This is a genomic window from Nocardia sp. NPDC058705, from assembly GCF_042749305.1.
Lineage (GTDB): Bacteria > Actinomycetota > Actinomycetes > Mycobacteriales > Mycobacteriaceae > Nocardia.
This window is the reverse complement of the sequence record NZ_JBHYRN010000041.1, coordinates 1-44,631: the sequence shown is the minus strand read 5'-3', so window position 1 is coordinate 44,631 and position 44,631 is coordinate 1. Positions and strand designations below refer to the sequence as shown.

40 protein-coding genes and 1 pseudogene are annotated in these 44,631 nt (G+C 65.5%); 22 read left to right on the top strand and 19 right to left on the bottom strand.

Going from position 1 to position 44,631, the window contains the following annotated elements; all coding sequences use genetic code 11:
• The first annotated feature begins 138 nt into the window (after positions 1–138).
• The 3 genes from ACFW6D_RS30075 (at position 139) to ACFW6D_RS30065 (ending at position 5,929) form a co-directional block, all read left to right on the top strand.
• On the top strand, positions 139–573 hold the full coding sequence (locus ACFW6D_RS30075; RefSeq protein WP_379333703.1) for a trypsin-like serine peptidase: 435 nt from the start codon (positions 139–141) through the stop codon (positions 571–573).
• Between the two features lie 49 nt (positions 574–622).
• A complete protein-coding gene (locus tag ACFW6D_RS30070; protein WP_379333701.1) occupies positions 623–2,068 on the top strand; it encodes a M6 family metalloprotease domain-containing protein in 1,446 nt (481 codons plus the stop codon).
• A gap of 138 nt (positions 2,069–2,206) precedes the next feature.
• Positions 2,207–5,929 carry a helix-turn-helix domain-containing protein gene (locus tag ACFW6D_RS30065; RefSeq protein ID WP_379333700.1) on the top strand — a complete coding sequence of 1,241 codons (3,723 nt, stop codon included), beginning with the start codon at positions 2,207–2,209 and terminating at the stop codon, positions 5,927–5,929.
• A 497-nt stretch (positions 5,930–6,426) separates the two neighbouring features.
• Here the strand turns inward: ACFW6D_RS30065 and ACFW6D_RS30060 are convergent, their stop codons facing one another.
• The 3 genes from ACFW6D_RS30060 to ACFW6D_RS30050 all read right to left on the bottom strand — a co-directional run bounded on the left by ACFW6D_RS30060 (position 6,427) and on the right by ACFW6D_RS30050 (position 9,856).
• Positions 6,427–7,494, bottom strand: a complete 1,068-nt coding sequence (locus ACFW6D_RS30060; RefSeq protein WP_379333699.1) for a hypothetical protein — start codon at positions 7,492–7,494, stop codon at positions 6,427–6,429.
• A 501-nt stretch (positions 7,495–7,995) separates the two neighbouring features.
• A complete protein-coding gene (gene cas1 / locus ACFW6D_RS30055) occupies positions 7,996–9,252 on the bottom strand; it encodes a CRISPR-associated endonuclease Cas1 (protein WP_379333697.1) in 1,257 nt (418 codons plus the stop codon).
• Positions 9,194–9,856, bottom strand: coding sequence for a reverse transcriptase domain-containing protein (locus tag ACFW6D_RS30050; RefSeq protein WP_379333695.1), 663 nt, complete (start codon positions 9,854–9,856; stop codon positions 9,194–9,196). Before ACFW6D_RS30050 ends, cas1 begins: the two co-directional genes overlap by 59 nt.
• 714 nt (positions 9,857–10,570) lie before the next feature.
• Between ACFW6D_RS30050 and ACFW6D_RS30045 the strand changes: the two genes are divergently transcribed.
• The 5 genes from ACFW6D_RS30045 (at position 10,571) to ACFW6D_RS30025 (ending at position 14,240) form a co-directional block, all read left to right on the top strand.
• Positions 10,571–11,395 (top strand): OmpA family protein, encoded by an 825-nt coding sequence (locus tag ACFW6D_RS30045; protein ID WP_379333693.1) that lies wholly within the window; start codon positions 10,571–10,573, stop codon positions 11,393–11,395.
• Positions 11,396–11,407: 12 nt separating this feature from the next.
• The gene (locus ACFW6D_RS30040) at positions 11,408–11,755 is read left to right on the top strand and encodes a hypothetical protein (protein WP_379333691.1); all 348 of its coding nucleotides are present in this window, start codon (positions 11,408–11,410) and stop codon (positions 11,753–11,755) included.
• A 20-nt stretch (positions 11,756–11,775) separates the two neighbouring features.
• The gene (locus ACFW6D_RS30035) at positions 11,776–12,108 is read left to right on the top strand and encodes a hypothetical protein (RefSeq protein WP_379333689.1); all 333 of its coding nucleotides are present in this window, start codon (positions 11,776–11,778) and stop codon (positions 12,106–12,108) included.
• 43 nt (positions 12,109–12,151) lie between these two features.
• On the top strand, positions 12,152–12,970 hold the full coding sequence (locus tag ACFW6D_RS30030; RefSeq protein WP_379333687.1) for a hypothetical protein: 819 nt from the start codon (positions 12,152–12,154) through the stop codon (positions 12,968–12,970).
• Between the two features lie 574 nt (positions 12,971–13,544).
• Entirely contained in the window at positions 13,545–14,240 is a 696-nt protein-coding gene (locus ACFW6D_RS30025; protein ID WP_379333685.1) for a hypothetical protein, read from the top strand.
• Here ACFW6D_RS30025 and ACFW6D_RS30020 read toward each other — a convergent pair.
• From ACFW6D_RS30020 to ACFW6D_RS30010, 3 genes are read right to left on the bottom strand one after another with little or no spacing between them, the layout of a single operon-like run.
• On the bottom strand, positions 14,166–15,557 hold the full coding sequence (locus ACFW6D_RS30020) for a hypothetical protein (RefSeq protein WP_379333683.1): 1,392 nt from the start codon (positions 15,555–15,557) through the stop codon (positions 14,166–14,168). The two genes, ACFW6D_RS30025 and ACFW6D_RS30020, sit on opposite strands and share 75 nt — an antisense overlap.
• On the bottom strand, positions 15,554–16,897 hold the full coding sequence (locus ACFW6D_RS30015; RefSeq protein WP_379333681.1) for a hypothetical protein: 1,344 nt from the start codon (positions 16,895–16,897) through the stop codon (positions 15,554–15,556). The genes ACFW6D_RS30020 and ACFW6D_RS30015 overlap by 4 nt, the downstream gene beginning before the upstream one ends.
• A 2-nt stretch (positions 16,898–16,899) precedes the next feature.
• On the bottom strand, positions 16,900–18,153 hold the full coding sequence (locus ACFW6D_RS30010; RefSeq protein WP_379333679.1) for a hypothetical protein: 1,254 nt from the start codon (positions 18,151–18,153) through the stop codon (positions 16,900–16,902).
• A 220-nt stretch (positions 18,154–18,373) separates the two neighbouring features.
• Here ACFW6D_RS30010 and ACFW6D_RS30005 point away from each other — a divergent pair, with 220 nt between their 5' ends.
• Both ACFW6D_RS30005 and ACFW6D_RS30000 read left to right on the top strand, forming a co-directional pair.
• Positions 18,374–18,661: a LuxR C-terminal-related transcriptional regulator gene (locus ACFW6D_RS30005; protein ID WP_379333677.1), complete on the top strand. Its 288-nt coding sequence runs from the start codon at positions 18,374–18,376 to the stop codon at positions 18,659–18,661.
• Positions 18,662–18,736: 75 nt separating this feature from the next.
• Entirely contained in the window at positions 18,737–19,141 is a 405-nt protein-coding gene (locus tag ACFW6D_RS30000; RefSeq protein ID WP_379333675.1) for a hypothetical protein, read from the top strand.
• Between the two features lie 5 nt (positions 19,142–19,146).
• Here ACFW6D_RS30000 and ACFW6D_RS29995 read toward each other — a convergent pair whose 3' ends face one another.
• Positions 19,147–19,428 carry a response regulator transcription factor gene (locus tag ACFW6D_RS29995; RefSeq protein ID WP_379333673.1) on the bottom strand — a complete coding sequence of 94 codons (282 nt, stop codon included), beginning with the start codon at positions 19,426–19,428 and terminating at the stop codon, positions 19,147–19,149.
• A 239-nt stretch (positions 19,429–19,667) separates the two neighbouring features.
• Between ACFW6D_RS29995 and ACFW6D_RS29990 the strand changes: the two genes are divergently transcribed.
• Positions 19,668–20,894, top strand: a complete 1,227-nt coding sequence (locus ACFW6D_RS29990) for a TetR/AcrR family transcriptional regulator (protein WP_379333671.1) — start codon at positions 19,668–19,670, stop codon at positions 20,892–20,894.
• Positions 20,895–20,898: 4 nt separating this feature from the next.
• On the opposite strand, the gene ACFW6D_RS29985 is transcribed toward ACFW6D_RS29990, so the two are convergent.
• Positions 20,899–22,320, bottom strand: a complete 1,422-nt coding sequence (locus ACFW6D_RS29985; protein ID WP_379333669.1) for a phenylacetate--CoA ligase family protein — start codon at positions 22,318–22,320, stop codon at positions 20,899–20,901.
• Between the two features lie 199 nt (positions 22,321–22,519).
• Between ACFW6D_RS29985 and ACFW6D_RS29980 the strand changes: the two genes are divergently transcribed.
• The 8 genes from ACFW6D_RS29980 (at position 22,520) to ACFW6D_RS29945 (ending at position 30,642) form a co-directional block, all read left to right on the top strand.
• Complete coding sequence (locus ACFW6D_RS29980; RefSeq protein WP_379333667.1) at positions 22,520–23,098, top strand: hypothetical protein; 579 nt, start codon at positions 22,520–22,522, stop codon at positions 23,096–23,098.
• Positions 23,095–24,231 carry a hypothetical protein gene (locus tag ACFW6D_RS29975; protein ID WP_379333665.1) on the top strand — a complete coding sequence of 379 codons (1,137 nt, stop codon included), beginning with the start codon at positions 23,095–23,097 and terminating at the stop codon, positions 24,229–24,231. Before ACFW6D_RS29980 ends, ACFW6D_RS29975 begins: the two co-directional genes overlap by 4 nt.
• Positions 24,231–26,063 (top strand): AAA family ATPase, encoded by a 1,833-nt coding sequence (locus ACFW6D_RS29970; RefSeq protein WP_379333663.1) that lies wholly within the window; start codon positions 24,231–24,233, stop codon positions 26,061–26,063. Before ACFW6D_RS29975 ends, ACFW6D_RS29970 begins: the two co-directional genes overlap by 1 nt.
• The gene (locus ACFW6D_RS29965; protein ID WP_379333661.1) at positions 26,060–26,725 is read left to right on the top strand and encodes a 4Fe-4S cluster-binding domain-containing protein; all 666 of its coding nucleotides are present in this window, start codon (positions 26,060–26,062) and stop codon (positions 26,723–26,725) included. The genes ACFW6D_RS29970 and ACFW6D_RS29965 overlap by 4 nt, the downstream gene beginning before the upstream one ends.
• 230 nt (positions 26,726–26,955) lie before the next feature.
• Positions 26,956–27,228, top strand: coding sequence for an FHA domain-containing protein (locus ACFW6D_RS29960; RefSeq protein WP_379333659.1), 273 nt, complete (start codon positions 26,956–26,958; stop codon positions 27,226–27,228).
• On the top strand, positions 27,225–28,013 hold the full coding sequence (locus tag ACFW6D_RS29955; protein ID WP_379333657.1) for a PP2C family protein-serine/threonine phosphatase: 789 nt from the start codon (positions 27,225–27,227) through the stop codon (positions 28,011–28,013). Before ACFW6D_RS29960 ends, ACFW6D_RS29955 begins: the two co-directional genes overlap by 4 nt.
• Positions 28,001–29,722: a protein kinase gene (locus ACFW6D_RS29950; protein ID WP_379333655.1), complete on the top strand. Its 1,722-nt coding sequence runs from the start codon at positions 28,001–28,003 to the stop codon at positions 29,720–29,722. The genes ACFW6D_RS29955 and ACFW6D_RS29950 overlap by 13 nt, the downstream gene beginning before the upstream one ends.
• A complete protein-coding gene (locus tag ACFW6D_RS29945) occupies positions 29,719–30,642 on the top strand; it encodes a hypothetical protein (RefSeq protein ID WP_379333653.1) in 924 nt (307 codons plus the stop codon). The genes ACFW6D_RS29950 and ACFW6D_RS29945 overlap by 4 nt, the downstream gene beginning before the upstream one ends.
• A 70-nt stretch (positions 30,643–30,712) precedes the next feature.
• Here ACFW6D_RS29945 and ACFW6D_RS29940 read toward each other — a convergent pair whose 3' ends face one another.
• The gene (locus tag ACFW6D_RS29940) at positions 30,713–31,219 is read right to left on the bottom strand and encodes a hypothetical protein (protein ID WP_379333651.1); all 507 of its coding nucleotides are present in this window, start codon (positions 31,217–31,219) and stop codon (positions 30,713–30,715) included.
• A 65-nt stretch (positions 31,220–31,284) separates the two neighbouring features.
• On the opposite strand from ACFW6D_RS29940, the gene ACFW6D_RS29935 reads away from it, so the two are divergent.
• From ACFW6D_RS29935 to ACFW6D_RS29925, 3 genes are all read left to right on the top strand, one after another.
• Positions 31,285–33,624: a hypothetical protein gene (locus tag ACFW6D_RS29935; RefSeq protein ID WP_379333649.1), complete on the top strand. Its 2,340-nt coding sequence runs from the start codon at positions 31,285–31,287 to the stop codon at positions 33,622–33,624.
• A gap of 166 nt (positions 33,625–33,790) precedes the next feature.
• Positions 33,791–34,114: a hypothetical protein gene (locus ACFW6D_RS29930; RefSeq protein WP_379333647.1), complete on the top strand. Its 324-nt coding sequence runs from the start codon at positions 33,791–33,793 to the stop codon at positions 34,112–34,114.
• Between the two features lie 48 nt (positions 34,115–34,162).
• Complete coding sequence (locus ACFW6D_RS29925) at positions 34,163–34,615, top strand: hypothetical protein (protein ID WP_379333645.1); 453 nt, start codon at positions 34,163–34,165, stop codon at positions 34,613–34,615.
• A 290-nt stretch (positions 34,616–34,905) separates the two neighbouring features.
• On the opposite strand, the gene ACFW6D_RS29920 is transcribed toward ACFW6D_RS29925, so the two are convergent.
• The 10 genes and pseudogenes from ACFW6D_RS29920 to ACFW6D_RS29875 all read right to left on the bottom strand — a co-directional run bounded on the left by ACFW6D_RS29920 (position 34,906) and on the right by ACFW6D_RS29875 (position 43,651).
• The gene (locus tag ACFW6D_RS29920; RefSeq protein WP_379333643.1) at positions 34,906–35,229 is read right to left on the bottom strand and encodes a hypothetical protein; all 324 of its coding nucleotides are present in this window, start codon (positions 35,227–35,229) and stop codon (positions 34,906–34,908) included.
• A 1,834-nt stretch (positions 35,230–37,063) separates the two neighbouring features.
• Positions 37,064–38,575, bottom strand: coding sequence for an EAL domain-containing protein (locus ACFW6D_RS29915; RefSeq protein WP_379333641.1), 1,512 nt, complete (start codon positions 38,573–38,575; stop codon positions 37,064–37,066).
• 14 nt (positions 38,576–38,589) lie between these two features.
• Positions 38,590–38,976 carry a hypothetical protein gene (locus ACFW6D_RS29910; protein ID WP_379333639.1) on the bottom strand — a complete coding sequence of 129 codons (387 nt, stop codon included), beginning with the start codon at positions 38,974–38,976 and terminating at the stop codon, positions 38,590–38,592.
• 9 nt (positions 38,977–38,985) lie between these two features.
• A complete protein-coding gene (locus tag ACFW6D_RS29905) occupies positions 38,986–39,423 on the bottom strand; it encodes a hypothetical protein (RefSeq protein WP_379333638.1) in 438 nt (145 codons plus the stop codon).
• 100 nt (positions 39,424–39,523) lie between these two features.
• Positions 39,524–39,856: a tetratricopeptide repeat protein gene (locus tag ACFW6D_RS29900; RefSeq protein WP_379333705.1), complete on the bottom strand. Its 333-nt coding sequence runs from the start codon at positions 39,854–39,856 to the stop codon at positions 39,524–39,526.
• Positions 39,857–40,215: 359 nt separating this feature from the next.
• Positions 40,216–40,839: pseudogene (locus tag ACFW6D_RS29895) on the bottom strand (caspase domain-containing protein); the annotation flags it as partial.
• Positions 40,836–41,204, bottom strand: a complete 369-nt coding sequence (locus ACFW6D_RS29890; RefSeq protein WP_379333636.1) for a hypothetical protein — start codon at positions 41,202–41,204, stop codon at positions 40,836–40,838. The gene ACFW6D_RS29890 and the pseudogene ACFW6D_RS29895, both read right to left, overlap by 4 nt.
• 68 nt (positions 41,205–41,272) lie before the next feature.
• The gene (locus tag ACFW6D_RS29885; protein ID WP_379333634.1) at positions 41,273–41,995 is read right to left on the bottom strand and encodes a GIY-YIG nuclease family protein; all 723 of its coding nucleotides are present in this window, start codon (positions 41,993–41,995) and stop codon (positions 41,273–41,275) included.
• Positions 41,922–42,359 carry a hypothetical protein gene (locus ACFW6D_RS29880; protein ID WP_379333632.1) on the bottom strand — a complete coding sequence of 146 codons (438 nt, stop codon included), beginning with the start codon at positions 42,357–42,359 and terminating at the stop codon, positions 41,922–41,924. Before ACFW6D_RS29880 ends, ACFW6D_RS29885 begins: the two co-directional genes overlap by 74 nt.
• A 335-nt stretch (positions 42,360–42,694) precedes the next feature.
• Positions 42,695–43,651 carry a M48 family metalloprotease gene (locus tag ACFW6D_RS29875; protein WP_379333630.1) on the bottom strand — a complete coding sequence of 319 codons (957 nt, stop codon included), beginning with the start codon at positions 43,649–43,651 and terminating at the stop codon, positions 42,695–42,697.
• Between the last annotated feature and the right edge of the window lie 980 nt (positions 43,652–44,631).

Below are 44,631 nucleotides of genomic sequence, written 5' to 3'. Positions count from 1 at the left end.
GGGGTAGCGACGCTGGCCAACCTCGCCCACGCTTACTGATTCCTGGCGGGTGGATCGCTCGCCGTCGCTAATTCAGACTTACGGGACATCCCTTACTACGACGGCGCCTCGATCCACGGTGCGTGGGCGGCGTCGTGGGTGACCAACGCCCACGGCTACGCCAGCCATTCGCAGGGCGACGACATGGCGGTCATGCGCCTGCAAGTGCCGCTGGGCAGCAGCCTCGGCTTCTTCGGCTTCCGGACCTACCACCCCGCCTGGCAAGACCAGAATGTCTGGACCCTGCCGGGCTATCCCTGGGACAAGGACTCGGGTAACCGACCCTGGCTGCATCTGAATTTCGCGATCATCGACGACGACAACGACGGTGCCGGTGTGGAACTCGAGTACCGGGCCGACACCGAAGGCGGGCAGAGCGGCGCACCGGTGTTCGCCTGGTTCAACGGATCTCCCGATGTGGTCGGCACGCACTCCGGCGGCGAGGACAACTTCGGCGAGCCTCGCCAGAACGTCGCCGCCGGTGGCAACGCGTTGACAAACTTGCTGCACTGGGCGCGCAACACCTGGCCGTGAACCGCCGGCCGCGCGAGCAAACACTTCCATCGACACTGAGGCAACCATCATGAAACTCACCCTGTCCCCGACCTCGCGGCACAGCTGTGCCGACGCACTGTGCCCGGTTCCGCTGTCGCCGCAGGCATTCAGCAAGCTGTATCTGCGCTATCTCGAACTCACCAGCACCCACCGACTCCCGGCCTCGACGACATTCGAGCAGTACTACGAGTACTGGCGTTCGGGGCGTCGCGGCGAGAACATCGTCGGTCTCGACGACGGCTCCACTCGGCTCGTGCCGGGCAAAGCCAAGGAATTGATCGTGCGCCCCGACGTGGCGTTGCGCGGTGTCGTGCAAACGATCGTCTTGCTGGTCGACTTTCCCGACAAACCCCACGACCCCGCGCACAGCACCGGCTACTACGAGGCAATGCTGTTCAGCGACAACGCCTTTCCCACCGGAAGCATGCGTGACTACTACCGGAAGGTCAGCGGCTTCGACGCCGCGACCGAGAAGGGCATCGACATCCAGGGCACTGTGCACGGCTGGTTCCGCATGCCGCGGCCGCTGTCGTTCTATACCGACGGAACCTCGGGCACCGGCAACGGATTTCCGCGCAACGCCGCCGGAATGGCCCGCGACGCCGTCAACGCCGCTTTGGCCGAAGGGGTGGATTTCGGGCCCTACGATGTGCTCGGCGAGGACATCGTAACCGCGTTGTTCATCGTCCATGCCGGGCGCGGAGCGGAGGAGACCGGATCGGCCGACGACATCTGGAGCCTGAAATGGGCGATCCCGGGCAACGGAGTCAAGGTCGAGCCCGGCTTGTCGGTCACGACATTCCTGACCGTGCCCGAGGACTGCAACATGGGTGTGTGCGCCCATGAATGGGGCCACCTCGCCGCCCGCTGGGCCGACTACTACGACACCGGCCAGAGCCCGAACTTCCGGTCGGCCGGGCTCGGTGACTACTGTCTGATGGCTGGGGGCAGTTGGGGCAACCACGGCATCACCCCGGTGTTTCCCAATGGGATGCTGCGAACGTTCCACGGCTGGATCGCGCCCCAGGTAGTGACGAAGACGACCGAGCGCATCGCGTTGAAGCCCGCTGCCGAAGGCGGCACGATGGTGTACATCCGAAATCCGGAACGGATGCCACGCGAAAGCCAGTACGTCGCGGTGGAATATCGTCGTCAGTCCGGGCAGGACGCCTTCCTGCCCGACCAGGGCGTGGCGATCTATGTGGTCGACGAGGCCATCGCCGACGTCAACGACGAGCACGCGCTGGCCATCGAATTGATGCAGGCCGACGGCAAACGGGACCTGGCCGCGATCTTTCGCGGCGGAAACCGTGGCGACACCGACGACCTGTACCCCTTCGGAGCCAACAACACGATCGGCAAGCTCACCACGCCCCCGTTGAACATGCCGTCCGGAAAATGGTCCGGCATCACGATCACCGTCCACGGCACACCCGGCGACGATCAGATGCTCATCGATGTCACCTTGGCCTGATCTCCGTATCGGCCGCGGGCAAGCCTGCCGCGGCCGATACGGCGAGTCGGCTCGGCGCGCCGCTGTGACCCGCGACCTGGTCTGATCCAGTACGGGCGACCAGCGAAAAGTGCTGTGCGCGTTGGCTACACTGCGCTGGTGGGCGACCAACACTGCCACACCCCGGAATCCATCCGAACACGGGAAGACCTCGCCTCCGCGCTCGCCGACTTGCGCGAGTCCGCGGGCTTGACCGTGCGCCAGCTGGCCCAGAAATCGGGAGTTCCCCAGGGCACGATCGGCAGTTGGTCCGCCGGGCATCACGTCCCGACCAAAGCCAACGAGCCCATGTTCCGCAAGCTGTTGGGCGCCTGCGGCGTCACGGACTTGACCGAACAGGACGCGTGGGCGCACGCCGTCGAGCGTGTGCGCGCGGCCGGCGGGCGCCGCGCCGCACTCAGCGACCCTCCGTATCTGGGGTTGCTGCCATTTCGCGAGGCCGACGCCGCCCGCTTCTTCGGCCGCACCGAACTGACCGAACTGCTGCGATCACAGGTGTCCGCGGCGACGCACAACCGTGGCCCGGATCGGGTTGTGATGGTGATCGGGGCATCGGGCTCGGGCAAATCGTCGCTGTTGCATGCCGGATTGATCCCCGCGCTGCACCGCGACGGCATCGAGACCTGTCTCATTCTTCCGGGTCGGCATCCTCTGAAATCGCTTCGAGCGGTAGCTGATTCGGCGGCAGTCGTCGTTGTCGACCAATTCGAAGAAGTGTGGACCCTGTGCGCCGAGGAGGTCGAACGTCGGCAGTTTCTCGATGCGATCACCGATCCGGACCCGGTCGTCGTGCTCGGACTCCGAGCTGACTACTTCGCCGCGGCCGCGGCCGAACCCCGTCTGCTGGCCGCGTTGAACGCGCGGTCGACGGTCGTCGGTCCGCTGTCCGCGGCGGCGCTGCGTCAGGTGATCATCGAGCCGGCCCGAGCCAACGGTTGCGATGTGGCACCCGAGTTGGTGAACCTGCTGCTCGCGGAGCTGCAACCGCGCGGCACCGACTTCGCCCACGACGTCGGGGCACTGCCGCTGCTGTCGCACGCCCTGCTCGAAACCTGGCGCAGGGCAGCCAGAAACACCCTCACCGTCGCCGACTATCAGGCGTCCGGCGGCATCGGCGGCGCGATCGAACAACGCGCCGAACAGCTCTACGGGCAGCTGAGCGAACAGCACCAGCGCATAGCGCGCAAACTGTTCTTGCGGCTGGTCAACCTCGACGATCAGACCCACACCCGCCGTCGCGTGCGCCGCACGGAACTTCTGTTCGACGAGACCGCCGTCGACGCGGTGATCGACGAGTTCGCCCACAGTCGACTGCTCACCGTCGACGAACAGACCGTGTCCATCTCCCACGAGACGTTGATCGGCGCGTGGGAACGGCTGGGCGACTGGATGAACGCCGACCGCGAGGAGCTGATCCTGCATCGACGGCTCACCCTCGCCGCCCAGAACTGGGACGACAGCGGCCGCGATCCGACCGCGCTGCTCGGTGCGACTCGACTGCCACCGATCCGTGAGTGGGCCGAATCCGGCCACCATCACGAGCTCAACCTGCTCGAACGCGAATTCCTCACCGCCAGTACCGAACACCATCAGCGAGTCCGCGACGGCGAGCACCGTCGCAGACGCCGGCTCCAGCAGATGGTGGCGGCACTGGCGGTATTGCTCGTCATCGCGGTGACCGCGGCGACGATCGCCGTGGCGCAACGCGCGAGCGCGCGCCTGGCCCGCGACCAGGCGGTGTCACGACAGGTCGCGGGCGCCGCGATCCGGCTGCGCGACACCGACCCCGCCTTGGCGGCCCAACTGACCTTGGCCGCCTATCGGATCAACCCGACCTTCGACGCGCGATCCGCCCTCCTCGACGCCTCAGCGATACATACCCCGGTGCGCCTGGCCGGCCCACCGGGCAATACCCTCGTCACCTCGGGCCCAGGCCAGGCCTTGTTGCTCTGGTCGGCCGACGGCACCACCTCGCTGCTGCGGAGCGACGCCGACCGACCCCGTCTGGTCACCACGGCCCTGCCCGCGATGCCATCGCTGATCGCGATGACACTGAGCCCCGACGCCATGGTGCTGGCGCGCGGAAGCGATTCCGGCATCGAGCTGTGGAGTGTCCGCGACTGGGATGTACCGACACTGCTGGGCGCGATCGCGGCCGAGTCGGTCACCAGCCTGGCTTTCGGTCCCGACGGTCGCACCGTCATCGCGGGAACCGAAGGACCGCAAATCCGCCGCTGGCAGATCGACGACCCCGCCCGTCCGACCGAACTCACACCGTTGCACCTGCCCGGTGGGCGGGCGATCGTCACGGTCGACGCCACCGGCCAACGCCTCGCCGCCGGCGGCAAGTTCCGCGCGCTGCGGGTGTGGAACCTCGTCGCCGGTCCCGACGCGACACCGCTGCTGGACCTACCGCCCGACGCTCCCCTCGACACCATCCAAGCGCTGCAGTTCAGTCCCGACGGCTCGACGCTCGCGGCCGGGACACGCTCGTCCCAGGTCTTACGCTGGCGACTCGACGGCACGGCCCCGCCGACACAGCTGTCCCCGTTCACCGGGTTCACCAGCTACGTCAACGACCTCGCCTTCAGCCCCGACGGATCCCGACTTGCCGCCGCCAGCTCCGACAACTCGACCCGGATCTGGACCCTGGCCGACGACACCCCCGAACTCACCCTGCCCCACCCCGCAGTCGTGGGATCGGTGCGCTTCGCAGACAACGACACCGTCGTGTCCGCCGGCGTCGACGGCACCACCCGACTGTGGCCACTCCCGGGCCCGACCCTGCGCACCGCCCGCGCCAAGATCGAATTCCTGTCCTTCGACAGCGCGGGCACCACCTTGCTCGTCGGCCCAGGACGCGGCGAAACCCGAAGCTACCTCTGGGATCTGACCGACGCACGCACCCCGCGACCACACCAACCACTCGACCTGCCCCATCACGACACCCCCACCGGCGCCGTCGCGATATCACCGCACGCGACACTGGCTGCCATCGGTGCCACCAGCGGACAGGTCTACCTGTGGGACATCAGCACGCGAACCCGCCCGCGCTACCTCACCGCCATCCAGGCCGTCCCGTCGCTGGTGGCGTCACTGCTGTTCACCGCGGACGGCACCGAACTCATCGCGGGAAGCCAGGACCACCCCGTCATCACGATCTGGGACATGGCCGATCCCGCAGCGCCACAACGCCTTTCCACACTCGACTCGAGCCCCGCCCGACCACGCGACATCGCTATCGACCGGACCGCGTCACTGCTGGCAGCAGGCACCAACGCCGAACACGTCCAACTGTGGGACATCCACATCCCGACCGAGCCACGAAAACTGGTGTCCCTGAACGACTTCGACGGCACCGTCAACAGGATCGCGATCAGCCCCGACGGAACCCTGCTCGCGGCAAGCGGCCACGACCCCACCGTTCACCTTTTCGACGTGACAGACCGCCACCAACCACGCCTTCTCGCCCACCTGACCGGCCCGATAGAACCCGCCTACAGCCTCGCCTTCGCCCCGAACGGCCACACCCTCGCCCGAAGCGGCAACGGCGGAATCTGGCTGTGGAACATCGCCACCCCAGACCAACCACACCCGCTGGCGGCGCTGACCGCCGACCAGGGCCGCGTCAACGACGCCAAGTTCGGCCTCGACGGCCGGTTACTGGTCGGCGCGGGCGAAAAGAAGACCGTTCACCTGTGGACAACCGACCCCGACATGGCCGCCGCCGACATCTGCGCCACCGGCAGCACCCCACTGACCCCGATCGAATGGGCACGCCACATCCCCGACTACCCACCCCGATCCCTGTGCCCGACTTGACCAGGCGACCCACGCCAGGTTCGGTGCCTGCGCACCGAAGTCGCGATTGAGTCGATCACCAGCTCGGACGCCGTCCTTGCCGGTGCCCAGGTTCCGGTTGCTGGACGGTCCCAGAAGCTGCCGAACGTCCAATATCGAGATGAAGGCGGATTTGGTGAGTACCTCGAATCTGGCCCCGGAGCAGAATGCGTCGACCCCCACATCAGCCACCCGGCGAAAAGATCCGATCGATTGCTCAGCTCGTAGTGAGGAATCGAAGTTAGCAGCCTGACCGGCGTCGTCGTGACTGAGCACGATCAGTGGGATTGCGGTGGGGCGGAAGACTTCTCCAGCACCATTGAGTCGTTTGAGCGGTTGGCGGACGGATTCAACCCAACGGTAGCGACTATAAGCGTCGGAGCAGCCACAAACGTCCCCACGCGATAAACGTCCCGAGACCTCATGTCCCCCTGGACATCTGCTCGATGGTAGCCGCTACCAAGACAAGCGATATTGCCTCACGACTCCCACTGCGAGATCTCCGAGTCAACCCGTCGACATTGCGCCGCGTCGAGCACCCGTCCATTCCACGACCGCGTGCGCCGCACCGACTTCAGCATCGTCAGGTACTGGGTGGCCGAGTAAGCCGGGATCTGGCTGGTGTCAACCGGTTCCACACCCGTCGCCTCGACATGCCACTCGAGGCTACCGACCAGCAACTCATGGGACCAGCTGAGCAACACATCGTAGAGCTCCTCAGCCCGACATACCTGACGTCCGTCCAACTTCCCGCGCCGCCAGGATCGCATGTCCCGGATGGTGTCCAGCGCCGCGATGATCTCCGAGTCCGAGAAACCGCAGAGCACGCCCTCCCGATCAGCGTCGACCCGCCGCGCGCACACCTGCGAGACACGGCGCAAGTATTCGACCGCACCGCGGTCATCGCAACGACCAAGCATGATCCGGGCCGCGATCGGCTCACCGAAAGCGACACCGCGCACCACGAAGTCCGCGACGGCCACCTCGACCGCGGTGAACAGCGGCGTGTTGTCGATGGCGCGCAGGTCACCGAGCTTGCGCGCCGGGCGCGAGCTAAACGGGGTCTCCGCGAGATAGGACCGACCAAAGTCCTTGACCGCCAGGTCAAGTCGGAAGATCACATCCTTGGCCGCGGTCATCCGGTGCGCCACGTCAGCGGCAAGGTAAGCCACCATCGCCGCCCGCAACGCAGGCGGCACCGCGCGCACTCGACGCGCGTTGCGTTGACCGCGCCCGGCTTGGCCCACCTGACTCTGGTCATCGGCGAAATGCTCCGGGCACAACGCGGCCCGGTCGAGCAGGGCCAAGCAGCGGTCGAACTGGAACGCGTAGCGCGGGTCCTCGGCCAGGACCGCGACCCGGTAACCGACCTCGAGCGGGGTCTGCACCTGGTACGCGGTCGCGTCGAGACCTCCCCGACGCAACCTGGCTGTGACCACCCGCGCCATACCGACGAACCGCTCGCGAGTCACTTCGGTGACGCAGAACGGATAGTCAGCCCGGTGGGCACAGGCAAACACGTGGCTGGCCTCGCTGATGTGCGACATGTGGTGTCCCCTCGCTTCACCCGGCGCCCGATTGCCGCCGGTTGTTGCTGACACCAGCCACATGCTGTGGAGCACAGCACGACCATCGCGGATGTCATCACCTGACATACCGATCTCCCGGCGCACGCCCGGAGGCGGGGGACGACACCGGAAACCGCGGACCCGGAGCGGTCGATGAAGGCAATCTACGACTATCAACACAGCGATAACCGCGACCTCGTTCGATAAGGCCTGACCCCGAGACCGACCATTGCGCCCAAGCGCAGCCCGCGCGACCGAACTAAAAATGGGGCGCCAAGTCCGCTCAGCAGAGTTTCAGTTCCCTCGCGGGAAGCGCGTTAGCGCGACAGCTCCCTGATTTTGCCCCCTCTGACCTGCGTCGACACGCCGAGAAAACGCGCACCCCTACCTGAACGATCTTGTTTCAGAACCAACAACATCCAAAACCTTCTGACCTGCGGAAATGTGGCCGCGCACCCCCAGCGCGACACGCCGACCCGATCAGAGGATGTAGTAGCCACGGCGTTCCTCCAGTACGCGCTCGCCGATGATTGTGTGGGAGGTGGCGTGCAGGGGCATCTCGTAAATTCTTACCTGGTCTTCGCGGCGATCGATGATGGCTCGGATGCGGGAGAGCAGCAGAACTCGGTTCGCTGTGGTCGGCAACTCGATTTCGAAGACGCTGAGTTGTACGCGTGGGCCGTACTCGGTGAGCAGTACGGAGAGTGTCGTGCGGCGGACGGCTCGGGTGGCGATGATTCGGAGGACGGTGGTATCGGCGATTAGGGCGCGGAACTCCTCCATCAGGTCGAGAGCCAGGCTGGGGCGGGCGCGATGGCTGGTGTGGAGGAAGCCGCGGGTGGGGTCTAGGCCGGCGAGTTCCACCGCGTGGCGGGCTTCGGCGGCGAGGATCGTGTAACAGTAGGACAGCATCGCGTTGACCGGATCCCGTGGCGGCCTGCGGTTTCGGCGAGCGAAGCCCCAGTCCGCCGGAATCAGGGTGCGCAGTGCGTCGAAGTAGACGCGGGACGCGGCGCCCTCAATTCCGTGGAGCCCAGCGATCGTAGTGGCGTTCGCGCAGTGATCACGCAGGCGATCGAGGCGGGCTGGAGTGGGCTGCGGCACCAACCTACGACGAGAATTGGTGCGGGTGAGCAAGGTTCGACCGTTGGCGATCTTTGCCCGCACCATCGCGGCGGCCAAGGCACGCGAACGCTCGGTATCGTCTTGGGCCGCGTATTGAGCCCGAAGTACCTCGTACCGGCCACTATCGGGCGACAGGAAGACGGTGTGCTCGTGGTGGGCGTCGACCACGACCAAGCCAACTCCTGACCGGGCCGCCAAACTCAGCGCCGCCGAGGTGATCAGCACTCGGTCGGCGCACACGATCATGCGAGTGCGCCCGGCTGGGTGGCGGAAGTTGCGGTCGCTACCGGTCACGACGAACCTGGTGCCCGAGGCCCGCAGCGCCGAGCCGCGTCGGATGATGTGAACGGTGGCGCGGGTCGGATCGGTCAGCCGCGCGCCAAGACTCGCCGCACCAGCCCGCACGACAGTGCCGAGGAAGTCGACTCCCTCGGTGGCGCGCACGATCCGCGTCTTGTGCGGCGTCAGGGTCAGCCCTCGCTGCTTGGCAAGCCGCCGCAGCACCACGAGTTGACGTTCAGCCTCAGCCCGCGAACTCGCGGCGACCGCGATGTCATCGACATACCTGATCACGGAGACACCCTCGTCCCAACCAGCGCGATCCAGCCCCATCTAGGAAATGGTTCACCAACACCGGCGACAATGGCGACCCCTGCGCCACACCCACACCCGCGCGTTCGCCCACCGACCGCCGCGCCGCCTTCGCCACCAGATCAAGAACGGCCGGATCATCAACAGCCGCCGCCATTTCCGACAAACATTGCTCTACTCGGATCGATCCGAAGCAATCCTCGAAATCAGTCCGAATCACCCATCGCTGCCCGTCCGCGATCCGCTCCCGCAACGCACCGATCGCGTCCTCGATCCCCAATCCGGGCCGAAATCCGTAGCTGTCTGGCTGTAGCTGGGGATCGATGTGAACGGTCAGCACTGCCGCTATGGCCCGCTCGGCGATCCGATCGACCAAGGGCGGAATGTGCAAAACCCGCTGCCCACCGGCGCTTTTGGCGATCGTTGCGCGCCGCAACGGCCCTGGCTCCCAAGTGCCGGCTCGCAGTGCTGAGCCGATCGCGGCGAGGTTGGCGAGCAGCCCGTCACGAAACGCCATCACCTCCGCATGCGGCACCGGCTCGTCCCCCAATCGCGCCTCCGACACCACCCACGCCTGCAACAGATTCGCGTCCGCGACAATCGCGTCAAGCAGCCGATTCACCATCGTCGATCCCTTCGCCGTCGTTCTCACAACGACTTCCGGGACCAAACTGACACTTCAAGCCGTGACTCCGACCTCCCTCGTGGGAAGCGCCTTCGCGCAACTCGATTCTTGGAGGAATTCCCATGCGACTTTTGCGGTTTCCGTTCCCTCGCGGGATGCGCCTGCGCGCAACCGCTCCTTGATTTTACCCCTTTTGACCTGCATCGACACGCCGAGGATCCGCGCACCCCCACCTGAACGATCATGTTCCACAACCAATCTCACTCGAATCGCTCTGACCTGGGCAAACAGTGGCGCGCACCCCCACTGCGGGTTCGCGTCGGCGTGTCGGTCCCCGAGAGCAGGTGTAGCCGCACCAGCTGAGGAGATCGTATGCGCCGCCGTTCCGTCCTTGCCCAACTCGTTGTCCTCGTCGCGGTGGTGACCGCGTGTGGGACAGAACAGCCCGCACCCCAGCGTGACCTCGGTTGCGCGACAAGCCAGGGATCGCTCGCGGTTGTCGCTGCGGTGCGACAGAATTCGCCTCGACCCCGGGTGGATGGACCGGTGCGGGAGGTGACCGCCGACGCAGTCGGGGCTGGGCGTCCGATGGTGTTTGTTGACATTGATGGGTCGCCGTCGGTGCGGGCCAAGTTTGTGCCTGAGGCGCTGCCTGCCAATGAGCGGGCTCGGCGGGAGCGCGTTGACGCTGACCTTATCGAGGTAAGCGCCCGAATGAATTCGCTGCGCGCCGATGCCGGCGAAGCCGATGTGTTGGGGGCGTTGACCGTCGCGGCGCGGGCGGCGCGGACTGGTGCTGGGACGCCGACGATTCTGATGGCTGACTCGGGATTGCAAACCGTTGCGCCGCTGGACTTTTCGCAACGGGGCGTATTGGGGGCGGAACCGGGCGAGATCAGTGAGTTCTTGCGGCGGGCGCATGCCCTGCCTGACCTTTCCGGGGTCGCGGTCCTGCTCGCCGGCATCGGCTCGACCACCAGCCCGCAACAGCCGTTGACCGACGCGCAGGCCGCCAACCTGCGCGCGATCTATCGGGCGGTGCTCGGCGCCGCCGGCGCGTTGTGTGTGGCGTTTCTCGACACCGTCCCCGATCGCACGCCGACCGGCTCACCCTTCCCGGTCGCGCTGGTCCCGGTTCCGGCCACCCCCACCTTCGCCGCGACACCGACCGTCTTCGACAGCGAGACCCTGCGGTTTCTCCCCGACAGCGAACAGTTCGCCGACTCCGCCGCCGCCCGCGCGGTCTTGGCCCCGGTGGTCGCGGCCTTGCGGGCCGATCCCCGCCTCCGGTTGCAGATCACTGGAACTACCTCGACCGGCATTCCGGGGCAGGGCCGCGATCGGATCGAATTGTCCACCGCGCGTGCGGAATCCGTCCGTGCGGTACTCATCAGCGAAGGCATCGCCGCTGATCGGCTGACCGCCCACGGTGTCGGCACCAGCTTCGCGGAGTTCGAACCCGACCTCACCGCCGACGGGGTGTTACTGCCCGGCCCCGCCGCCCGCAACCGTTCCGTTCGACTCCAGCCGATCAGCTGAAAGGTGTGAGGAATGCGACTGGTCAACACCACCCCGCACGCCATTGTCTTGTTCACTGCCGCTGGCCCGCTGCGCCTACCGGCCGCCGATGCCGTCGCCCGCGTCGCCGATGACGTGCTCACCGCGGACCTGCCCAACCCGTTGCCGGTCCCGGTCCGCGATCTGGCGCCAGGCACCGTGGTGGATGGCCTGCCGACGCCCGTCGACGGGGTCTACTTCATTGTCTCGCGCGCGGTAGCGCTGTTGTGCCCCGACCGCACCGACCTCGTTGTGCCGGGAGCGGTGCGGGTGCGTCCACCGCACGGCATCCTTGGGTGTGCCGACTTGGTTCGCTATCACCCACGGCGACAACAACATTGACTCCCGTCGAGAACACAGCGATGACGCTGATCAACCTCACTCCGCATGAAGTCGTGCTTGTCACCGCGAACACCACTCATCGACTGCCGCCAGCGGCGCACCCAGCCCGGATCATCGACACCGCTGGCCCGGCCGCCGCGGCCGCCGACCTTCCCATCCCGGTGCGTCAACGGCTGCTCACCGACAACATCGACGGGCTGCCCGGCGCCGCTGACGGTGTCTACTACGTGGTATCGCGCGCGATCGCGATGGTGGCCGTCAACCGAGCCGACCTGCTTGTCCCCGGCCCGCTACACACGTTGTCTGACGGGAGGCTCGGCTGCACCGAACTCCTCCAATTCACCACCCGCTGAGCCATTTCCGGCGGTGCAGACGTACTCGACCTAGGCTTTTCCTATGCGCACCTGGTACCTCGACCTGACCTACCACAGCGGCCCACTCGACGGCGATCGCATGCGCGCCCCGCGCGGAACCCAGGTGCGGGAGATGGGCATCGAACTGCTCGGTGAGCACGTCACCGCCGACAACCAACACGACGACAACGTCAAACCGCGCGCGCTGTTCCTACAAACCCCGGGACCACGCGACCCCGGCGTGCTCGAGCTCACCTGGCTCTCGGACCTATGGCCGCCGCTGCGCACCCCACCCAAGACCGGACAACTCAACTGGAGCAACGGGATCAGCGTGGTCGAGTTCGCGCTGCGGTCCGCGCCAGCCACCGTCACCGCCGCCGCGCTGTGGCACTACTTCACCACCACCACGAGCGAGAACTGGACCGCGTGCGGTTTCCGCACCCGCTCTGGTGTGTTGTTCAAACGCGACCACACCGAATATGTCAGCGCCACAAACATTCTCAACGCGTTGACCAACCGCTGGGAACTACTCAACACCTGGTCACCGCCGACCGAACCAGCCCCAACTGAACCGAGCCTGGTGCCCACGGAGATCCTGGAACAGCTGATCACCACCACCACCATCGCGGCAGTACGTCACTGCACCCGCGCGATCCCCCATCAGATCGCGACCAAACTGCACCGCCCCACCCCCGCTATCCGCGAAGTCCCCCTCACCTTCGACCTCGACCTGCACTGCGCGTCCACCGATCCCGTTGTGCTGGTGTGGTTTCGAATGCTGTGCGCGTTCGCTGAAATCGCCTCGATCGGCCGCTACACCCCCACCGGACTCGGCGCGGTCATCACAACCCCAGTCCGCTGAAGGCAACACCCCGAATCCGGTCCCGGCCGTACAGAGTGATCGCCCCGCACATGACAGGAGAACTCGATGCCCATCGACCAGCCCCCGTCTCCCCGCAGATCAGCGAACAACGTTACGTCGAGGAGCAGCAAAAGCTTCAACGGAAACGGGATGAGGAACGGAAGAAGGCCCTCGCCGCGGAGATGCGGCGCAAGGCGCAAGAAACCAAGCATTCGACTCGCCGTACTACGAAGATGGGCTTGGATTCGAACCACACCCCTCGGGCGATAAGTGCCCTGAGAGTTGACATCCTCACTCAGTGCCCACTTGTCCCCTGATCAGACGACTGTGCGATGGGATTCACCCCCCTACGCTCGCCATGTCAGGTTATCGAGGAAGGGACGTCCAATGTCGAACTGCAAGAAGTGTTCTCGTCCGGTTCATGACTGCCAGGGTTGCAATGGCGGGCGAGCCTCGGGGATCGGCGGCAAGCTCGGATGTAGCAAGTGCAATAACACCGGGCTGGTGTGCAGCGAACATGCCGGGCACTGGAAGTAGCTGGCGGAACAGTCGGTAGGCGAGAGCGGCACGGGAGATGACCGGTCGAGGTGTTGGCGCCGACCGAGCGACGTCGTTTCTGCCGTTTGCCGACGGAATGGTGGCCGCGGCGGCGCTTGGCGAACTCGCCGCCGCGACACCTGAGGTCGACGCGGGTTCGGTGGCGATCTTGGCGATTTTCGCGGGCATCGCGGCGGCTGTCCTGGCCAGGGCGAGCTACCTGTCGGGGGTCGCCGACTTCTTCTACTCCGGCATCGGACTCCTCGCCTGCGTCCCGGTCACCATCGACTTCGTCCGCGGCGGGCCCTGCGATACCGCATCGGCCGGTCTGCGCTACTCGATGTTCGCGTTGTTGCTCGCGCTCGCCGCGGTCGGCGTCTTCGCGGGTGTGGTTCGCTTGGGCTTCTCGGTCAAGTTCGGTTTGCGGTGGTTCGGCGCGCTGGAGATCCTCACCGTCGCGACATCGGCGGGTATCGAACCGCTCGCGCACAGTCCCGTGCCGATCGCGGTGATCATCGCGTTCGCGCTGCCGCTGGGGTTCGCGGCCGCCGTACGCCCGGGGACCACCCTGGACGGTGTCAACTCCCTGATCGCTGCTGGTGCGATTGTCCTCGCGGTACTTCTGCCTACCTGCGGCGCCGAGTCCAACGCGAACGGCCTAGTCCTCGTTCTGGTTTTCACCGCCACCTTCTTTGTCGCGAGCGCGATCGGGCGCAGAATCCGGACCAGGTGAGTCAGCGCGCGCTGACGCGACCGTGTGGCTCAACGATGCCCAGACCAGCGGGCTGGCGGCGATGTCCCCGGTCGCGCACCAACGGTCGAGTTGTTCGCGCTGCCACGCGCCCAGTTCCCCGATGGGGTCAGCACTTTCGTGCGCGGCGTCCACGCGCAGGCCGAGGTCGGACGCTGGTCTGGCATCGGTGCCCGGGTAACAGGTGGTGAACGCGCGATTGGCTGGCAAGATCCACCGGGTGGTGGTGATCAAGGACGCACCCGCGTCGGCCATGGCGATCACCAAACCAAACGTTTCCGCGCAGCGATAGTCGGCGCCGCCCTCGCAGGCGATGAGCGCGACTCGCGGCGGCATCGGCCACAGCCGGGCACCAGGCACGGGAGCAGTCTCGCCGTAGAAGCGGTGCGCGTCCGCGTCCCCGGCGAGCGTGCCAAGCAGCAGGTCGATCGCCGCGAGTGGCCGGTGATCGCTGGGCGCCCGAGTGACCGTCCCACCCAGGTTGGGCCGGGTCAACGGTTCGGCCATGCCCCAAGATGAGTCCCGCGTGTCGCCCAGATGTAGTGCGGCCGAACCAGGTTCGGCCACCGTCGCCGATACGTGGCCGTAGTAGAACAGCCGCGAGCGGGGGACGCGCAAGGCGGCGGCGAGCTCCCCCCTGCCGAACCTGGCATCCAGAGCGCGGTACTTGTCGTCAGCCAAGATCCGGCCACGGGTCACGTAGTCGAGGACCCGTGCGCGGAAGGCACCTCGATCGCCCGGGTCGAGGACTGGGCCGAGCCCGTGCGCGGCCGCGCCGTTGGGTGTGCGCGGGTCGATGATGAGCAGCGCCGGGTGTTCGGCGACGTCGGCCCACTCGGGTGGAGACACCGAACGGGCGGTGTGGATCGCGGCGGGCGGCTCGTGGACGATCTCGGCAACCTCCAGTAGACGCCGCCCGTCGGGCAAGCACAGCAGTTCCCATGGAACCCGCGACAGTCGCCGGCTCGGCGTGAGCCGGAGCCGAATCACACCGCCGCGAGCTGCGATGTCGGCCCGCAGCACGTCGGGCAGGACCGCCGAGGTCAGGCATTGGGCCAACCTCAGCTCGGCGGTGGGCTCGGTGAGCGCACCTGACAGCGCACGCTGCGCGGCCTGCTCGTTTGTCTCGTCGTCGCGTGGGGCGAGCAACGCCGAATCAAGCTGTGCGAGCGCTGATTCGACGGTATCCCTCGCGAGCACCGCGTAGGCGCACCGGTCGGGTGTGTCGAGCCAGCGCCAGCTCAGATAGGTGTCGCCCGCGTCGACGGCCCGCACCAGCACCTCTGGCCGGTCGTTCACTCGGTTGACTCCGGCGCGACCAGCTCGCACAGCAACACCTGACCTGGACAGTCATCGCCTCGACCGATCGCGTCGAGATAGTCCCCGACCGCCGCGATGCGAGCCCGAATCGCCATTTCCCGGTGCGGTGGTTGGTCGACGAACGCCAGCTCGCCGAGCTGGGCCCGGCCATTGGCGATGGCGGTCTCAGCGGCCATCAGCAGCATGTCCAGCTCGGGCGACTCGGCATCGGCAGCGCGCAATGCGGTCGCGCGGCGGTGCAAGTTCCAGCCATGCAGCAGCTCCCGATCGATTTCGATGCCGATCAAGTCCCGTTCGGCGGCCCGCACAAGCTCGGGCGCGACCGTTGCGGAGAACAGCCCGAAGCAACCGACGGCGGGGTCATCCTGTGCGGGCAGTTCGGCGCTCAGCACGCCGTCATCAGCGGCGGTCACCGGCGCGACGGCGAGCAGGCGGCCGGTGTCGGGGTCAGCGCGGTAGGCGAGCAGTTCATTCGCCTCGGCGCACCATGGGTCGACACCGCGAGCCAAGTTCGCGATGAGGACGAATGTTTGATCAGCGGCTCGGTAGTTGACCTGAAGTTCTGGAACCTCTGGCCCAGCCCAGGCGATGATTCGGGGCGCCAGGACGGTGGGATCGATGGTCACCTCCTCGACGTCGGTCAGTGGGGTGACCCTGGAATGGGTAAGTGGCCCAACGCTGGCCGATTCGGCCTCCGCGGCCCAGCCCACCATCGCCACAGCCAATTCGAACTCGTCGACGCCGACCAACTGTTCGGCCAGCTCCCGCACCTGCTCAGAGAGCCCGAGCCTGGCCCACACCGCGACAAGCTCACGCACCAATTCCAGTGCCGGCCTGGGTATCTCACTGTCGACTGCGCGCTCCCCGAGCGCGAGCAACGCGTATTCGCCGAACCCGAACAGCCGTCGCGCCGCCCCGTCGTGACCACAGCGCAGTTCAGCCAACCCCTCGTCCAGCAGCAGCGCCCCGTTGTCGAGCGGTCGCAAAGTCCATCGGGCGACCGACGCGACGTGGCCACGCTGAGCCCACGCGGACGTGAGATCGGGACAATCGAAGCTCGACACCGACGGCCCGCCCGCCACCAGCACGCTGACCAGCGAGGCGAGCGCCCGATCGTCGAAGGGCTCCGCGAGCGGGGCCGGGTCGGTGTCCGGATCGACAACCCAGCCAAGCGGGCTCGCCGGGGTGAGCGGGTCAAGCACCAGGTGAACTCCCGGCCCGACCTGGAATTCCACGGCGGGCAGCACCGACGGTCGCGACGCGAACCAACTGACACCGCCAGCCTCATCGACGACAACTCGCCCCGGACGATAGCTCATCGTCACAGTTCCCCTCGTGCGTCATCGACTCCGTAGTGCGCGAGCAGCGCCGCGGCCTCATCGAACCGCACCGCGACCCGGCCGACCGCGCCAGGATCACTGAGTTCGGCGAGATCATCCGTTTCGGTGACGGCGCTGACTGCCATGAGCAGCATCGCGCCGACGAGCCCGGCAGCGTTCGCCGGTTCGACCGCGAGCGCGCCGGGCGGTCGAGCACCCCGACCGCCCAACTGCCACGCCCTGGTCACCGCCGCCCGGATCTCCTCGAAGGGTGGCCGCGCGGACGCCCCGCCAGTGAGCCACTCGTACGCGAATTCGACCTCCCACGACGGCTGCCAACCGGCAAGCTCACGCAGGGCGACAGCGGCGCGAGCGACAATGTCGGCACCCTCGACCGCGGCGTAGCCGGTTTCCCTGGCGGCCACCGCCGCGTCGAAGAACTCCGGCACACCGATTTCGTGGCCGGTGAGCCGCGACAGCGATCGCGCGTCGTCTTGACCGACCCCCTTCAACTTGAGGTAAATGACCGACGCGTCGCGCGGTTCGATTCCGTCGATTATCTGCCGCAGCAGCACCTTTCGGGCGCGCTGATAGCCCGCCGCGAGGTTCGGATGATCGCGCAACCGCCGGGTGTAGGGCGGTCTCGGAGCGTCGCGCAACTGGGTGGCGAGCAACCGATCAACACGGCGAAATTCCGACTCGGTGGGTTTGCGGCGCGGCTCGTCGGGATCGCCGTACACGGCGAGTTCAGCGAGCCGAGCGTCGAATGCCGCCACGACCGACTCGTCGGACTCGAACTCGACACGCTTGTCCAGCAGGATCGAGGCGTAGCGACGCAGCGCTATCGGTAGATAGCGATCCCGATGAGCGTTCGGGTCGCCGATGAAGCCCTCGGCTGTGGTGGCAGTGTCGACTACGCCACCGACCCCGGTGGCTTCAGCGGGCGCGGCCATGACTGTGCGCACCGTTCGCGGCACCGCCAACTCATAGCTTTTCACCGAGTTACCCAGTTGATTGGGTATGCCCCGCGGTCGATATCGGTGGGCCGCCTCAGCGAATTGCGCACTGAATCGAGCGAGCGGATCAACGTAATCCGCGCACAAACGCGAAAAGGCGAGCCAGCCAGTGGGTTCATCGATGGCGGTGTTGGTGCCCGCGAGGAAGCTGGCAAGAGCGCCGTAGGTCGACCGCACCCAGTCGCTGGTCCCTCCGAGCAGCCCTGCCCAGCTCTTCATCTCGTCGCGAAACTCGTTCATGCGGGGCTTGGGTGGGTGTGCACGAACAATCCAGGCGTTGACGATCGCCGTCCGTGAGGTTTCGGCGCCAGCAGCCGATCGCGTCCACCACCGCTCCGCTACCCAGTCCGCCGACGGATACCGGGTCGCGGAGTTCGGTGCTGTCACCGCCTCAGGCTCGCACACTGCGGGCGCCTTCGGTATCGGCGAATTGAATGACATGGATCCGGGAGATCGGTGAATGAGCATGTCCGACACCGCCAATGCCCTCACCTGCCCCTACTGCCACAGCCGACGGTACGAGCCAGCACCGCTGTCCCCCCGCGAGACCCAGGTGTTGCGCACCTGGCTACTGCGCGCATCCAAACAACAGGTCGCCCGGGAACTGTTTATCTCGACCGGGACAGTCAATACCCATCTGGACCGGACCAGGGACAAGTACAAGGCCTGCGGGCGGTCGGCGAAGACCAAATCAGAATTGCTCGCCAGGGCGCTGCAAGACGGCATCGTGACCCTCGACGAGCTGTGATGTCGGTCAAATCATGGACTACCCCGGCCCCGGGCGGCCAGGCAGACTAGCCACTGGTTGGCAAGAAACGGAGGCATGGTGGACCAGCGCACGGTCTATGAGGTCATCGTGCCAGCGCGCGCACTGAGTGAGTTGATCGACGCCGTGCACGAACTGGTCAACTACGCGCCAACGCGAAAAGCGCGCCGCGACAACGTCACCTACCTCGACAAACCAGCCGTCACCGACTTGCCCGTTCCCCGCCAACGCAGCGGCCCATGGCGCGCGGTCGCCGCGATCATGGTGCTGCTGCGTCAACATCCGCCGGTCGAGGTCGTGTTCGGTCTGCATGGGGCGTGCGCATCGGCGGAGTTCTGGTGTCGCGCTGATGAATCCGAGCAGGTCATCGACCCGACGTGGCCCAGTGAGTTGGCGAAGGCGACCGCGGCGGCGCTCACCGCACGCGGCATCACCTCCCATGCTGACCGACTGGCTCGATAGCTCGGTCACAACTGGTCAAGTCGAACAAGGCCATCCTGCAACGCCCTAGCGACCAACGCCGCCTTGGTCCCCGCTGACCGACCGACCGCTTCGTATTTGTCGCGGGCCCGCGACAGATGCGTGTTCACGGTGCCAATCGAAATGAAAAGGCGGCGTGCGACTTCGGACTTGGTCTCGGTGAGCAGCCACGCGACTAGGACCTCTTCCTCACGCGCGCTCAACCCGGCCGGGGCCAGGCGGTCGCGTTCCGGCTCAGACGCGGACTCGAACGCGGGATTCCCTGGCATCACAACCACCCTTCACACACGGTCTACGAGTGGGGCGCCCGCGGTTCGCCAAGGCATCCCGCTCTCATCCAAGAGCAACTCCCCAGCGAGGTCACTCCTGTTGTCGCGCATAGTGACTCTCAGCTGAGGACAATCACTCTCAGCGGGTGTAACGACACGCTTCCCCCGATCCGAAAGCATAAGGGGGCCTACGTTGAGGAGAGTGACCGATTTCCGCCGACCCGATCTCCGCGCAGCTCGTGAACGCCGGCCTGCGCGCGCTGCTCGACCACCCCGAAGCCATCCTCGCCCGCGGGTTGCGCAGCGAGGACGTGATCAACGCGGCCGGTGTGTCGCAGGCGACCTTCTATCGCCGCTTCGCCACCAAGGGCGCCTACCTCGAGACCGTGCTGGACGAACTGCGCGCCAAACCTGACTGCACCACCGACCTGGTCCGCGCACAGGTAGCCAGCCAACTCGACACACACGCCGGATTTGGTCGCGACGTGGTCCGCGCGCTGACCGACCGCTACTTCAACACCGCGAGCGACCGGCTCGAACTCGGCAAATACCTGATGGCGCAAGTCTTCTCGGTTGCCGACTCCCGCACCGCGCACGCAGTTCACGATCAGCTGCACCATCGCGATGACATGGCCATCGCCGGTTTCGACGTGGCCTTCGAACGCACCGGCGCCTCGCTTCGCGCGCCATTCACCACCAAAACCCTCGCAGTGGCCATCACCGCGTTGATCGATGGATTCCGATTGCGAGCCAACGGCGATCCGCACACCGTCACCCCAACGCTGGTTGCCGACACGATCGTCGCACTGCTCAATGGGACCGTGGCGACCACCGACCACAAGCAGCACATCGACGACGTGCTCACACCGATGTACCCGACCGTACCGACGACCGCGCTCCCCCGTGACCCGCGTGGTGCCGTATTAGCCGCCGCGCGTGCGGAATTCACCGCGCGCGGCTATTTCGCCGCGGAGATGGAAACGATCGCCGACCGGGCGAAAGTGCCCGTCGGCACAATGCGCACCCTGTTCCCGAACAAACCGCACTTGATCATCGGGGCGTTGCGTCGCCACGTCGCCACACTCGCCGAAGCAACCGCCGACGACGTGCTGTTCGGTCTGCCCTCGATCACCATTCTCGGCAACCATCTGCTGCGACTAGCCCAGCTCGCGGCAGCCGAAGAACCATTCATGGACGCGCTGCTGGTCGCCCTCGCCCACGACACCCGCAGCGAGCCCGACGGGCTGCTGTCGCTACGCGAACACGTCAACCTCCCCGCGATCATCGCCCCCGTCATTGCCCAAGCCCAGGCTGACGGCACCATCGGCCAGCTCGCCGACGCCGACGAGCTGGCCGCGACCATCACCAATATCCAGCTACACCGGTGCTTCACCCGCCGCGCGAACTCTCCCGAGGACAACACAACCTTCATCCTCAACCTGCTGTTGCCCGGGCTCGCCCGCTGATCGCCTACTCGCCCGCGCGACCGTCATGTTTGAGCTGGTAGCGGAACTCGGCGCTGCCGTAGGGCCTGGGTTCGACGATGGGCCGCGCGCGGTCACCAATGCGGGTGCACAGGTCGCGGTACTCGGCGCTGGCCGCGCACAGTGTGGTCACGAAGACATGACGGACGTCATCGGCGAAGGCCGCGCCTGGCTGGTGGTCAGGTCGCAGCTCAACGAGCAGGCGAAGTCGATCAGCTCCGGCCGCGTCTGTGGTCTTGCGCAGGACGAACTTGCCGGTCGCCTTGTCCGCGACCGACGCGCTAGCCAACGCGGCCCGGATATTGTCCGGGGCGAATTTGACCGAGTAGAAGCTCTGCGCGACGTCGCGGCGCCCGCGCACGCTGACAAATCCGCGCGCCGGATCAGCGCACGACGCGACGCGACGCGACTGGCCCAGCGCGGCACTGAGTTGTGCGCCGGTATGGACATCACCTTCGTCGTTGATCCGGTAGCGGATAAGCGGCATGGCATTGGCCAGGGTGCAGATCAGTCGGCCGCTCTCGTCGGTTTCGAAATAGCGGTAGGCGGGGTCATATTCGACCAAACTCGGCACCACCATCTCCTCGCCGAACAACGCGGCGCGCACGTGCGGATCACGCTCGGCGCGGCGGCGGATCGCGATCGTGCGCGGGGTCTCATGGCCGAACATGCCCGCGTCGGCGGCACCGTAGATCGAGCAGGTGTCCTGGGTGCGCCCCGGTTTGCCCAGCAGCGCCAGCAGATTATCGCGCCAGCCCTCGCTGATCCCCTCCCCCGCCATCAAGACCTTCAGGTCCTGGTCGAGCACCGCGGCGGGCGCCCCATCGAACACGTCCCGGACAAACGGCGGGTAGCCAGCCACGACGACCTGGTCGTAGTACGGGCCGAGGGCGGCGATGTCGGCGCGAATGAGATCAATGTCCATGCCGGGGGTGAGTACCGAGACCGGCACACCGTGGGCTGGCAGGTCGGCGAGGCACCGGAAGGTATAGGTGCCACCGATCCAGTCGCCCATGGAGAAACCGACGATGACCAGGGTCGGACGCGTGTCTGCCCCGAATCCGCGCATGATCCGCGCGTGCAGCTCGACGCCCTGGTCGTGGGAAAGGCAGGCGCGCGCCCAGTACGTCGGCGCCCCTGAGGAACCCGAGCTCGCGGAGAACGTGCCCGCCGCGGTGATGTCGCCGCCGGGCAACAATTCGTTGAGGGGGTAGGCCCTGACGTAGTTGTCCTTGGTCGTCGCCGGAACCTGGGCGAAGTCGGCGGGCGTGCGCACCAGCGTGGGATCAACCCCATTGTCGGCCAGAAACTTTCCGTACGCGGGCACGTCGACCGCGGCGCGCTGGAACACGCGCAGGGCACGAGCGAAACCGGGATGGGCGCCGGTGTTCGACACCTTCGAGGCCATATCCACTCCTGTGAGTCCGCGAGGGGCCCAAGTGCCGCTCGCGGATCTCCCACCGATCTCCCGGTGCCCGGACTGCCGCATGCCTGTCGTCTCCGGGACCGCATTGTCGGCTATTCGCACGACAGACAACGCAACTGGTTGGTGTCAGAGTCGAATCGCGCGGGCTACCCACCCCCGCAGAGCGAAATCGGGGGTGTTGATGCTGCGACCCAATACCGACCTCGCGGCGATCGTGCTGCTGGAGGCCAGCTCGAGCACGCTCGCTCAGCTAGTCGATGAGCAGGCGCGACTGCGGGCCGCTGCCGCCGCGGCTGAGCGCGAACGTGCACGTCAAGAGCGTCGTGCGCGGTTCACGAGCAATCGGTCCCCGGCCATCGGGCTGCTCGTATCCGCGGTTCCCGTGTGGCTGTTCACGCCGGCGATCGTGGCGATCTTGGGCGCCATGATCGACGGATTCGGCCGGATCGTCCTCCTCGGCTCGGGCGGACAGGACAACGCGAGCGGGCTGGCCACCCTCTACGGGCTGTGGGCGAAGCTGCTGATCGGCGCCATTGTGTGCGTGTTCGTACTGTCGTTCTTCCTCCCCTACCCGAACGGACAAGGGGTTGTGTCCGGTCCTGGAGTCGCTGGGTTCGTCGGTGGTATCGCCCTGCTGTTCCTCCAAGGCATCACCGACAGTGGATCGGCGGCGAGTTGGTTCTGGCCGCCGCTGTTCGCGGTTCTGGGCCATCTGGGATTTGGCATCTATCGCAACCACTTCGCGCAGGGGCAGCGGTGAGTTCATCGGGGATCGAGTACCAGATCGCGGCCGAACGCCGCAGGCTGCAGGCCGCACAAGCGCGGTGGCGGGCCATTGAGGCTAAGCGACAAGTGCACGCCAGTCGGTGTGCTGACGTCGGGCTGTCGGAGTTCGCCGCCGTCGGGAACGCGACGATGCCGCGGGGCGATTCGATCGCGGTCGAAACTGCCTGCACGGCACGGCAATCCACGCTCGACGCGGCGATCCATCAGTTGAACGCGGCCTTGACCACGCGCCGCCGACACACCGTTGACGCTGGCCTTTCCTCAGCCCTCAGCGAATTGGCGCGCCGCGAGGCGGCCGCCGCACGCGCGGCCGAGAACGCCGCGCCCGCGCCAACAATCGTCGACCCAGCCGCTGAGGTGCTCGCTCAACGGGTCGAGAAGTTGCTCGTCAGCTTGCTCGAACCCGACCCAGCCCTGACCGAAGCCGCCGCGCAGGTCCTGCGGGCCCAACCAACGCGGGCGCGCCTGCTCCTCAGTGACTTGAGCCGACGAATCCGCCTAGCCAACCTGGCGACCGAGGAAGCCCACACCGCACTCCTCCGAATGGCCGAATTGCGCGCTGCCGCAGCCGATCTGCACGATCCGAGCCCGGTGACCGAACTGCTCGACCAAGCCGCCCACGCCACCGGACCCGCACGCACCCTGCTCCTCGACCGCGCGCAGGCCACCACACACCGCTGCCAACACGCCGAACAACCCGAACGTGACCGAGATTTCGCGCAGGAAACGCTCACCGAAGTGCTCATCGAACTCGGCTACACCGTCGACGCCACCACCGCTCCCGACACCAACGCGGTGCTCGCCCGCCGCCCTGGCGCAGCCAACCATTCGGTACTGGCCGGCGTCAACGGCACCGAGATAGCCCTGCGAACCGTCCGCACTCAACCAGGCCACCGACCCGATGACTACGACCAGGACGCGGCGCTGTGCTCGGACGTCGACGCCATCGTCGACGGACTGCGCGCCCATGGCGTCGAGCCCGGCCGCGTCCGCCGCGCACCGGCCGGGGTGACCGAATTACCGTTGGTTGCTACCGATTCCGCCCCCGCGCGGGCCAAGAAGAACGTCAGGGCGAAGTCCGCGAACAGCTTCGAACGGACGGTGTGATGACCTCAGCCGTCGAGGAACTGCCTGATTGGCTCCGCGAGGTCGATGTCGCACTCGCCGCGAATCCCCAACTGCTCCTCACCGGCAATCTGCGCGATATCGTGCTGCTCACACTGCCGCCGGCACCCGTACCGCGCATGGTCTCCGTCGTCGACGCGCTCCTGCACGTCCTACGCACCGCAGGCCACACCCGGGTCGTGGTCGCCGACCCCGTCGACGGCGCCCACCCCGCCCTCGACGTCAACGACGGCGCCGCGACGCTCATCGGTAACGCACGGGCCGCCGCCCACGGCGAGGATCTGCTCGACTACCTGCCCGAACTGCTCAAAGCGGTGGTCGACGCCACCCAACCGTGCTGCCTCATCATCGACGGCGCCTCACGACTCGCCCCCAATAATGACTTCAGCGATGGGGCGCTGCACCGCGCCTTGATCACCGCGCACAAACTGATGGTGACCGCACCCCGCGTCAAGGTGCCGGGCCCACACCGAACCACCTTGTACAACACCGTGATCTGGCTGCTCGACCGAGAAAGCGACCTACCGCACTGGTTGATCGGCGGCGAGCTGGCGCGCGTGGTTTCGGTACCCACGCCAGGACTCGGCGAACGGCTGCGACTGACCAGAATCCTGGCCAGCTCGCTACCCGAGATACCTGACCCTGCGACCGATCCGGCCGAATACGACGCGGTGGCCGCCCGCTACGCGGCCCAAACCAGCGGCTTGAGTCTGCGCTCGATCCGGGAGATCAATCGCCTCGCCATCGACCGCCGTATCAAGGCCAGCGATATCCACGACGCCATCCGAACCTTTCGCGTGGGCATTCCCGACAATCCATGGCAGGACCCTGGTCTGCGTGACCGCATCCGCCAGGGACCGGCGCTGCTGACCGAGAAAGTCCTCGGGCAACCGGCCGCGATCCGCAAGTCCGTCGACATTCTCATTCGGTCGGCGATGGGCCTGTCCGGGGCGCAGACAACCAGCAGCGCCAACCGACCCCAGGGTGTGCTGTTCTTCGCCGGACCGACCGGCGTCGGTAAGACCGAGCTGGCGAAGTCCATCGCGGAGTTGGTTTTCGGCCGCACCGACGCCTTCGTCCGATTCGATATGAGCGAGTTCGCCGCCGAACACGCCGAAGCCCGCCTGATCGGCGCGCCCCCTGGCTACAGCGGCCACAACACCGGCGGTGAACTCACCAACGCGATCCGCCAGAAACCATTCCAACTAGTGCTCTTCGACGAGATCGAGAAAGCCCATCCGCGCATCCTCGACAAGTTCTTGCAGATTCTGGAAGATGGTCGCCTCACCGACGGCACCGGTGCCACCGTGTTCTTCTCCGAAACGCTCTTGGTGTTCACCTCGAACCTCGGCGTCTACCGGGTGGACGAACACGGCGAACGAGTTCCCGTTGTGGCTCGTGGCACCGCCTACCCGCAGGTCGAGCAGACCATCCGCGCCGCGGTCGGCGACCATTTCACCAAGGAGATCGGTCGCCCCGAGCTACTCAACCGGATCGGCGAGAACATCGTCGTCTTCGACTTCATCTCCGATGACAGCGCCCGCGAGCTCGTCGGCGCTTTCGTGGACAACGTGTGCGGGCGGGTGCTGACGGTGACGGGCACCAAGGTCGAGGTCAGCAAGCCGGTTCGCGATCGACTCTGGGAATTCGCGTGCGCCAAACTCGATTTCGGTGGTCGCGCGGTCGCATCAACGGTCGAATCGCTACTGGTGAACCCCCTGGCCAGAGCGCTGTTCGAAACCGAACATGGTGACAGCGTTGTCGTCACTGACATCATCGAAACCCACGACGGCGCGCAAGTGATGCTCGCATGAGTGAGCACCCACCGACCATGCTGGTCTCGCGCCTGCACTACCCGGTGACCAACCTCGGCTTCAGGACACGGGCCGGGATTTGGTTTCAGGGCTGCACGGTGTACTGCCGGGGCTGTATCGCCCGCGACACCTGGCCCTTCGACCCCGCGCGTGAACAGCCCGTCGACCAGGTCATGGCCTGGCTGGATCAGCTACCCGCGCCACTGGACGGAATCACGATTTCCGGCGGCGAACCCACGGACCAGCCCGGCGCCCTCTTGGCCCTGCTGACCCGAATCCACGCGTGGCGCGGAGCCCGCGAGATCGACCTCCTGCTCTACTCGGGTCGCGCAACCGCCCACCTCGATCGCGAATTCGGTTGGCTGCGTGGTTATGTCGATGTGCTGATCAGCGAGCCGTTCGAGCTCGCCGCCGCCACTGACTGCCCGCTGCGCGGCTCACCCAATCAACTCGTGCGGACCTTCAGCGAGCTGGGTGCCCGGCGCTATCCGCCCGAAACGTTGGACGCCGACTATGGCCGACAACGCGCGCACCTGTCGGTTGTCGTGGGTGACGGCACCATCCAGACAGTCGGAATCCCCCTACCCGGTGACCTGGCCGCCCTGCGAACACGGATGGCCGAGCGCGGCATTGAGATGACGAGGACCTCATGGCTGATGTGACCCCCGACATCGTGCGCTGCGGGTGCGGCAGCGACTGGGACCGGATGGCCTATGCCCAGTGCCGAGACTGCGGCGAGGATCTCTGGGAGATCACCGTCGTTGCCCCGCCGCCACCACCACCGCCACCGCCACCGCCACCGCCCGAGGGCGAGCAGCAATCAACTACGCCGGGGACGAGAGTTGACCCCGTAAGCCCAGCGACGGGCCCTATCGAGCTGACCGCCTGCGGCGTGAGGCACCCTCTCCAGGACGGCAACCAACTCGCTCTTGGCCGCGACGAGGACTACCCCACCGCGACAACCTTCCGCGACTACACCAACGTGTCGCGCTATCACGCGGTGCTGCGATACCAGTCGGGCCGCCTCTACGTCACCGACACCGAGTCGACCAACGGCACCTTCATCAACGGCACCAAGATCGCGGCACGCACCGAGTACGAGATCCGGCCAGGTCAACAACTGCGCCTCGGCGCCGACGTCCCCATTGCGGTGCACTGGCCATGACCACCATCCGAATCACGGTCAGCACCCACCGGGGAAAAAAGCGCGAGGGCAACGAGGACTGCGTCGGACTCGACGGATGGTCCCTGCGGGGCACCCAACCCGCGTCGGTGACCATCGACGTCGAACTCGACCGGGTACGGACGGTCGTCGTCTGCGATGGCATGGGCGGGCACGCGGGCGGCGCCGAGGCTAGCGCGATGGCGTGCGAGCTACTGACCGAACCGGGCGCAATCGACGGCGAGTCGCCCGAACAACTCACTGCCACGACACGTCTGCGGTTGCAGGCCGTCTCCGACGCGATCAATGATCGCGCCCAGCACCAGCCCGAACTGGCCGGCATGGGGTGCACGGTGGTCGGGGTCGTGCTCGACCCGAGCGGCCGTGCGCTGGTGTTCAATGTCGGTGACTCGCGCTGCTACCGGCTCGAAGGCGACTACTTGTCCCAGCTCAGCGTCGACCACCGTCACCTGGGCGGCAATGTGTTGCACCAGGCCATCGGCGGCGGTGTGCGGATGATCCTGGAACCGGACTTCTTCGATTGTCGCCTCCCCGCTGGCGTTGGCCTCGTGCTGTGCACCGACGGCCTCGACGACTACGCCAGTGCCAGCGACATCGAGGCGCTGCTGGTGTCCGCGCCGCCACGACTGCCCACCCAGCTCACCGAATTAGCGCTCGCCGGCGGCGGCGGCGACAACGTGACCGTCGTCCAGATCGAGACGATCGCCGCACCCAGCGACACCCACGCTGATCACCCAGTTCAAGGAGAAAAGTCATGGCCGAGGTAACTCGCCTCGACAACATCGAGCCCGAGCGTCACCCCACCGGCCCGCAACCGACCAGGGTCGACCCCGCCACACCGCAGTGGCCGACCGGTGCCGGCGACCCCACCCACCGCCCGCCACGTACGCGCGTTGACGCGGTTCCCGCTCCGGTAACCGATGCCGCCGAACCGGCCTACCTGCGAGAACGACTGCCCCCGACCCTCGCCGCCCGATACTCGATGGAGCGCGAACTCGATGGCAGCGGCTCGGAAGGCTCGGTGTACCTGTGCGCCGACGCCCGCGGCAACCAGTTCGCGATCAAGCTGTATCGACGGCCGCCCAAGTACCACACCGAATTCGACGCCCCCGAATATCGGGCCAACTTCGCGCACGCGCACACCGTGCAAGTGTTCGAGCGCGATGTCGACCAGGGCGTGCACTACGAGGTGATGGAATATTGCGCGGCAGGCACGTTGGAGATCTTCATCGTTGGGCAGGCGGCCCCTGCCCTGGCCCGCGCGATCCTGACCGAGCTCAACTCCGCCCTGGCCGGATTCCAAGGCGGCGACCGCTCCCCCAGCTTGGTGCACGGCGACCTCAAGCCCAAGAACGTCCTTGTCCGCACACGCGCGCCGCTGGACTTGGTGCTCGCCGATTTCGGCCTGGTCGCCGACCTCGGGGACCGGTCACGGATGACCAACCTCGGCCCCGGCACCGTCGCCTACAACGCCCCCGAGCTCATGCGGTACAAGACACCCGCGGCGGACTGGTGGAGTCTGGGCATGATCATCTACCAGGTGCTCGTCGGACGCGCGTTCTTCCAACGCGATGCCACCACCTGGTTCACCGACCGCGAGATCGAAGCGTTCTTGCTCTCCCACGACGTGTCCCTGGAGGCACTTGACCTGCTCCCGGCGATCGGGCCCGAGCTGTCCCGCTGGCAGCTGTTGCTGGCTGGCCTGCTCACCCGCGACCCCGAAAGGCGTTGGGCCACAACACAGGTGAGCTCTTGGCTGGCCGGTGAGACGCCACCGATCTTCCGCAGTGTCGACACCGACCACACCGCTGCGACGCAAGCCGGGCAACCGCGGGCGAGTCAACCGTTTCCCATTCCCGGCGTCGGTGAGTTCTATGACGCGGGCGAACTCGGCGCCGCGATGGCCGCCCATTCCGGCAACGCCGCACGCGCGGTCACCGGCCCCAACCTCAAACGCCTGGTCACCTGGTTGACCACGGAGGCCTTGACCGGCCAGACCTATCCCGAACTCGTTTCTCACGGCCAGAATTGGGGCCCCGACGAGCTGGTCACCTTCTTCGTCGCCCGGTTGGCACCCGAGGTCACGTTGACCTACCGCCACGTCAACGTGCACACCCCGGCCGACCTGCGCGCGATCGCCGGTTCCGCGGACGCTTCGGTCCGCAAGTCGCTCTACCAGCACGAGCTGCTCGGTTGTCTGGCGACGACACCCGCGCGCAACGGCTACCGCATGATCGACGCCAACTGGCACGACATTGTCGCGGCCGCCCACGAAATGGCGAGCGTTCACTCGGTGCCGCTCGACGAAGCAGGCAATGAGTTGATCATGGCGCGCGGCCTGCTCCTGGCCGCGGGTGACGAATCGGTGGTCAACAGCTACGTCGACCAGGTGGCCGCCCAGGTCGCGCGAGCAGACTCCGCCGTCGCGCGCGAGATCGGCTGGTTCGACACGCTGCACGCGCAAGCCCGACTGTGACCGGGCCGCAGCGGCGCGACAACGCCGAGCTGGCGCGGGTGGTGCTGATGGAGGCGGTCCTCGGCACCGCGGTCGCCGCCGGTGTCGACGCCCGCGCCGCCCGCGTGGCTGAAGAACGCGCTACCGAGGAGCGCCGGCAGCAGCAGGGCCGCGGCGCCACCCGAGGTCGGCGCGAAGCCGATCACGGCGCGATCGGGCTCACGGTGTTTGTGTGCATCACGATTCTCGGCCCGTACCTGCTCGGTCACTTTGTGATCAGGAGAACGTTGCTACTGCAACCAGATTCGCGGGTCTACGAGGAGCAGGCGCGTGGCATCACCGACCATTGGTGGGCCGACTACTTCGGTGGCGTGACCGCGATCTTGGCGCTGCTGGCACTGTTTCTGCTCGTGCGCCCGTGGGCGTTTCGTCGTACCGAAGTCGGAACTGGCTGGGCTGTCGCGATTTTCACGCTCGTCGTGCTCGTGCCGCTGACCATCGCGCAATGGCACGACGCGGAGGAGAAGACTGTCACCTCGCTACGCGAAGGCTCCTTCCCCCACGCCGACCGCTACCTGAACTGCGCCAGCTACACGTTCTTGGCCAAAGACGAGAGTGGACGACCCGAAACCTGGCAGGTACATCTTGGCTCCACCAAGGGCACCCACCCACGAAACTGCAACCGGGCCGACATCTATCGCGGCTGGCGCTTCACCTCAGCCTATGACCTGGGAAACGGCGACGAGTTCACCGAGGAGATCGAGGCGACGAGTACCGATTGGAACAACGCCGTCACTGCCCCGAGTTCCACCGTGATCAGCCAGCGCAAAAATGGCCGCATCGACCCCGCCAACCTCACTGTCCATTTGACTACCGAGGCCGACCGGCGCTTGGTCTTCACCCTCACCGGCGGCGCGAATGGCCAATTCGAACTGCGGTAGCGAAACATGCCAATATCGGCCAGAACCTCCCTCCAACGGTTCTGGCCGATATTGGTGCTGGCCACGCCGACTACAGCGCGGCCTGGTTATTGGTCGAGCCCGCGAGGGCGGCGAGCTTGCGCGACAGCATCCAGCGCTTGGACAGAAAACGGTCGACCCCACCGACTTGGCCCCAGCGCGAGCGCCCCTCCGACATCCAGATGCTCACCGCGGTGTCCCCCTCTGGCAGGTCTTCCAGGTCGATCGACATCACCGGGTGGCCAAGGGCTTTGTAGTCGCCAAAGCCGGCCACACCCAAGCCGATACCCCAGGACCGGTAGTTGAATTCGCCGCGGCCCTCGACCGACTTCCAGCCCATCTTCTTGAATTCGGTGACGATGAGTTGGGCGACATCGCCGCGCGGCACCGGCACGATGATATCGAGCTGGCGTTTGGCGATGAGCGAGAGTATGACGCCGAGAATCATGACGGCGAGCCCGCCAACCAGGACGAAAACGACGCCGGTGCCGAAACCAATGGAAAAGCTGACGACGACCCCGAGCCCGAACGCAGCACAGACGATGAGAAAGATTTGCATACTCTCGACGCTAATCTCGTGCTCTACCAGACGGTATCGTCCGTTCGCCGGACATTGAGGAACCCATGAGACCCCACGATGAACTCTCTGGCCGCGGGTTAAAGGCGCTGGAGGACGGCGACCCGACCGCGGCCATCGGCTGGCTCGAGGCCGCGATCGGGCACGCCGAGGACGAGATCGAACTGGCCGAATGCTACCGCTGGCTCGCCCTCGCGCACGCCGACGCTGGCGACCGGTCAGCGGCCCTGGTCATCCTAGCCTCCGCGCTCGAGCTGCTCGAGAGCGGCGACACGGCCGAACTCGCCGCGGTATGCCATGAGGATATGGCCGAAATTGCCATGGCAACCGATGATGTTTCCTTGGGGCACAAGCATTTCGAGCTCGCTCGCTCGCTCTTCACAGCGACCGGCCAGCCCTACGACGCGGCGAACTGCCTGCTCGGCATGGCGATCGCCGTCAGCGAATCCGACCTGGACACCGCAGCGGCCACCCTGCGCACGGTATACGCCGAATACACCGAGCTCGACCACCTCGACGGGATGACCGAGGCCGCCGAGTTGCTCGCCGAGGTACTGCTCGAGCTTGACCAGCACGAGCAGGCCGCCAGTGAACTGCGCCGGGCCGCGACGCACCGCCTCGCAGGCGATGATCGCTTGGCCACTGCGACCATCCATCAAGCGCTGGGCGAAACACTGATCAAGACACAACAATTCGACCAAGCATTCGAGGCGCTCGGCCTCGCCCGCGACCACTATCTACAGGCCGAAGCACCGCTGGACGCCGCGCAGATGGCACTGCTGATCGGCAATCTGCACGAGGACTTCAGCCATTTCGCCGAAGCCGTCGAGGCCTACCAGCTCGGTGCCGATCTGTGCGCCACGCACGGCGAGCCACTCGACGTCCTGTGGTTCAACGTCAATATCGCCACGGTTGCCATGACCACCGGCGATTTCGCGGCGGCCGACCCGGTCCTTCGTCACGCGGTGACGACCTACGCCGACGTCGACCCCGAGCGCCACACCGAAAGCTTGCGATTTCTCGGGGTACTTCGCACAGAACAGGGCGAATTCGCCGCAGCCGCTGAGTATTTGGGTCACGCGCTGGGCATTGCGATCGAGCTGGACGCGCCGCGAGCGATCGCCGACTGTCACTTCCACCTGGGCGTGGTCGCCACCCATTCCGGCCGCTATCGCGATGGATTGGCCGAATTCCACACCGCGCGTGCGCTGTTCACCGAACTGGGCCTGGAACTCAAAAATGGGGCGTGCCTTGACGGTGAGGGAATATGCCACTATGCGCTTGGTCAATTCACCGACGCTATCGAATCTCTGATCACCGCACGGACCATCACCACCACCTACGGTCTGCTCAATCAACGCGCCATCACCGACATCCACTTGGGCGTGGTGTACACCGAGGTCGGCCGAGTGGACGTGGCCGAGGCGGCGCTGCGCAGCGGCCGAGCGGTACTGGCGACCGCCGGGCTCGCGACTCAGCTCGTGTACGCCGACGCCAACCTCGGCATGCTCTACACCAAACAGGAGCGCTACCGCGAGGCCGCCGACCGATATGGCGCCGTCGGAGCTGCCCTGCGCCGGCTAGGTCGCCCTGGTGCGGCGGGGGTCAGCGACCAAAACCGCGCGGCTGCGCTCCTCATGCTCGGCGATCTCACCGGGAGTGAATCCGCGCTCGACGCCGCGCAGCGCGGATTCGACGATGACCCCGCCTACCGCAACAATGTCGCTGGCTGCCACCGCAATCGCGCGCTGGTCGCCATCCACACCGGCAACTTTGACGCCGCCCTCACCGAATTCGCCGCGGCCCGCGCGATCGGAGTCGAACTCGGCACCACGATCGAGGTGGCCAAATGCGACTTCTTCGTCGGTATAGCACTATTCGAACGTTCCCACGACGCCGTATCGGTCGCGCTGGACTACGCCCTACCAGCGGCCATCTACATCGACCACGTCCGCTTGCAGTTCGCCAACGCCACCGACCGCATCGCATGGTCGAAGTTCTACGCCCAGTTGCAGTCAGCGCTGTTTCAGCTCGCCGCCGCCCACGACGACCCCCACATCATGGCCGAACTGATCGAAACCTCCATCAACTCAGGCACTTTCGCCCCCGTCCCCGCCGCCGACCTCGCCCGAGCCAGCGCCATCGCCGCTCTCCACCAGGAACTTGCCCCACCCAACCTGCCAACGGCCCCTACCAACACCACCCACTCCCAACCACCACCCACCGCCGCCGGCGCCAGCACCCTCGTCGCCGGGGCAGTCCTGCCCATGCTCCCTCCACCCGAACTGAGAATGCCCAACGGCACCATAGCCCTCGCGCCTTACCGAGCCGCCTCGGTCACCCGCTACGGCAGCGTCAACCCAGGACGCGAAGTCCGCACCTGGTAGGAACCCCGACCGGCCTGTCCACCCTTCGACCGACATCGCAACTGTGATCGCCGTGCGAATCTGTACTGGGAGAACTCAATTCGAGGACCCAGGACAGGGTACTGCGATGCGCGCAACAACAACCTTTCGGTCCATGTGCCGAGTGCGAGGACGCACTCTCCTCGGATTGACCCTGGCCATTGGGTTCGCGACGGTACCGCCCATAGCTATTCCGGCGACCGCTCAGGCCGCTACACACCAGGCAAATCTCACCGAGGCCTGCAAGCAGCAGTACCACAATGCGAACAGAGCCACACCGTGCGGGTACTACTGCGTTGAGACGATCCTGAGCCGTTCGCTCGGCATCCCCAGCGGTGCAGAGGCACAGGTCGTCGAGCAAGAAGTCGGAGATCTCAACGTCCAGATCTACTGCGACAAGAATTACCCCGGTAGCAAGGCGCGCGGCAACTTTGACGCCGACAAGACCTGGGACTGCGTTATTGATAACTGAATATTCCCGACGAGATCAACCTCACCACAATAAGTAAGGAATCTGGCAATGGCAGGCCTCATAATTCCCCGCAAATGCGCACTCAACCTCACCGCCCAAACCGACATCGACACGGTCGCCGCGTCGATTCGCTGGGCGTCCACCGTGGAACCACCGTTTGCGCAACGTAAACTGAAGTACCGCAATGCCCCGGGGATCGGCACCTACGACGTCCAGCAACTCGATCCGCGAACGGCACAGCAGCTACACTCAGCGGCGGAGCAACCGGGAGCGGCGCACCGGGTTGTCCTGGCCCGCAATGAATACATTGACGTCTTGTTATTCAAGAATCAAGATAGTGTCCAGGCATGGTTCCGAAGCCTGAGCGAGCAAGACCGCTCATACAACCAGGTGGTTGCCAGCTTCCCGTGGGTCGACGCACTGGGCTCCAGAACGTCGGAGTCCCTGTCCAACGCTAGTGTGCTGAACTCCGTCGAAAATGTCAGCCTCCGAAGTTGGTAGGAGCCCCGAAAGCCATCGCACGAGCCAAAGTACGACTCGGCACACGGTTTTGAACCAGGCTTCGGAGTCAGGTAGCCCCGGCGCATTGCTGCGCCGAGGCCCCCTCCGAACCGGACGTGCGCCTCATCGACGCAGCCGGCTCAAGCAAGCCGCTGGGGCTCTCGAGCGGTGCAGGATTTCCGGATCGTTGCCTGCCGGCAGTAGTGCTGTGGCAGGCAATAGATGTGTAGGAGACGGTGATTGGGTCGATCGTCTGCTCCGACACCACTGGTAGTCGAGTAGGCGATGAACTAGCGGTCCACCGCCTTCTTGACCGTCGAGAGCCACTGTTCCCACTCCTGTGGAGACTGTGGTTCGTGGTCGGTGTGAAGAAGGAAGTCCCCGCAGATCGAACAACGAGCCTGCTGCGCTTGCAGAAGCCGCAAGCGCAGCTTGCCCAACGGTGGAGGCTTCTTTCGCCGCCGGTCGGCCCAGTACTGGGCCAGCGTCGGGTCATCGAGTGACGCAACGTCTTTGACCCGTCGGTGGCGGACAATCGGCGTCCAGGCGAACTTGAGCAGGCAAGCGCCGCTGACGCCTTCACCCCGAACGCCCACTGATCCCGCTTCAGCCACTTCAGCAACGTTGATTCTACGACGCCGGCAAGAACCCGGGCGCAGTCCCAGGAGAGCAGTTCTACGCCGGTTTGGTCGGCGCGTTTGGGGTGCGGGCGCGCCGGTGAGCAGGCCAAGGCGACATCGCAGACGACCTGCAGGAAGCTAGCAGACCCGGTGCGATGAACGGCTACCAATCAACCGTGGCCTGGAGCGCTGTGCGAGCGGCAGGACGGGCGCGGGCGGGCGGCCGGGAGGGCTGGAGATGTGGCGGGAGCGGACCGTTGCGGTCCATGCGGCGGGGCATAGGCGGCTTCACCGTGGAGGTAGAAGGTTGGCGGGTACAACCGCTCCTCGGGCTCAGAAGGGGCCCCACAGAAACTCCACACTTTTGACCGGAATCAATGCGAATTTACGGGAATCATTGCGAAGTGTCGTTGCGTGAAACTGCTTGGCACTGAGCACTATTCGGCACTCCTGGGTAGGGTCTGGACAACTGGAACTCGCGCCAAGTGGTCAGAAGTGCCAGGGCGAGTCGGTCGCCTCGATCGCGACGGCAGCGATGCTTGGCACGGCCGCAGCTGAGCATCGGGCAGTAGGTCGATCAAGCCGAAGGTCCCAGTGTTCCAGCGCCGACCCGCCCCAGCGGGACGGACCGACGGTCAGCACTACAGGCGGGGCAGCGCTTCAGGAGCTGCAGCACATGAATCGCAGTTTCCTCACCTACGGCGTGCTGTGGGACCGGCGCAGCAGGATTAGCAAACTTTCGGCGGCAGCACTCATATGCTCGCCGATCCGGATCTACTGAACCTGACTGCGCATTCCAGAATGCGCGGTTCGCCTCGACCGGGCCAGCCGGTCGAGGCGAAACCTTCCCCGTGCACCCACACGCCGCCGCCACGTCGCGGGGCAGCCTCGACCTTAGCCGAGTCGGCAGCTCGGTCATGCGAGCCGCGCCAGCCCCCGGCGAGGACGCATGCAGCGTCGGTTCCAGACCAACAAGCCCTAGGCGTGAGGGGCGAAATGGGTTTCGCTGAGCTCGCCGACAAGCGCCGCGAGGCCAGCTGGCCGCGGGTTCTCGGCTGGCCGCGGAGTTCAAAAACGTGGGGTTTCTGTGGGAATTGGCCGAAAAACGTCAAATCTCCGAAAACGCAAAACCCCCCTCCGACCGAGGTCAGAGGGGGTTTCACTGTCGGGCTGACAGGATTTGAACCTGCGACCACTTGGCGCGGGTTTTAGTTGTCCGGACCCTACCCATCAGTGCCCAATAGTACTCAGTACCAAGGGTTTCCGAGAAACGACTCTTCTCAACGAATCGCATGAATTCCCATTGGTTCCGGTCAAAACTGTGGGGTTTCTGTGGGGTGCCTCCATTGCGCCGCTGCCCTCCGTGGCGCCGCGAGCCCTCGATGCCGCCAGACGCTTCCCCCGCTCAAGCGGCAGGCACATCGCCCGGGATTGCCCGCGGATTGCGTGAGGGCTCAAGCCCGCCTGCCCAGGGGACCACGTTGCGGGGTGGCCTCGGCATTAACCACATTTGTGTCTGGCATTGCCGCGGCGTACGACCCCGAAGCCAGTGACAACGTCTGCCGCCTTGGCCCGCAGCCATCCACTGACCCGAAACGGTGTTGTCGTGAATCTTGAACTGGATGTCGTACCCGCCGCGGCCTCCGTGCTGCACTTCCCGCTCGTTGCGAATGGAACCCGCCTTCAAGTCTGCATCTGCGGACAACTTCGCCGATCGGGCTGACGATGCGTTCGGAGTGATGTCAGCCCCGCCCACGACCAAGCAGCCTCAACATCGCCACGACGTGACGCGCTCCGAAGGTTGGCGGTCGAGAACGGATGCACGTTGTCAGCCGATGGATCCGATGGCGATGAGCGCTGTCATCTCATCTCTAGGAACGGGCGGGCTGTAGAGAAATCCTTGTCCCCGATCGCACCCCAGGTCGATCAAAGTAGCAGCGACAGCGGACGTTTCGATTCCAGTAGCGGACACACCGAGTCCGAAGCTGTGTGCCATGGCGATGATGGCGCGCACAATCGTGATGTCGTCGCCCCTATTGGACAGTCCCTGGACGAAGCTGCGATCGATCTCCAGCGAGTCCACGGGCAAACGCTGGATCATCGACAACGAGCTGTTGTAGGTGCCGAAACTGCCGATGGCGACCCGTACCCCAAGCTGTTTGAGTGCACGAACGGTAGCCACGGTCGCGTCGAAGTCAGTGTGTTCACGTTCGACGATCTCGAGACAGATCGCCGCTGCAGGGAGTCCCGCCTGAGCCAGTGTCACGCCGAGGTCCTCGACGAAGTCCGGTTCGTCGAGCAGTGGCGGTGAGACATTGATGCGCAACAGCAGTCCCGCACCGATCCCGGTATGCCAGCTGGCGAAGTCGGTGCATGCACGCCGGATGACCCACCAGCCGAGTCTATTCGCCAGGCCCGTCCGCTCTGCTACGGGGACGAAATCCATGGCTGGTAGAATGCCCCGGGTGGGGTGGTTCCATCGGACGAGCGCTTCGACTCCGACGATTTCTGCGGTTCTCAGTTTGACGTCGGGCTGGTAGTAAACGGTGAGCTGATCTGTCTCGATGGCCTCGATTAGTTCCATCTCCAACGGCGGTACTGTCGGTTCGGCACGATTACGCATGAGTGCCAGTTGGTCGAGCAGTGGGTTGAGATCAGCTTGTGGCTGGCGAAGACCTGCGGCGACGAGCTCGCGGCACAAACTCCGGTGCAGCACAGGCAACGTGAGCAGAGGCCCTGCTGCTGGGATTCCCTCGCGCAGCAATCGGATGAGCCGATGGGTGTAGGCCGGATAGGTTTCGGCATCGAGTTTCTTGGAGATCCCGTTGGGCGGTGCCGAAGTGAGCACGGCTGTTCCTTCAGCGACGATCTCGTTCAGGATGGCCGGGCCTTCAGGCGACTGATTGACGCCCAGCGCGCGGCCGGAATAGCAGCAGTCGAGGATGACGACCCGAGCAGCGGCCGGGCTGTCGATATATAGATCGCGGACCGCGTCAAAGGGGATGCCGCCCATCCCGGGCCGCTGTGGGTGAGTGTCGGCGACTGCGAGGTGGAGTTCGCCGCGGCGTGGGCCAAGTACGCCATGACCGGCGAAGTAGATCAGCAACAGATCCCGAGCGTTGTCGGCCGCGTGGGCGATTGCGTCCCCGATCCGACCAGGGGATGCGTCCTCGGGTAGCAGTGTGCATTGCTGGCGTTCAAGGCAACCGTGCACAGGATCGGTGATAATCTCGGCCAACGCCTGGGCTCCGGCGTGGACACCGGTCAAGCACGGAAGATGTTCGTAGCGGTCGATTCCAATAATCACCGCCCACGATGTCGCACGGTTCGGCAACCGCATCCCGAAGTAATCCTTTAATTCACAGTGTCATTCGCCGAGTCGAGTACGGTGTTGAGTAGCGCGTCGACATCGTCTACGCGTTTGGCGTCAATAACGACCGACCGACCGTCTGGGTGGCGGATCTCGATCGAGACATCCGAGCGACGCGGCTGCGCGAGCCAGGTCTTCAACGACATCGCCAGCATCGACACTGCCCCGCCGGCACCCACGGCAACAGTCGCAACGTCGACGACAGACCCCATCTCTCCGTCGCCGGGCTCGCTCGACACAGCGTGGATCCTGCCACGCAGTTCCGGCTCCTGACGCAACCAGGCGATCAGCGATTCCGTACCTGCGATCCCATCACCGCCCGAAACAGCCACGATCACGTCGGTATCCGTGTTGCCGCCCGTGCCCATCATGGAACGAGCCTACTCGCCACCATCACCCGCCACGTATGCATTGATCGCACCTTCCACGCCAATAGTGTTCTCTCGCAAGAACACTCCTGAATTCAAGCACCACAACCGATGTCGAAGACCCAGGCGTGCGGTCAGCACCGCGCCGGAGCCGCTGGCCGGATCTGCTCCCACGGGGCTGCTGCGTGACCCGGTGACAGCGTCACCTACCTCTGCAGCAGCCCCGAGCCTGGCCCACGCAGCGTTGAGGTCGGGCAGATGAGTAACCATCTCGCGGTCGTTGATCAAGGCCTGCAGGTCTCTGTCGATGTCGGCGGTCGGCTGCTCGTCTGTCAGTGAGACATCTGCACACATCGCGATCGCAGCAAGTTGATCCTTCAACGTCCCGTACTGATGACCCACCGCTCGGAAGTCACCGATCGCTCCTGGCCCCGCATCAGCGCCCGACATCCGCTGCCACCGCTGAAGCCTGGTCGTCTACTCTGCCCAGTGCAGTACGCTTCGCCCTGGAAAGATCTGCCGCCGGACGCAACTCGAATCGCTACTACCCTCACCCCGACTGTCTTGGCGAGGCCGGACCGCGCAGCTTTTCGTTGGCACGTTGTGTGCGTGGATGGCCCGCGCGCTCCCACCAGGTCGCCGCGTCGGAGAGTTGACCGCGGCAGCGTAGCCGAATCGCGAGGTTGTGCATCGCATCGGAGTGGTCGGCGTTGGCGGCTCGTCGATACCAGGTGATCGCGTCGTCGAAACGCATTGATTTGTCGAGCAGGATGGCGAGGTTGTACATGGCGTCGGGGTTGCCTGCCTCCGCCGCTTGACGCCACCAGTGCTCAGCGTCGCCGAGGCGTTTAATCTCATGCAGGAGATTGCCGAGATTGCCCATGGCGTCGATGTTCCCCGCTCAGCGGCTTTACGGTACCAGTCGTGTGCTTCGCGGATTTTTCCTTGGGTACGTGCCAGATTCGCCAAGTTGTTCATCGCGCCGGTGTGCCCGCGCAATGCTGCGCTGCGCCACCGAACCTCCGCCTGCGAGAGATCGCCGACTTCGGCGAACTGCGCGCCACGCTCGAACTGCGTCACAGTAGAGCTGTCGGTCGCGACCGCTGGTGCAACCGTCGGCATGGCCGTGCTGCCTGCAGAGGCCGTCAGCACTGCAGACGTGGTGAACAATCGCAGGTCGCCGGCGACGTCGACACTGCGACGTTGCGGGCGGGGGTGTCCGTTGAGGAGCAGGATCTGGTCGACATTGCGATAGAGCTCGTCCAGGGTGAGGGCGGGCTCGGTCGCGGCACTCAGGAGTGCGGCGGTGAATGCGGTGTGGCGGTGGCCTTCTGGCGCAATCGAGGGTTCGGTTCGGGAGGAGGAAGCGATGGTATAGGTGCCCTGGATGTCGATTGGGCCTTCGACGAGCGCCGACGGCGCGCTCATCGCCTCGAATGCTCGCCCGGAGAAACAGCAGTCGAGGATGAGAACTCGGGTACGGGCTCGGCTTGCCCTTAGATCGTCGCGAAGCGTCGAGAACGGCACGGAGCTCCACTTCGGCTGCTCCTTGCTGCTGCCTGGTAGCGCCAAATACAGCTGTCCGCGCCGGTCGACGACGCCGTGCCCGGTGTAGTACACCAGCAGGACGTCGTCTGCCTCCCGTGCGGCGGACCCGACCGCGAGCCCGACCTGCGGGCTTTCCGGATTGGTGAGGACGGTGCAATGGCTTTCGGCGAGTCCCCCGCCGTCAGTCGCAGTCAGGATCTTCGCCAGGTCGGCGACATTGTTCGCGGCGGCCGGAATGTCAGGAATCGCTACATCGTCGTACCGGCTCACTCCGATAAGGACGGCACGCCAGCCGCTGCGAGTGGAGGTTGAGTTCATTGTGACTTGTCGGCCCGCTCGAGCACGCTGTGCAGGGCGTCGAGGACCTCCGGGGCGTTGATTCGATTGCCGTCGAGAGTGAGCTTCGTGTCGTCGCCGAGTTCGAGCGTGACCGATATGTCGGAGCGTCGAGTGGTGAACCAGGTGGTCAGTGATCGCGCCAGCGCCGACGCCAATCCCGTTGTACCGACAGCGACGATCAGCACGTCGTAGAGATCGCCCATCTGGCCAGGGCGAATCCCGTTCGCAGGCAGCTCCACTCGACCGCGGAGATCGTCTTCATCGTTGAACCACTCCAACAGTTCGAAGAGGTCGTCAGCGCTACCGCTGGTGCAGATTGTCAACTGGTCTTCGGGTTCTGGCATGTCATCCATCCATCCGTGTCCGGTGTCGCCGCGGCTTGTTACCTGGCGACCGGCACTTGGTGCCTCGGCTATTGCGGGGTGTTGTCGCGAGCGGTGCGGCTTTGGCGGTACTCCACGGCCTCGGCTATTTCCTTGAAATCGACGAGTTCGCCGGTCAGGCTTTCCAGGTGTTCGCGCACCTCGGTCGGGGTGGCATAGAAGAATTCGCGGCGCTGGTTGACCTTGTTGACACGCTTGTCGGCCAGGCGGCGGTGCATCTCCTCCTCGAACCCGATGGCATCGTCGGCGAAAAACATCGCGTGGATGTCGTAGCGAAACGGCACCGCGTTGTTACCCAGCTCGCGGATCCGCTCGTTCGGATCGAATCGGCGCGTCAGCCCGATCTGTACAACCCGGTCGCCGAACGCGCCGATGTTGGAGATGACATACACGTAGCCCGCGCGAAGGTTGGACGCCCGATAGTCAATGGTGCTGATGGCCTGCTCCAACGCTGCCAGCCGCTCTTGCAGGTCATCGGCATCAGCGCCGCCGCTGCTGCCCGCGGCCCGTAGTGCGTTGAGTTGGTTGCTGTACAGCCGTTGCTCTTTCTCGAGTTTGGCTCGCTCACGCGCGAGCTCTTCTTGGGCTCGGCGATCCTCACGGAGCCGGTCACGTTCGGCACGTTCGTGGTCCTTCTGGCGTGCGAGTACCTCGAGGTACTCCGCAGTCATGTCCAGCTCACGGCAGCGAAGCCGGTGGTAGTCGGGCGCTACGCGGAGCTTCGTCGTCTTGCCGAGCTTCTCGAAAGCCATATTGATCTTGTTGAGACGGTTCAGCGCGTTGTCCCGACTTGTGTGGCTTGAGATTTCGAATCAGGTTGTCGACCTCGGCGTTGTGGGCACGCAGCATCAGCGTCGAGTACTCGCGGACCATCTTGCGCCCGTCGGTGACCGATTCGTTGACCACCCACGGAGCCAGCGACTCGATCGCGCCGCCGTCGCGGCGTGCCATAGCCTTGATTTCACCTTGCAGTTTCTCGATTGCGCCTCGATAGGCAACCGCATCGGAGAGGCGGTGACGGTATTCGAAGATCCCGATCTCCTGAAGTGCGTGCTCCTCGCGGGTGTTGACGATCTCGGCCCGCAGGTTGTCCAACCGTGTCTGCTGCTCGGTCACTTGTGCGCCCAGCTGATCGCGCAGGCGTTGCAGTTCGGTGACCTCGAATCCACCGGTGGTCGCCAGTTGTGCTCGCAGTCTCTGGATCTCGGCGTAGGCCTCGGACAACTGCTGCGACCGCTCTCGGGCCAATCCGCGGGCGCCGAACAACGGCACATTCGGGGACTGCGGTGGAAGCTGCTGACCGTGCTCGGCACCGGGAGTTGTGTGCTCACCGGGCGAACCCGTTCCGTTGCGGTTTGTGGGTAGGCCCTCGTGTCGAGGGTCCGGATCCCCGTTCGGTGGCGATGCCATGTGGTGCTCCCCCTTGTTGCAGTTGCTGTTTCGATGTACGGCTACTGGCTGTTGAGTCGCTTCTCCAACGCGTGAATCCGCGAGGCGCACGAGGGGTGGCTAGCAAAGATGTTGGCGCGGAGTCCGTTCCGTCGGCGAGCATCGTCGTGCCCCGCGTCGAGCCAGCCGTCCAGAATTTCGAGTAGAGCCGGACCGTAGCCGAGCTGCGCGGCCACTCGATCGGCGTCTTTTTCCTGATGCCGACTGAACCATGCCAGGACGAACGGGACGGTCCACAGCAGCACCAGTAGCGGGTGGATCGAATAGAAACACAGGGTGATCAGACCCAGCCACAGCAGCGGGAACGGCCGGACGATCGGGCCGATCAGGCAGCCCGCCGCCTCACTGCCAGCACGCCCGCCCATCGCCCCGCCCGCTGCGCCGAGTGTAAGTCCTGCGGCCAGCGCGAATACCAACTGCGTCGACCAGTGCAGGACACGGACGAGCAATCGGCCCGGTAAGGCGTACCAGTATGTCAGGAGCGTGGCCCACGAATGCCCGCCGAGATGGTGCCCCAGTTCATGCGCCAGCAGAGCTTCGAGCTGGTGGGGTGGAAGTATGAGTGCACTACACATGACGGCCACGATGTGCCCCGCCGCAGCCGACGCGTTGAGGTCGTTGGAGTCCTCGACCCACAGCCGATATGTGTCTGCTCGGACACCGGCCGACTGGGTGACCAGACTCCATGCGTGGTCGAGCCGCTCTTGTTCGGGGATCGTCGGCCGACGGAAGCGGACGAATACCCGCGCGATCGCGAATTCGGTCGGCCTGAAGAACACGGTGGCCCCTGACCCGACGAACACGGCCAACGCGACCCAGACCGCGACGCTGCCCGGGAAGATGGCGGAGAATGCCATGCCCACGACGATCGGGCTGAGCACGAATCCCGGCAAGCCCATAACCAGCGTTCCGGCAGTCGACAAATGGATGCCGCGACGCAGCTGCGGAGCACTGGTCATCCGGACCGGGTGACCAGGCGCAGGAGGTCGGAAACCAGCTGGTTTCGAATGTTCGAACTGCTCGTTGCCAACAGCCATCATGCCCCCATCGATGTTGCGCTACAACGGATTACCTAGCGCGAACGGCTCCCGAACATGAACCCCGACAGAAACCTTGCTCGGCGTCCGCCACCTCGACCCGAATCTGTCCAGGCCGCGATGGCGCATAACCGAGACAGTGCGAGGGCGAACACGCGCTGGTGACACGAGCCAAACGCCGACTGTTCATCGTCGGCGACTGGTCTGTCGTCCGTCGCACGCGAACCCCGGGAATGACTGCCATCGCGGCCTTGCGCGAGCGTCGGGAGTTCGAACTCACAACCGCCGCAGAATTCGCCGAGCGATCGGAGTTGGACAGGGCATGCTCCAGTCGAAAGCAGCGACCCGTAGCGAGCGAAACCAGCCCGCTCGACGACTACCGAGGTGAGCAAACAGGTCTGTGGATCGTGTGCGCTGACCCATTGAGACCAAGCCGCGACCCGCGCGTCCCGAAGCGTTCGGCGCAGATCGGCGGAAGATAAACGGCCAGAAAGTATCTCGGCATCCGTAACGCACGGTCGTGCCAATTTAAGAATGCGTCGAGAGCCGGCGTGTCGGCTGGCAATGTCGCGATCCCGCGGGTCGGCGTCGCCTACCGTGCCCGGCTGGCCCCAAAAGCGTTGGCAGCGGCCTTATCTCGCTCACCCTCGGAGAAGTCCGGCGTCTCCTGGCACACCTGATCACTACCGATCCGGTGTTCGACTTGGTTTGACAATGGTCGATCTGGCGTCGCCGCCCCCAATATCGAGCCAAACGAGCCCACTACCAGCGGCGACACCGATTACATCACGAAGTGCGGCTGGAGTACTAGTGGGATGATTCCAAAGTTGTTGGACAGTAAACGATCTGATTGAATCGGTACGTGCGAGCTACCCCTCTGGTGTTGCGTGACGGTGACCGAG

What these genes read in the sequence shown, in the direction of transcription:
- ACFW6D_RS29925 (WP_379333645.1), top strand. Translation starts at nt 34,163, where the DNA reads ATGGCAGGCCTCATAATTCCCCGCAAATGCGCACTCAACCTCACCGCC.
- ACFW6D_RS29875 (WP_379333630.1), bottom strand. Translation starts at nt 43,651, where the DNA reads ATGACCAGTGCTCCGCAGCTGCGTCGCGGCATCCATTTGTCGACTGCC.
- ACFW6D_RS30000 (WP_379333675.1), top strand. Translation starts at nt 18,737, where the DNA reads ATGGTGGACCAGCGCACGGTCTATGAGGTCATCGTGCCAGCGCGCGCA.
- ACFW6D_RS30025 (WP_379333685.1), top strand. Translation starts at nt 13,545, where the DNA reads ATGACCGGTCGAGGTGTTGGCGCCGACCGAGCGACGTCGTTTCTGCCG.
- ACFW6D_RS30070 (WP_379333701.1), top strand. Translation starts at nt 623, where the DNA reads ATGAAACTCACCCTGTCCCCGACCTCGCGGCACAGCTGTGCCGACGCA.
- ACFW6D_RS29905 (WP_379333638.1), bottom strand. Translation starts at nt 39,423, where the DNA reads ATGTCGGGCGCTGATGCGGGGCCAGGAGCGATCGGTGACTTCCGAGCG.
- ACFW6D_RS29900 (WP_379333705.1), bottom strand. Translation starts at nt 39,856, where the DNA reads ATGGGCAATCTCGGCAATCTCCTGCATGAGATTAAACGCCTCGGCGAC.
- ACFW6D_RS30050 (WP_379333695.1), bottom strand. Translation starts at nt 9,856, where the DNA reads ATGGTGAATCGGCTGCTTGACGCGATTGTCGCGGACGCGAATCTGTTG.
- ACFW6D_RS29890 (WP_379333636.1), bottom strand. Translation starts at nt 41,204, where the DNA reads ATGCCAGAACCCGAAGACCAGTTGACAATCTGCACCAGCGGTAGCGCT.
- ACFW6D_RS29985 (WP_379333669.1), bottom strand. Translation starts at nt 22,320, where the DNA reads ATGGCCTCGAAGGTGTCGAACACCGGCGCCCATCCCGGTTTCGCTCGT.
- ACFW6D_RS30015 (WP_379333681.1), bottom strand. Translation starts at nt 16,897, where the DNA reads ATGAGCTATCGTCCGGGGCGAGTTGTCGTCGATGAGGCTGGCGGTGTC.
- ACFW6D_RS29885 (WP_379333634.1), bottom strand. Translation starts at nt 41,995, where the DNA reads ATGGCTTTCGAGAAGCTCGGCAAGACGACGAAGCTCCGCGTAGCGCCC.
- ACFW6D_RS30030 (WP_379333687.1), top strand. Translation starts at nt 12,152, where the DNA reads ATGCGCACCTGGTACCTCGACCTGACCTACCACAGCGGCCCACTCGAC.
- ACFW6D_RS30060 (WP_379333699.1), bottom strand. Translation starts at nt 7,494, where the DNA reads ATGTCGCACATCAGCGAGGCCAGCCACGTGTTTGCCTGTGCCCACCGG.
- ACFW6D_RS29935 (WP_379333649.1), top strand. Translation starts at nt 31,285, where the DNA reads ATGAGACCCCACGATGAACTCTCTGGCCGCGGGTTAAAGGCGCTGGAG.
- cas1 (WP_379333697.1), bottom strand. Translation starts at nt 9,252, where the DNA reads ATGGGGCTGGATCGCGCTGGTTGGGACGAGGGTGTCTCCGTGATCAGG.
- ACFW6D_RS29955 (WP_379333657.1), top strand. Translation starts at nt 27,225, where the DNA reads ATGACCACCATCCGAATCACGGTCAGCACCCACCGGGGAAAAAAGCGC.
- ACFW6D_RS29980 (WP_379333667.1), top strand. Translation starts at nt 22,520, where the DNA reads ATGCTGCGACCCAATACCGACCTCGCGGCGATCGTGCTGCTGGAGGCC.
- ACFW6D_RS30045 (WP_379333693.1), top strand. Translation starts at nt 10,571, where the DNA reads ATGAATTCGCTGCGCGCCGATGCCGGCGAAGCCGATGTGTTGGGGGCG.
- ACFW6D_RS29910 (WP_379333639.1), bottom strand. Translation starts at nt 38,976, where the DNA reads ATGATGGGCACGGGCGGCAACACGGATACCGACGTGATCGTGGCTGTT.
- ACFW6D_RS30040 (WP_379333691.1), top strand. Translation starts at nt 11,408, where the DNA reads ATGCGACTGGTCAACACCACCCCGCACGCCATTGTCTTGTTCACTGCC.
- ACFW6D_RS29995 (WP_379333673.1), bottom strand. Translation starts at nt 19,428, where the DNA reads ATGCCAGGGAATCCCGCGTTCGAGTCCGCGTCTGAGCCGGAACGCGAC.
- ACFW6D_RS29940 (WP_379333651.1), bottom strand. Translation starts at nt 31,219, where the DNA reads ATGCAAATCTTTCTCATCGTCTGTGCTGCGTTCGGGCTCGGGGTCGTC.
- ACFW6D_RS29950 (WP_379333655.1), top strand. Translation starts at nt 28,001, where the DNA reads ATGGCCGAGGTAACTCGCCTCGACAACATCGAGCCCGAGCGTCACCCC.
- ACFW6D_RS29970 (WP_379333663.1), top strand. Translation starts at nt 24,231, where the DNA reads ATGACCTCAGCCGTCGAGGAACTGCCTGATTGGCTCCGCGAGGTCGAT.
- ACFW6D_RS30035 (WP_379333689.1), top strand. Translation starts at nt 11,776, where the DNA reads ATGACGCTGATCAACCTCACTCCGCATGAAGTCGTGCTTGTCACCGCG.
- ACFW6D_RS30005 (WP_379333677.1), top strand. Translation starts at nt 18,374, where the DNA reads ATGAGCATGTCCGACACCGCCAATGCCCTCACCTGCCCCTACTGCCAC.
- ACFW6D_RS30010 (WP_379333679.1), bottom strand. Translation starts at nt 18,153, where the DNA reads ATGAACGAGTTTCGCGACGAGATGAAGAGCTGGGCAGGGCTGCTCGGA.
- ACFW6D_RS29915 (WP_379333641.1), bottom strand. Translation starts at nt 38,575, where the DNA reads ATGCGGTTGCCGAACCGTGCGACATCGTGGGCGGTGATTATTGGAATC.
- ACFW6D_RS29965 (WP_379333661.1), top strand. Translation starts at nt 26,060, where the DNA reads ATGAGTGAGCACCCACCGACCATGCTGGTCTCGCGCCTGCACTACCCG.